A 54,810-nucleotide genomic window follows, 5' to 3' on the forward strand; every position below is an offset into this window, starting at 1 on the left:
TTTTAACAATCGGGAAAGCCAATGGTCGCAAGAAGTCAGAAAGCGTCTTGAAAGTGCCGCGGCAGCCGGCCGGGGGTGACCGCGACGATATCATAGCGCTGGGAAAGACGGGCCTGATCAACCTGGCGGGCGAGCCAGAGATCGCTTGCCGCCCGTATTCGTTTTTGGGCAGAGACAGAGACGGCGTCGACGGCTGCGGCCTCGCCATGGCGGGCCTTGACCTCGACGAAGACGGCAAGATCGCCCTTGCGGGCGATGATATCGATCTCGCCGAGCCGGGTGCGGTGGCGCAGCGCCAGGATGCGGTAACCCTTCAGCATCAGAAAAACGGCGGCGACATATTCCGACATCAGGCCCCGGCGCAGCGCCTTCTTTCGGATGGCGGTGCGCTCATTATCGCCCATCGGCGCCCTTCAGCTCCAGCAGGCGCTGGTAGAGCACCTTGCGCGGCAGGCCGGTGAGACGGGCCGCCTCGGTTGCGGCCTTGGCCGTCGGCATGGTTTTGACGAGATCGGCGAGCACGGCCTCGACATCGGCCTCCGGTGTCTCGACCGGCTCCGGGGGACCGACGACGAGGACGATCTCGCCCTTGACGTTTTCCACCTGCTGGTAATGCGCGGCAAGCTCGCCAAGCGTGCCGCGGCGGAATTCCTCATAGGTCTTGGTCAGCTCGCGACAGACGGAAGCCGGCCGGCTGCTGCCCAGCACATCGGCGGCGGCGAGAAGCGTGGCGCCGATGCGGTGCGGCGATTCAAAGAAGATCAGCGTCGCCGGGGCTGCGGCAAATTCACCAAGACGATCGCGGCGGGCCTTGTCCTTGACCGGCAGGAAACCGGCAAACAGAAAGGCATCGTTCGGCAGGCCGGAGCCGACAAGGGCTGCGAGCGGGGCCGAGGCGCCGGGAATGGGGATGACGCGGTGACCGGCCGTAATCGCCTGCTGTGCCAGCCGATAACCGGGATCGGAAACCAGCGGCGTGCCGGCATCCGACACCAGCGCCACCGAGCGGCCGGCCTCCAGCGCCTGGATGAGCCGCGGGCCGGCCTCATCGGCATTATATTCGTGATAGGCGAAGGGACGGTTCTGGATGCCGTAGCGGTCGAGCAGCACGCGGGTGACGCGCGTATCCTCGCAGGCGAGCACATCGGCGCCGGCCAGCGTTTCCAGCGCCCGCAGCGTGATATCGCCGAGATTGCCGATCGGCGTGGCGACGAGATAAAGCGCCGGCTCCAGCGGCCGCGCCGGCACCGCCATATTGTGCAGGCGGAAGCTTCGCCGGGTGGCGGCCTGCTCTGTGGTTTCCTCATTCATGCCATTTGCTTTCGTCCGCCGTCATCGCGCCTTTATGGGCGAGCCGCACGGCTTCGGCAAGGGTTCGGATTTCTGTGAGCATTGCGCCGGAAAACCGCAAATCCAGGCACTTGGCCCTGCATGCCTCTTGCAAAGCGATGCTGAAGTCTGCCATTTTGCCCGTCCACTCCCCCGGCCCAGGCCGGGACAGCATTCTTCGGGTGCTCGATGCGCCCGGACAGTCACGGTCGAAAGCGGTAGCATCCCATGCGTATTACTATTGAGCGGTCAAACCTGTTGAAATCGCTGAACCACGTGCACCGCGTGGTCGAACGTCGCAACACCATCCCGATCCTGTCAAACGTATTGCTGAAGGCCGACGGCCAGAACCTCGACATGAAGGCGACCGACCTCGACCTCGAGATTACCGAGGCGACGCCGGCAAACGTCGAGCAGGCCGGCGCCACCACCGTTCCCGCCCATCTTCTCTACGACATCGTGCGCAAGCTTTCTGACGGATCGGAAGTGCTGCTGGCGACCAGCCCCGACGGCGGCTCGATGACCGTGCAGTCCGGCCGCTCGAAGTTCTCGCTGCAGTGCCTGCCGCAATCGGACTTCCCGGATCTGACCGCCGGCACCTTCACGCATTCCTTCAAGCTGAAGGCGGCCGATCTGAAGATGCTGATCGACCGCACGCAGTTCGCGATCTCGACGGAGGAGACGCGCTATTATCTCAACGGCATCTTCTTCCACACGATCGAGAGCAAGGGCGACCTGAAGCTCAGGGCGGTCGCCACCGACGGCCATCGGCTGGCGCGCGCCGATGTCGATGCGCCCTCAGGCTCCGAAGGCATGCCCGGCATCATCATTCCACGCAAGACGGTCGGCGAGTTGCAGAAGCTGGTCGACAATCCCGAGGTGATGGTGACCGTCGAGGTCTCCGACGCCAAGATTCGCCTGACGATCGGCTCGATCGTCATGACCTCGAAACTGATCGACGGCACCTTCCCGGACTACCAGCGTGTCATCCCGACGGGCAACGACAAGGAAATGCGCGTCGACTGCACGACCTTCGCCCAGGCCGTCGACCGCGTCTCGACGATTTCCTCCGAACGCGGCCGCGCCGTGAAGCTGGCGCTGTCGGAGGGGCAGCTGATGCTGACCGTCAACAATCCGGATTCCGGCAGTGCGACTGAGGAAGTTGCCGTCGGCTATGACACGGATGCGATGGAAATCGGCTTCAATGCCAAATACCTGCTCGACATCACCGCGCAGCTTTCCGGCGAAGAAGCGATCTTCCTGCTGGCTGATGCCGGCTCGCCGACGCTGATCCGCGACACGGCGGGCGACGATGCGCTCTACGTGCTGATGCCGATGCGGGTCTGACGGGAACGAAGGCCACCCGTCTCCGTTTTTCCTCCTGTGATGCGGAGGGTCCGATGATGACAAAGACGGGAATGGTGCGCATCGGCGTGTCCGGCTGGACTTATGCGCCCTGGCGCGGTCAATTCTACCCGGAGGATCTGCCGCAGAAGCAGGAACTCTCCTACGCCGCCCGACACTTCCCGTCGATCGAGATCAACGGTACCTTCTACAGTCTGCAGCGTTCCGAAAGCTTCGGCCGCTGGCGCGACGAAACGCCCGATGATTTCGTCTTCGCGGTCAAGGGGCCGCGCTTCATCACCCATATGCTACGGCTCAACGAGATCGAGACGGCGCTCGCCAATTTCCTTGCCTCCGGCCTGTTGCGGCTCGGCCCCAAGCTCGGGCCGATCCTCTGGCAATTTCCACCGAACATGGCCTTCGATCCCGATCTCTTCGAAAATTTCCTGGCGCTGCTGCCGCAGGACGGCGATGCGGCGATAGCACTCGCCAAGCGGCATGACGGGCATGTCAAAGGACGGGCCTGGCTTCGAAGCGACGGCGATCAGCCGATCCGCCACGCGCTCGAAATCCGCCACGACAGCTTCCGCTCTGCCGCCTTCATCGAGATGCTGAGACGTCATAACGTCGCGCTCGTCTGCGCCGACACGGTGGAATGGCCGCTGCTGATGGATGTCACCGCCGATTTCATCTATTGCCGCCTGCATGGCTCCGAACAGCTCTATGTCAGCGGCTATGAGGACGAGGCCCTCGACCTCTGGGCAGACCGGATCCGCGCCTGGGCAACCGGCGGAGAACCGGAGAATGCGACGCGGGTGCTGGCGCCGCTTACAACGCGCAACACGGGCCGCGACGTTTATCTCTATTTCGACAATACCGACAAGAAGCTGCGCGCGCCGATCGACGCCGATCATCTAAGCGAGAGGCTTGCCGATCTCATGCCGCGTTCGGCGCCGAAAGCCGCATGAGCTGTTGACGCCGATGTCCTTGTTGCGAAAATCCTTGTCCCGGGAGCGACAACCGGCATATTAAGGGCTTCGATCAACGTGCGGATGGGTGGAGAATGCGCTTACGGGTCAAGGTGAAGGAACACCTCGGGAAGAAATTCGATGAGGAAATCCGTTTCTTCCGGGTCATGATGCAGGGGCCGAAGACGGTGGGCTCGATCGTGCCGACCTCCTCGATTACCGCCAAGCGCATGGCAAGCGTCATCGACATGCATTCCGGCCTGCCGGTGCTCGAACTCGGGCCGGGCACCGGCGCCATCACCAAAGCCATACTCGGCCGCGGTGTGAAGCCGGACAATCTGGTCGCGATCGAATATTCGACGGATTTCCACCAGCATCTGCAGCGCGCCTATCCCGGCGTGCACTTCATCAACGGCGATGCCTTCGATCTCAAGGCGACACTCGGCGAATTCGGCGACCGGACGTTCGACTGCGTCATCTCGTGTATTCCGCTGCTGAACTTCCCGATGGCGATGCGCGTCTCGCTGCTCGAAAGCCTGCTCGACCGCCTGCCTCCCGGCCGGCCGGTGGTGCAGATTTCCTACGGCGCGATCTCGCCGATCGCCGCCAATCCTGATCGCTACCATATTCAGCACTTCGACTTCGTCATGCGCAACATTCCGCCGGCGCAGCTCTGGATCTACCGGCGCGGCTGAGATGTTCGGGATCTACATCACCCATCCGCAAGTCAAGATCGATGCCAACGTGCCGGTGCCGAAATGGGGGCTTTCCGATGTCGGCGCGGCGCGGGCCCGCAAGGCTGCGGAGAGCGGCTGGGCGAGGCAGTTGCGGCGCATCATCTCCAGCGACGAGACGAAGGCGATCGAGACGGCCGAAATCCTGGCGGAAGCCGCCGGCGTGACGATCGAGATCGTCCACGGCATGCACGAGAACGACCGCTCGGCCACCGGCTTCCTGCCGCCGCCGCAATTCGAAGAGGCTGCCAACTGGTTCTTCGCCCATCCGGAGGAGAGCTTCAAAGGCTGGGAACGCGCCGTCGACGCGCAGGCCCGCATCGTTGCGGCGGTGAAGACCGTTCTTGCCACGCATGATGCGACAGCGCCGATCGCCTTCGTCGGTCATGGCGGCGTCGGCACGCTGCTCAAATGCGCCCTGGCGGGCCGACCGATTTCCCGCGACCGCGACCAGCCGGGCGGCGGCGGCAATCTCTATGCTTTCGGCCTTGCGGATCTGGCCCTGACATGCGACTGGACACCCATCGAAGACAGGCGGGGGTGACTTCAAATGGACGCACGCGAGCGGTTGATCGTCGGCCTGGATGTTCCAACGATCGACGAGGCGGAAAGACTGGTTTCAACGCTCGGCGACGACATTCTCTTTTACAAGATCGGCTATCAGCTGGTCTTTGCCGGCGGCCTTGAATTCGCCCGCGACCTTGCCGCAAGCGGCAAGAAAGTCTTTCTCGACATGAAGCTGCTCGACATCGACAACACGGTTGCCTCAGGCGTCGAGAACATCGCCAAGATGGGCATGTCGATGCTGACGCTGCATGCCTATCCGAAGGCGATGAAGGCAGCAGTCGAAGCAGCGGCGGGCTCCGGCCTCTGCCTGCTCGGCGTCACCGTGCTGACCTCGATGGATGCGGAGGACCTCGCCGATGCCGGCTACAGCCACGATCCGCACAGCCTGGTGCTGCGCCGTGCCGGACAGGCGCGCACCGCCGGCATGGGCGGCATCGTCTGCTCGGCGGCCGAGGCGGCCGAGGTGCGCGAGATCGTCGGAGCCGACATGGCAATCGTCACCCCCGGCATTCGTCCGACCGGCAGCGACCACGGCGACCAGAAGCGGGTGATGACGCCTTTCGATGCGCTGAAGGCGGGAGCCACTCATCTCGTCGTCGGCCGGCCGATCGTCAAAGCGCCCGACCCCCAGCAGGCCGCCCGCGCGGTCCTCAGCGAGATGGTGACGGCGCTCTGGCCAGCAAATCGCTGAGAATTTCACGATAAAGGGAGAAGACAATGGCCAAAGGATACTGGATCGCCCGCGTCGATGTTCGCGATGCCGAGCGCTACAAGGATTACGTGGCGGCGGCGAAGCCCGCCTTCGAAAAATACGGCGCGAATTTCCTGGCGCGCGGCGGCGCCTTCACCGAGCTCGAGGGCAAGGCACGCGTGCGCAACGTAGTGATCGAATTCCCCTCGATGCAGCATGCGGTCGACTGCTACAATTCGCCTGAATACCAGATCGCCGCGAAAATCCGCCAGGAAGTGGCGGATGCGGAAATGGTCGTCGTCGAGGGCGTCTAGAGCCCGTGCGTCGTTTCTGACGCAACTTCGCATCTGCAAAAACCGACAGTGCGATAGGCCTTCCCGTCGCGCCGGGATTGGGCTAAGACGGAGCCGATACAGCATCCCGCCAAGCCTTTCGAGGAGCCTGCCATGACCCTTGCCAACCTGCCGCCGCTCGTCACCGTGTTCGGAGGATCCGGCTTTGTGGGCAGGCACGTGGTTCGGGCGCTGGCCAAACGCGGTTACAATATCCGCGTCGCCGTGCGCCGTCCCGATCTCGCCGGTTTCCTGCAGCCGCTCGGCAATGTCGGCCAGATCTCCTTTGTGCAGGCGAACCTGCGTTATCGCAGCTCGATCGACCGCGCCGTCGACGGCGCAAGCCACGTCGTCAACTGCGTCGGCATTTTACACGAGACCGGCCGCAACACCTTCGACGCCGTGCAGGAATTCGGCGCCCGCGCAGTTGCCGAAGCGGCGCGCGGCGCAGGCGCCACGCTCACCCATATTTCGGCGATCGGCGCCAATGCCAATTCCGAGTCCGGCTATGGCCGCACCAAGGGCCGCGCCGAAACCGCCATCCTCTCCATCAAGCCGGATGCGGTGATCTTGCGTCCGTCGATCGTCTTCGGACCGGAGGACAGCTTCTTCAACAAGTTTGCCGATATGGCCCGCATGTCGCCGATCCTGCCGCTCGTCGGCGGCGGCAAGACGAAATTCCAGCCCGTCTATGTCGAGGATATCGCCGAGGCCGTCGCCCGCGCCGTCGATGGCAAGGTCGCCGGCGGCAAGGTCTATGAGCTTGGCGGGCCTGAGGTGCTGAGTTTCCGCGAATGTCTCGAGACAATGCTGAAGGTGACGTGCCGCAAGAACCCGCTGGTCTCCCTGCCCTTCAGCGTCGCTTCGCTGATCGGCAGCATCGTTTCGCTGATCCCCTTCGTGACGCCGCCGATCACGCCGGACCAGGTGCGCATGCTGAAACACGACAACATCGTCTCCGCAGCAGCCGAGGCGGAAGGCCGCACCCTGAAGGGCCTCGGCATCACGCCGACCATGGCAGCGTCGGTGCTCGACTCCTATCTCGTGCATTATCGGCCGCACGGCCAGTATACCGGCACCGGCAAGGCCGCCTGACCAATTTTTGATTTTCGGAACGACGCCGTTCGCGCATGACGCGGACGGCGTTTTGCTTTGCCGGCTCAAGCAAAGCTGGCACAAGTTTGAAATGTTGTTGTGCCGGCCATACCAAGTGCAGTTGCATAAAAGACGCATCGGAAATTTTGTGGAATTAACGCCAAATTTAGCAGGAACGTTTATTGCTATTTGCCATTCCACTGACTACCAAACCCGCGCGTCTTCCAACGGACTCAACGCCCGGGATCGCGTGCGGCATTCACTGTGAAAGGCATTTCTCGATGGGCAAGTCAATCGCGCTCCTTTTTGCGTGTGCGGCGCTAATTATCCTGGCAGGCTCCTTTGTGGCGCCAGGTTCTGTCGCGGCGGTAAAGGGTGATTGCTCGCCGGCCTACGGCGTCGATCCCTGCTCGACGGCTTCGATCAGCCATTGACGAAAAGGCCGGGCTCGGTGCCGGCCTCACAAAGACAAGCAGCGGCCGGAGCGTCTGCAGCAGACGTTCCCAAATGAACGCTCGGTCTTGCCCGCTTCGAAAACAGCGGGCGCATATCCTCTCCATATTGCCTGTCTGAAAAAACGGCGCCCGCCGACAATCGGGTGATTGTTCGAAGCCCGACAGAGCATTTGCATCCGCGCGGGTTGCGCGAATGCAAAGCTGAACGAAGGTCTCAGGCGATCAGGCCGGTTGCCGCCATGCCGAGCAGCAAGACGCCGAGAATGATGCGGTAGACGGCAAACAGCGTAAAGCGGTTGCTTCTGATATAGGCGAGCAGCCATTTGACGGCGACAAACGCAACGACCGTGGAGACGACGAAGGCGATGCCGAGTGCCGTCCAGTCTTCGTTTGCCGCACCGCCATCCTTAAAGGTCTTCAGCAATTCATAGCCGCTTGCGGCATACATTGTGGGGATGCCGACGAGAAAGGCGAATTCGGTTGCTGCGGCGCGGTTGCCGGTGCCGGCGAGCATGGCGACGAAAATCGTTGCGCCGGAGCGCGAGGTTCCCGGGAAGACGCCGGCAACGATCTGGGCGATGCCGACCAGGATGGCGACAAGCCAGGTGATCTCCTTATGGGGGGCTTTGCGCGCCGCGGCCCACTCGGCAAAGATCATCCAGAAACCGCCGATGATGAGCGCCCAGGCGATCGGCGTCGCCGTCTCCGGCAGTTCGAAGCCGAGCTTTTTGACGATAAGTCCGAGAATTGCGGTGATGAGAAAGGCGACGATCAGCTTGGCGGCATAATCGCGGTTCTCAGGCACCCGCCAGCCAAGCACCAGATCCAGCAGGCGACGCCAGTAAATGATGGTGACAGCAAGGATGGCGCCGGCCTGAATGACGATGTTGAACATGTCCGAGCGGTGGCCGAGCCATTGCTCGGCAATGATCAGATGGCCGGTGCTCGAGATCGGCAGAAACTCGGTGATCCCCTCGATGACACCGAGAATGGCAGCATTGATATAGTCCATACATTGTCTCCGGTTTAAAATTCGGTCGGGCCCGATCGCTTGGGTCGATCAGGCCGCCGCTTCCATTCGTTCGTTAGACCGTATCTCGCCATTGTCAGATGGCGTAAAATCCGATTCGCTTGTATTGGCCGGGCCAAACTCCTATAGCTTCAACCAATGAGTCATGACTAGGGCGCTATAACTGAGCTGCCACACAGTCCTGTAACAGCAATCATAAAGCCCGAGTATCGATGCCCACGCTTTATCATCATCCCATGTCATCCGCATCTCGCTTCGTCCGGCTGATTCTGGCCGAATACGGCTATCAGGCGGATCTGATCGAGGAGCAGACATGGGAGAAGCGCCGGGATTTCCTGGCGCTCAACCCGGCCGGCACGCTGCCGGTCTATGTCGATGACAGCATGCGCGCGCTCTGCGGCGCGACCGTCATTTCCGAGTACCTGGATGAGACGCACGGCGTGTTGAAACGCGATCGGCGACTGCTCGCCGAAGACCCGTTCCAGCGGGCGGAAATCCGCCGGCTGAGCGAATGGTTCATGCAGAAGATGGAAAACGACGTGACCAAGCCGCTCGCCCGCGAGCGTGTCTACAAGTTGCAGATGACCAACGATCAGGGCGGCGGAGCGCCGGATTCGAAGATATTGCGCACGGCTCGCGCGAATATCCGCCAGCATATGCGCTATCTCACCTGGCTTGCCGGCTCGCGTCAGTGGCTGGCGGGCGAGCGGATGAGTTATGCCGACCTTGCCGCCGCGGCCTCGATCTCGATCCTCGACTATCTCGGCGAGATCGACTGGGCGGATGTGCCCCTCGTCAAGGACTGGTACCAGCGACTGAAGTCACGTCCCTCTTTCCGGCCGATGCTCACCGAACGCGTGCGCGGGCTAACGCCGGTTTCGCACTATGCCGATCTGGATTTCTGACGAGGGCTCTTCATGCCCGAAGCCGATAGAGATGACAAAGAGCGCCGCCGCCGCGACAATTTGACCGCGTTCGTGCGGGCGGAATCCGCCGCCAAGGGCTTCGATCTCTGCCGTATCACGCGGCCCGACGCGATCCCTGAAGCGAAGGAGCGCCTTGGCCAGTTCATCGATGCCGGTCACCACGGAACGATGGAGTGGATGGCGGAGACGCGCGAGCGGCGCGGCGATCCGCTAATGCTCTGGAGCGAGGTACGGTCCGTCGTCGTCTTCGGCCTCAACTATGCCCCGGAGGAAGATCCGCGCGTCCTTCTCGACAAGCCGGACAGAGCGGCGATCTCCGTCTATGCCCGCAACCGCGATTACCACGACATCATCAAGGGACGGCTGAAGGAGATTGCCACGCGTTTTGCGGCACGCGCTGGCGCCGATGTGAAAGTGTTCGTCGATACCGCACCTGTAATGGAAAAACCCTTGGCGGCTGCGGCCGGCCTCGGCTGGCAGGGCAAACACACCAATCTCGTCAGCCGCATCCATGGTTCCTGGCTTTTTCTCGGCTCGATGTTCACCACGGCGGATCTTGCCGTCGATGCTGCGGAGACCGATCATTGCGGCTCCTGCCGCGCCTGCCTCGACGCCTGTCCGACGGCTGCCTTCCCGGCGCCCTACCAGATCGACGCGCGGCGCTGCATCTCCTATCTGACCATCGAGCACAAGGGGCCGATCGACCCGGATTTTCGGCCGCTGATCGGCAATCGCATCTATGGCTGCGACGACTGTCTTGCCGCCTGCCCCTGGAACAAGTTCGCGAGTTCGGCCTCCGAGATGAAGCTGAGGGCACGGGACGATCTGCGGGAGCCGACGATCGCCTTTCTGCTGACGCTCGACGATACCGGCTTCCGCGCCTTTTTCAGCGGCTCGCCGGTGAAGCGGATCGGCCGCGACCGCTTTATCCGCAACGTGCTGATTGCCGCCGGCAATTCCGGCGAGAGCGGGCTGATCGGGCAATGTCAGCTGCTCGCCAGCGATGCCTCGCCGGTGGTGCGGGGCATGGCGGTCTGGGCGCTGTCCCGGCTGATGGCGGCTGGCGAATTTGGGGCCTTTGCCGCACAAAGGACAGACGAAAGTGACGACGACGTGCTGAATGAATGGCGGCTGGCGGGAGTGGGCTGATGCATGTGATGATCTTTGGCTGCGGTTATTCCGGCACGGCGATCGCCAAGGCCTTCGCCGGCGACGGCGTGCGCATTTCCGGCACCACGCGCTCGACCGACAAGATGGAGGCGCTCCGGCAAAACGGGGTCGAAGCCTTCCTGTTCGACGGCGAGATCCTGGACGACGAGTTGCGCCGGGCTTTGGCTGATGTCACCCATCTCGTGCAGTCGATCGCGCCCGGCAAGGGTGACCCGCTGCTGCGGCTGCTCGGCGAAGGCGGCGCAAGCCTGCCGCCGGGGCTCGAATGGATCGGCTACCTCTCCACCGTTGGCGTCTATGGCGATCACAAGGGCGCATGGATCGACGAGGAAACGCCCTGCCTGCCGGTGTCCGGACGCTCGACGGAGCGGCTGGAGGCGGGAGAGGGCTGGCTGGCAATGGCCCGGGAGCGCGGCGTGCCGGCGGCGGTGCTTCGGCTTTCCGGCATTTACGGGCCGGGACGCAACGCCTTCTGCAATCTGGACAAGGGCACAGCACGGCGGCTGATCAAGAAGGACCAGGTCTTCAACCGTATCCGCGTCGAGGATATCGGAGCGGCGACCCGCTTTCTGTCGGAGCACAGGCTCGGCGGCATCTATAATGTCACCGACGACCGGCCAGGCCCGCCGCAGGATGTGATCGTCGAGGCCGCCCGGCTGATGGGCGTCGAACCGCCACCGGAGCAGGCCTTCGAAACCGCCGAACTGTCAGCGATGGCGCGCTCTTTCTACGGCGAGAACAAGCGGGTTTCGAATGCGAAACTGAAGGCCGCCGGCTTCGAATTCTCCTTCCCGACCTATCCGATGTCGCTAGCGCAATTGTGGCAGGACGGACGCTGGCGGGGTTAGAGCCGGCCGCTCGATGTGAGCGACGTACCCACTCGAAATGAGTAGGAAATACCTACTTTCCCCATTTGGCAGGACGATTTTCGCCGTTTATATAGTTAACGGCCTTTAAATTTGCGCAAATGTGGCGGAAAATATGGCAAAGTCGGAAAAAAATTTTTGCGATTTTTGTGAACGCCGGGGTGTTAACCATCCCCCTGGAAAATTCGTTCGGATTTTAACTGATTTTGCTGCGTTTTTTCTGCATCAGAGATCGCCGTCCGCTTACGAAATCTCGCCATTTCGCTCACGAATGTTACAGATTGTAATATTCCGTGATCGCACGCGGCACTTTTTCGCCACTTTTTCACAGATTTAAGCCCCGCCGCCTGTAGAGGCGTTGAGTTCAATAGTTGAGGGATACTCTGTTTTGAAGAAAATACGTCGTTCTGTTATCGCTGCCGTAACTATTGCTGCCTGCTCTTCCATGCTTCCGGCGGAGAGTTTTGCTGGAAATGGCTGTGGCGGTGCTTCATGGTACGCGCTTCACTCCAAAACTGCTTCCGGGGAACGCATGAACCCTGCCGTCTTGACTGCCGCACATCGTTCGCTTGCGTTCGGCACCAAGCTGAAGGTCACCAACAGCAACAATGGCCGCACCGTCGTCGTTCGCATTAACGATCGCGGTCCGTTCATCCGCGGCCGTGTGCTCGACCTGTCGCGCGCCGCGGCCCAGAACATCGGCATGGTAAGCTCCGGCACGGCGAAGGTCTGCTACCAGGTGATCAGCTAAAGCTGACAGCAGAGGTGATCAGCTAACGCTGACAGCCGAGGTGATCAGCTGAGGCGTACAGCCTTAGAACCAGCTGCGCCGTCAGCGGCGCTTGCTCTTGCCGTCAATCGCGGTTACCACGCGGTTGAGACTTGTGAACATTCCGCCCCGCGCCAGTCGCGCCGTGCGGATCGGTCGCAGGCCATGGCAATTAGGAGACTGTGAATGCGTCTGGGCGGCCGCCTCGAAGGGGCGATTTCTGTGCTGGCGGATATCGATGCCCGCAAGCGGCCCGTCGCCGACGCGCTGAAGGACTGGGGCCTCGCGCATCGCTTCGCCGGCTCCGGCGATCGTGCGGCGATCGGCAACATCGTCTATGACGCCCTGCGCATGCGGCTTTCCCATGCCTGGCTGATGGATGACGACAGCGCTACAGCCATTGCCCATGCCGTCATGTTCCGCCAATGGGGTTTCACGCCCGACAGGCTTGCCGCCGAACTGGCGGACGACAAATTTGCGCCGGCGCCGCTGAACGCCGATGCCGCCGCGGCCTTTGCCAGCCGCTTGCTCGACGATGCGCCGCCGCATATCCGCGGTGATATTCCCGAATGGGTCCAATCCTCCTTCGAACAAGCCTTCGGCGCCAGCTGGCTCGCCGAGGCCCAGGCGCTTGCCGCCCGGCCGACGCTCGATCTGCGCGCCAATATCCTGAAGTCCTCCCGCGACAAGGCCATCAGGGCGCTCGAAAGGGCCGGCGCGCAGGCGGCGAAGATCGCTCGCTACGGCATCCGGATTGCCGCCGGCGAGGGCGCTTCGCGTCTACCCAACGTGACAGCCGAGCTTTCGTTCCAAAAGGGCTGGTTCGAAGTTCAGGACGAGGGATCGCAAATCGTCGCCGACCTGGTGCTTGCCCATGAGGGCGACCAGGTTCTCGACTATTGCGCCGGCGGCGGCGGCAAGACGCTCGCCATGGCGGCCGCCATGCAGAACAAGGGGCAGGTTCACGCCTATGATGCCGACCGCAAACGGCTGGCGCCGATCATCGAGCGGCTGAAGCGGGCGGGCACGCGCAATGTCCAGGTGCATGACGACGCCAGGGCGCTTTCCAGCCTTGCCGGGCGCTGCGACAAGGTGCTGGTCGACGCGCCCTGCACCGGCACCGGCACCTGGCGCCGCCGCCCCGATACGAAATGGCGGCTGACGGCAAAGAACCTCGACGAACGCACCGCCCAGCAACAGGACGCGCTGACGCAGGCAAGCGGCTTCGTCAAGCCAGGCGGCGAGCTGATCTACGTCACCTGCTCGGTGCTGCCTCAAGAAAACGAGGAACAGGTGCGCCGCTTTACGGCCGACCATCCTGATTTCCAGATCGTCAGCGCCCTGCCCGGCTGGGATGCGCTGTTCGGGAAAGACGCCTCACGTCCGCACTCATCTGACGGCCTGACGGTGACGCTGACGCCCGCCTCCACCGACACGGACGGCTTCTTCTTCTGCCGGATGCAGCGCAAGGGCTGACCCCGCGGCGAAAGAGCGCGGCCGCTGCCGATTTTCCGGGTGAATGTCCTTGCAAAACAGGAGCATTTGCAGCCCTTCTCCATGCTTAAAATCATTCCAAACTAGAGCGTTTGACACCAGTTTACTTTTGGGCGAAGAGACGGAGCCCGATTACAGCGCCGCGCGTCTTATCAGACGCGCAAAGGACGCTGTAACAGTTTGAATCGGCGCATCGTGCTTTCCGAAATCGATTCCGATTTCGGGCCGATGCGCTAGACGGATATCCGTCACAGGAGAGGATCATGAAGCTCAACACATTCCGCGCAGCCGTGCTGGCGATTGCCCCCGCCGCCCTGCTCGCCCTTCCCGCCCATGCCGAAACCGATGCCGCCGCCGTGGTCAAACACTATGCCGACGTCGGACATGCCAAATACGAGGATGCGCTGACGACGGCAAAGGCGCTCGATACCGCGATCGACGCCTTCCTGAAGGCGCCGGATGACGCGACGCTGAAGGCCGCCAGGGACGCCTGGATCAAGGCGCGCGTTCCCTATCAGCAGACGGAAGTCTATCGTTTCGGCAATCCGATCGTCGACGACTGGGAAGGCAAGGTCAATGCATGGCCGCTCGATGAAGGCCTGATCGATTATGTCGATCCCTCCTATGGCACCGAGAGCGACGAAAACTCGCTCTATGTGGCAAATGTCATCGCCAACAAGACGATCAAGATCGACGGCAAGGATGTCGACGCCTCCAAGCTGACGCCGGAATTCCTCTCCGGCACGCTCGCCGAGGCCGGCGGCATCGAAGCCAATGTCGCGACCGGCTACCACGCCATCGAATTCCTGCTCTGGGGCCAGGATCTGAACGGCACGGGACCCGGCGCCGGCAACCGGCCGGCCACGGATTACGACCTGAAGAACTGCACGCACGGCAATTGCGACCGCCGGGCCGAATATCTGAAATCCGCTTCCACCCTGCTGGTTTCCGACCTGCAGGAAATGACCGACAACTGGAAGGCCGACGGGCCTGCGACGAAAAACGTCGAAGCCGACCCGAAGGCCGGTCTCGTCGCGATCCTGACGGGCATGGGTTCGCTTTCCTACGGCGAGCTGGCCGGCGAGCGAATGAAGCTCGGCCTACTGCTGCACGATCCTGAAGAAGAGCATGATTGCTTCTCCGACAATACCTACAACTCGCATCTGAACGATGCGATCGGTATCGCTGCCGCCTATACGGGCAACTATACCCGCGTCGACGGCACCAAGCTCAGCGGCCCGTCGCTGCACGATCTGGTGGCCGCCAAGGACAAGGCCCTCGACGGCGAGATGGAAGGCAAGCTCAACAAGACGCTCGACGCGATGAATGCCATGGCAAAGCGCGGCGAGACGGTCGAAAAATACGACCAGATGATCGGTGAGGGCAACAAGGAAGGCAATGCCGTCGTCCAGGCCGCCATCGACGGGCTGATCGACCAGACGAAATCGGTGCAGCGCGTTATTGCCGCACTCGATCTCGGTACGGTTCAGCTTGAAGGTTCCGACAGCTTGGATAATCCTAACGCCGTCTTCAAATAAGCAAAAAGGCGGGCCGCTTCGATGACGGAGCGGCCCGAACCCTGAAATGTCGCATGCCCCGGCCCGCAGATTGATCGCCCGCGCAGCGCTTTGCGCCACGTTTGCCGGTTTTTCCGCAACCATCGCCGCCGGTTTCGATCTGCCGACGAAACGTACCGACCTTTCCGACGCCGATCTGAAACGCGTCGCCGACGTGACGCGGCCGACCAGGGATTTTTCCAAGGCCGAGCAATATGAAGCGATGCAGGCAGGTGCGTCGACCTCGATCGATCCCGTTACCGAAGACAGCTTCTCGCATATTTCAGCCAACATCCCCTTCGAGGAAGAACAGAATTTCAGGCTCGGCAATGCGCTGTTCCGCAAGCTCTGGGTTTCCGCTCCGTCTTCGACGCAGGCCTCCGATGGCCTAGGGCCGCTCTTCAACGCCCGCTCCTGCATGAGCTGCCACGTCAATGACGGCCGCGGCAAACCGCCGGAGGGGGGGCCAAGCGCCACCTCGATGTTCCTGCGGCTTTCCCGCGCAGCGGCAACGCCGGAGGAAGAAAAGGCGATCGCGAGTGCCGATGTCGTCAACTTCCCCGATCCGGTTTATGGCCATCAGCTGCAGGATCTTGCCGTTCCCGGCCTTGCCGCCGAAGGGCGGTTGGCAATCGACTATGATGAAGAGAAGGTGACGCTTGGCGACGGCGAGACAGTGTCGCTGCGCCGGCCGCATTACGCGGTTGTCAATCTTGCCTATGGGCCGCTCGATCCGGCGACGACGATTTCGCCGCGTGTCGCCTCGGCAATGATCGGCCTAGGGCTGATCGAGGCCATTCCCGAGGCCGATATCCTCGCCCATGCCGACCCTGACGATGCCGATGGCGACCGCATCTCGGGAAAGGCTGCGATCGTGCGCGACCACCGCAGCGGCAAGGTTACACTCGGCCGGTTCGGCTGGAAGGCGCAGAATGCCACGGTGCGCGATCAGAGTGCCGATGCTTTTGCCAATGATATCGGCATCTCGACTTCAGACCAGCCGAATGCGCAGGGCGATTGCACCAAGGCGGAGGAGAAATGCCTAGATATGCCGACCGGTGTGCAGAAACGGCTGGGGGAGCAAGAAGCACCGGATCCCATTCTCGACCTCGTGACCTTCTATTCCGAAAATCTTGCCGTTCCGGCGCGGCGCAAGGCGAGCTTTGCCGAGACGCTGAAAGGCAAGCGGATCTTCTACGAAAGCGGCTGCATTTCCTGCCATATGCCGAAATTCGTCACCCGCAGGGACACGCTCGACAAGGCGCAATCCTTCCAATTGATCTGGCCCTATTCCGACTTCCTGCTGCACGATATGGGCGACGGGCTTGCCGACGGGCAGCAGGTCGGTCTTGCAAGCGGACGTGAATGGCGCACTCCACCGCTATGGGGTATAGGACTGACCCGGACGGTCAGCGGACACAGCTTTTTCCTGCATGACGGCCGTGCGAGGGATCTCACCGAGGCGATCCTCTGGCATGGCGGCGAAGCTGAAAAGGCCCGCAACGCTTTCTCCTCCCTGTCAAAAGACGACAGGGCGGCCCTGATTACATTCCTGGAGTCACTTTGATGCGCCTTTGGCACCCTCTGCTCTGCCTCACTCTGATCGGCCTGGCCACATCGGCGGCCGCTGAGACCGTCGCTCCTCCGGCGGGGCTGAACGAGGATGCCGTTCCCACCGTCATGCAGCGGGCCGTCGACGAGGTGATCCGCCCCGGTTATCGCAACATGCAGCAGTCGGCCGCCCGGCTGACGACGGCGATGACGGATCTCTGCGACGACGGCACGCAGCAGACGCTCGACAAGGCGAAATCCACCTTCGACGACACGATCCGCTACTGGTCGATCATCGAAATCGTCCAGACCGGGCCGGTCATCCAGGACAATCTCTTCGAACACATCCTGTTTTATCCCGACCGCAAGGGCGTCGGCCTGAAGCAGGTGCAGGCGCTGATCGCCAAGGCCGATCCGAAGGATGCGGCGGTCGATGCGATCGCCGGCAAGAGCGTTGCGCTGCAGGGCCTGACTGCGCTGGAATACGTGCTTTACGGCAATGGCGCCGACGATCTCGTCAAGCAGAAGGGCGGCTTCCGCTGCCTTTACGGCCAGGCGGTTGCCGGCAATATCCAGCGCGAGGCCGGCGAAGTCGTCGCCGCCTGGGAAAAGCCCGACGGTGTGCAAGCGAGCTGGAAACATCCCGGTCCGCAGAGCAACGATTTCATGGACAACAAGGAAGCGGTGACCGCGCTGCTCGGCATTCTCGTCCATGGCGCGGAGAATCTCCGCGACCAGCGGCTCGAACAGTTCTACAAGGGCAAGGATGCCGCGCCGCGCCCGCGCATGGCGATCTATTGGCGCTCCAAGAACACCTGGAAATCGATGGCCGCCAATCTGGAGGGGCTGCGCACGCTCTGGCAGAAGGCCGGCATGGCCGAACTTCTGCCACCGGACAAACAGCCGATCGCCGCCTCGATCGACGAAGATTTCAAATCGCTGCTCGACAGCGTGCCGAAGCTCAATCCCGACATCGACGCCGCCACAAGCGATGTGGAGAAGGCCAAGCTCGATACGCTGCTTGCCGAGAGCCGCGATCTGATCACCCGGATCAGCGACGAATATGGCGCCGCCATCGGCCTTTCGGCCGGCTTTTCCTTTTCGGACGGGGACTGAACCAATGATGCGAAGCGCTGCGATCAACCGACGCGATTTCGTCAAGGCGGCTGGATTGGGCTTCCTCGCCACTTTGGCACCGAAGTCGCTGATGGCCCTGGAGCGGGCGGACGCGGTCTATGCCTCGGGCATTCGCGCCGCCGATGGCTCCTTTGCCGTCGCGACCGTGACCGAGCGCGGCGAGGTCATCGACCAGGTCAAGCTTCCCGCCCGCGCCCACGGCATGGCCTTCAGCGCCGTCACCGGCAGGACCGTCGCCTTCGCTCGCCGGCCCGGCACCTATGCGATGATTTTCGATCCCCGCAATAAGCGCGAACCGATCGTCATCAGCTCGCGGGAAGACCGGCATTTCTACGGCCACGGCGCCTTCTCACCCGATGGTCGTCTGCTCTACGCCAGCGAGAACGATTTCGACGGCAATCGCGGCATGATCGGCCTCTACGACGCCACCGACCGCTTCACCCGCATCGGCGAATTCGAGACCTACGGCATCGGCCCGCACGACATGACGGTCTCCGACGACGGGCGTCTTCTGATCGTCGCCAATGGTGGCATCGAGACGCATCCGGATTTCGGCCGCACCAAGCTCAATCTCGGGGAGATGCAGCCGTCGCTGGTGCTGATCGATGCCGCGACCGGGGCTCTGGTCGAAAAACATGTGCTGCCGGCGGAATGGGCCGAACTCTCCACCCGCCACGTCGATCTCGACGACAAGGGCCGCATCTGGTTTGCCTGCCAGTATGAAGGCCACCGTCGGGATTTGCCGCCGCTCGTCGGCCATTTCGCCAAGGGCGAAGACCTGTCCTTCATCGACCTGCCGGAGCAGACGACGCGCAGGCTGGCCAATTACGTCGGAGCGATTGCCGTCAATCGCGGCGAGGGCCTCGTCGGCATCACCTCGCCGAAAGGCGGCGCCTCGGTGACCCTCGACGCAAGGACGGGCAAGGTGCTCGCCGAAACGACCATCCCGGACGCGGCCGGCATCGCACCGGCGAAAAGCGGCTTTGCCGTCTCCTCCTATGATGGCGATTTCCTGTCGACCCGCAGCGACGTCGCCTGGGATCAGCACATCGTGCGAATTTCTCAACCGTCGCGCGCGTAGGCCTTCTGCTCGGCGCTGATGCACGATGCCGCCGCCTTTGCCGCCTCATGCAGCCATTCGTTTCCCCGTGCCTTGATATCGCCGAGGATCACGGCAACCGCCGCCGCATCGTTGGAATGGCAATTGGCGATCTCGAAACCCATCAGCTCGAGCATCGTCGGCGAAAGCAGGATTTCGGGGTGCCGGTCGATTTCGATCTTGCAGCTATTCGGCGAAAGCCGGCGCACGAGGATGCGGCCGGAAACCCGGTAGTGCGGATCGACGCTGCGCATCCGCCCGTTGGCGATCTCGCCCGCATGGATCGCCACGTCCTGTGGTTTGTGACGAAGCGACCAAGCGGACGGCAGTAGCGCCTTGGCCTCTCGCAGCACCGGCCCGCCCCGCCATTCGGCATAGGCGACGAAACGCGGCCGGCCGAGGCTGCCGGTGCCGCCGCTGCGTGGCTTCGCCACCAGGGGTCCCGAGCCGGACGGCAGTGCATCTGCAAGCGCCTTGACATAAGCGGATGGCGGCGGCTCGCTGCCGGGAGGCAGCATTTCATATTTCTCCCAAAACTCCCGGCGTTCGGAATTCGGCAGCATCAGCGCCTTGCGCAGCCATTTATGATCGCGCTCGAGAATGACGGGCAGCGGATTTTCAAGGCCCCTGCGATAGCCGCTCAGGATCAGTTCGCCGATCATTCGAACCGAGGGACCATCGTCGCCGCGCGCCAGAATGGCACTGGCCGCAAGGCGAACGAGATCAAGTGCATAGGGCATCACCGCCGCATCGTCGAAATCATTGACGCCCCAGACCAGCCGACCCTCGGCATCGCGCCAGGTGCCGAAATTCTCCAGATGGGTGTCGCCGATCGCCAGCACCTCGGGCACGCGGCCGAGTTCCGGGCAGATATCGAGGATGGTCTCGCACCAGCGCCAATAGGTGGCGCGCAGGAAGGCGAAGCCGCCGCTTCGCATCTTCTCGTGCTTCTGCCGGAGATCGTCCGCGACAAGATCGGCCCCGAGTTCGCCGGCCAGCCACGTCTCGAAATTCCGGACCGATTGCGATGTCGTCGTCATGTTCCGGCGCTCCTTCATTTCAAGACACTGTGACGGAGAATACGCACTGGGCGCGAAGCTGCAATCGTCTCCGCACCGGCTTGAATGGTGACGGAAAGGCGAAAGGTGGCCCCGGCGACACGGCCGCAGCTTTCCATCGCCATTGAGACCGATTTCAGCATTGTGCAGCTTGTCGAATCCGGCCTGCCATGCCACTTTCGCCGCTGCAAGAGGGGCAGCCATGAGCGAGACTGACAGGGGCGATTTCCGCGCACGAATCCGCCGCAATTTTGCGCGCCAGGCGGCGATGGAGACGATCGGCGCAGAGCTGACGCGCGTCGAGCATGGCGTCGTCGAAATCGAGCTTCCCTTCGACGTCAAACTGACACAGCAGCACGGCATCCTGCACGCGGGCATCATTTCCGCGGCGCTCGATTCGGCCTGCGGCTTTGCCGCCTATAGCGTCATCGACCCCGAAGCTTCGATCCTGACGATCGAGTTCAAGGTCAATCTCATGTCGCCGGGGCGTGGCGATCGTTTCCTGTTTCGCGGGGAAATCACCAAACCCGGCTCCACCATCATCGTCGCCGACGGGCGAGGCTATGCGATCAGCGACGGGCCGGCAAAGCTCATCGCCTCGATGACCGGAACGATGATGGTGATCCGCGGTAGAGAAGGAATTACGGGATGAAGTTCGAGCTGAAGTCGGTCGCGGGAAAGTCCATGCTGTTCGTCATGGCGGCGGAGGCCGAGTACGGCCCGTTCCTGCGTTCGCGCATCGAACCTCTGATGACCGGCGTCGGCCCCGTCGAGGCGGCGGTCGCGCTGACCAAGACGCTGGCGCGGCTGGATGCGGCCGACGACCTGCCTGATCTCGTCGTTTCCCTCGGCTCGGCCGGCTCGGCAAAACTGGAGCAGACCGAAATCTATCAGGTCACCTCGGTTTCCTACCGCGACATGGACGCCTCGCCGCTCGGCTTCGAAAAAGGCAGGACACCCTTTCTCGACCTGCCGGCGGTGCTCGAACTGCCGCTGCGCATTCCGGGCATTCCCGAAGCAAGCCTTTCCACCGGCGGCAACGTCATCTCGGGTGCTGCCTATACCGATATCGACGCCGACATGGTCGACATGGAGACCTTTGCGGTGCTGCGCGCCTGCCAGGGCTACAAGCTGCCGCTGATCGGCCTGCGCGGCATTTCCGACGGCGCGGTCGAGCTGCAGCACATCTCGGGCTGGACCGAGTATCTGCACATCGTCGACCGCAAGCTCTCCTACGGCGTCGACAGCCTGTTCACGGCGCTGGAAGACGGGGTTTCTGGTTCTAAGCCTTGATTACGCCGCGCGTCTTTCAGACGCGCGAGGGACAATCGAAACAATAAAAACCGAATGCCGCCGATTTCCCGGATTGCAAGGCGAAGCGCTTTTCTTTAAAGCCTCGCCATGACCCAGACAGCACATCCCGACTCCGTTCTCATCGTCGATTTCGGCAGCCAGGTGACCCAGCTCATCGCACGGCGCGTGCGCGAGGCTGGCGTCTATTGCGAGATCGTTCCCTTCCAATCGGCCGAAGAGGGCTTCAAGCGCCTTCAGCCGAAAGCCGTGATCCTGTCGGGCAGCCCGGCTTCCACGGTCGACGAGGGATCGCCGCGAGCGCCTCAGATCATCTTCGACAGCGGCCTGCCGGTGTTCGGCATCTGCTATGGCCAGCAGACGATGTGCATGCAGCTCGGCGGCAAGGTCGAGAGCGGCCATCACCGTGAATTCGGCCGCGCCTTCCTGGAGGTCAACAAGGACTGCCAGCTGTTCGAGGGTCTCTGGTCCTCCGGCTCGCGCCACCAGGTGTGGATGAGCCATGGCGACCGCGTCACGGCGCTGCCTGAAGGTTTCGAGGTGGTTGCTACCTCTTCCAACGCGCCCTACGCCTTCATCGCCGACGAGAAGCGCAAATATTACGGCGTCCAGTTCCATCCCGAGGTCGTGCATACGCCCGACGGCGCCAAGCTGATCGGCAACTTCATTCACAACATCGCCGGCCTCAAGGGCGACTGGTCGATGTCGGCCTACCGCCAGAAGGCGGTCGATCAGATCCGCAAGCAGGTGGGCGATAAGCGCGTCATCTGCGCGCTCTCGGGCGGCGTCGACAGCTCGGTCGCGGCCTTGTTGATCCATGAGGCGGTCGGCGACCAGCTGACCTGCATCCTCGTCGACCACGGCCTGATGCGCAAGGACGAAGCAGCCGGCGTCGTCGCCATGTTCCGCGAGCACTACAATCTGCATCTGCTGCATGTCGACGCTTCCGACCGTTTCATCGGCGAGCTCGAGGGCGTCAGCGACCCGGAAACCAAGCGCAAGATCATCGGCCGGCTGTTCATCGAAACCTTCGAGGACGAGGCAAAGAAGCTCGGCGGCGCCGATTTCCTCGGCCAGGGCACGCTCTATCCCGACGTGATCGAGAGTGTTTCCTTCACCGGCGGCCCGTCGGTGACGATCAAGTCGCACCACAATGTCGGCGGTCTGCCGGAGCGTATGAAGATGCAGCTCGTCGAGCCGCTGCGCGAACTCTTCAAGGACGAGGTGCGGGCGCTCGGCCGCGAACTCGGCCTGCCCGACAGCTTCATCGGCCGCCACCCCTTCCCAGGCCCCGGCCTGGCGATCCGCTGCCCCGGCGGCATCAGCCGCGAAAAGCTGGAGATCCTGCGCGAGGCCGATGCGATCTATCTCGACGAAATCCGCAAGGCCGGCCTCTACGACGCCATCTGGCAGGCCTTCGCCGTGCTGCTTCCGGTCCAGACCGTCGGCGTCATGGGCGACGGGCGCACCTACGAATTCGTCTGCGCGCTGCGCGCCGTCACCTCGGTCGACGGCATGACCGCAGACTTCTACCACTACGACATGGAATTCCTCGGCCGCGCCGCGACACGCATCATCAACGAGGTGCGCGGCATCAACCGCGTGGTTTACGACGTGACGTCGAAGCCGCCCGGCACGATCGAGTGGGAGTAATCCTGCCGCCTGTGGTATCTGAAACCACAATGCGAAAATCATCGCTGCAGATGGTTCCCGAAAGCCCCGAGCTAAGATAATTGGCTGGGGTGATCGTTTGATCCTGCCCCGTAAGCGATCGTTGTTCAGTCGTCTCGGTTGGTGAAATTCAACTAAGGAGCAGTAGCAATTGAGTTAATCGCCGCCGTCATCCTTATCTTGGCATTTCTGATGATATATCTTCTTCTTGCATCGATACTTTGCGGACGGCAAAGCGGGATCCTTCGACGTCAATTGTGATCAGGGTTTTGCGAAGCGGCATGTGTGTGTCCCAGAACCAATCTGCAAGCACCTCGGCTTTCAGCGACAGCTGACCCTCAATCACCTTTTGCATGCGGTTTTCCCAACTACCTAGTTGAGCCAAACCAGTTGAGATCTCGGAAAGCATCCCAGCGGCAAGGTCGGGAATAGCACATAGATCCTCGTAGTTGAGCTTATCTGGGTCCTGCCCAGTAGTGATCAGCCTTAGGACGCCCATGGGGTGCGCGGAGTAGAAGGAGCAAAAGCGCGCGGTGGCCTGCAAGGCGTCGTCATGCCGGGTACCGTTCGCCACGAACTCATCTTCGTCGGTGATCCATGTCACGTTTGTGTAGGGACGCGACCAAATAGAGAGAAGAATAGCAGTTAGCTGCACCTTCCGGAACATAGACTCCAGTGCCAGCGAATTCCATGATGCATTCAACTGCAGAACTTTACGGAGATCAGTACCCAAATCTTTGGTGGTCGAGAGCCACTTCTTCCTCTTGTCTACCGCTATCGCGACAAGATGGCCATCGAGGTTGGCAGCCGCCTCTAGGAAAGGGATAAGCGCTCGTTGACGTAAAGGATCGTCCAGACGCTTATAGGACATAGTTCTGCCGTCAGACATGAATCTTCGACGAGCATCTCGGATAGCAGACATCCAGGCATCCATTCCGCCTTTAATTACGAGATAGCAGTAGATGAGGTGAGTGGATCTGCGATGATCACCCCCATAATCTGAAGCAATCAGGAGCTCACCACTTTCGCGTGGTGCCGGCTCGGAAGCGCCAAGGATTTTCTGGATTGAGTAACCCCATCCCCAGCTGTGCCGTACCCGGATATTGGTCGGCGTTAGCAGCTGCCAGTGCTCTGTATGGGGGAGACGAAGAATCATTGTGCTAACTTACACCGCGCGCGCGGACAGACCATCGCGTGAAGCTGTCAAATCGCGACTGCGTAACTCATCGCTAAAAGCATGGAATATTTATCGGCTATTGGGTTGCGCCGTCCCGCCAGGGCTGAGGTACACCACGCGGGCGATGGCTCGGTTGCTGGCGTGGGGGGCGGAGCGACCCTCGCGTGGCTCTGATCGCTGCGGAGACAGGGGTCGGGAACATTGCGTCACAGCATGTGCTTGAACGCAATGGGTTTGCCCGCGCCGGCGAGCGTATCAATGCCGAAGACGGCCCAGTGATTTGCTGGGAAGCGATAACAGCATAGGCTTGGTTGAAAAGCGATTTTCCGGCACGGCCGGCCGAGTTCCTCGGCCAGCCGTCGTCCCGCATTGATATCGGCTCTGGCGAACGCGTCAGCGGCCGTAGATGACCTCGATCGTGGCCTTGTCGAGCGTATTGGCCCTGACATAGAAGCCAACCATGGCGGCCGGGGCGGTATCGGGAAGCGGCAGTTTGTCGACCGAGAGCGCGTAGACGGTGAACTGGTAGTGGTGCGGCGCATCGCCGACCGGCGGGCAGGCGCCGCCATATCCCGACATTCCGAAATCCGTGTGACCTTCCACCGCGCCGGCGGGAAGCTTCTTCTCACCGCTGGCGCCGGTGGCGATCTTCGAGGCCTCGGCCGGAATGTTGAACACAGACCAATGCCACCAGCCCGAGCCGGTCGGAGCATCCGGATCGTAAGCCATGATGGCGAAACTCTTGGTTCCATTAGGAGCCCCCGACCAGACCAGGTCCGGCGAGATGTTTTTGCCGGCGCAACCGAAGCCGTTGAAGACCTGCGCATCGGCCATGGACTTGCCTGACGTCAAATCTCTAGAGGTGAGCTTCATTTCGGCATGGGCTGATGTAGCGCCGAAGACGGAGGCGGCGAGAAGGACTGCTGTTATGAGACGCATGCTGTTTTCCTGCGGTTGATAATGCAGGAAAACTATCGTCACGGAGCAGATGCATCTGCCCCGCTATGCTCAACTTCTGCCCCGATCCGCTCAAAACGCTCAGGTTCGCCCCGCACGTAGCGCGGATTGACGCCAAAGCGCTCTTTGAACCGCGCCGAGAATTGCGACGGTGAATCATAGCCGACCTCCAGCGCGACCTGCGCCATCGGCAGGGTTGTGGTTTGAATGAGGGCCAGAGCGCGATTCATTCTTGTATCGCTCAAGATTTCGCTGAAACCAGTCTTCTCGGCGGCCAGCTTACGCCTGAGCGTCGCTTCGCTCATGTTGAAGGCACGCGCCGCCTGCCCCAGCGTCCAATCGAAGGCCGTATCACCTTCAATCATCTGCCTCAGCCGGTCCTCGAGCCGAGGACTTTGGCATTGACCCAGCACCGCTCCGCAGAGCGCAAACCAGGTGATCAGTTCCATCAACCGCGCCTTGGCAATGGCGCCGGGAAGCCTCGTCAGATTGCCGGGCTGGCAGCAATAGTCGAATAATGCCGCCGCTTCCTCCGGCAGGTGCGAGGCGCTGGCCGGGAGCGGCCGCGATGGGACGGCCACCGACCCCATGCTGATATAGGCATCTTCGAACAGCGGTCTGGGAACAGCAAGCGCCAGGGTCTGATATTTCTGCGGCGCCTTGGGAATGTTTTCCATCGTCAACGGTCGATAGTCGGGCAGCAAGCCATATGCGCCCGCCTCGAAGCGCAAAGCCTTATCATCCGCCATGACGATCTTCGTTCCCGATTGCACCTGGATCAACAAGGGGCTGGTATTGACGAGACGATAAAAACAGGCCCGCCCACCTTGACGGATCAAGGCCCTGGTTGGAATGGGAAAGACATCGTCCAGCATAGGTTCTCCGGCAACAGATGGAGCGGAGCGCGACCGCTGCTCCCTTTGGGCGGGGATAGCAAAACCATGTGCCAGCGGCAACCTTGGCCGGGGCACAGACCATATCTGGCGACTGCCGGACCGTCCGGCATAAGACCAATCCGCACAGCTTCCGCGGCTGCCTCTGGTATCGGGATTCGAATCTGGATAGTTGTTCTGCAGCAATGGTTTGCCTGACGGCGGAGGGACTTCCCGATGCCGCAGCCGATAAACTTGGAAGAACGGCGCGCCAAAAACTCTATCGAATGGAGTACTTCGATGAAATCCAAGTCCCGAAACTTGAAACCCAAGCAGAACCAGGAACCTAAGCTGTCACGCGCCCAGGCGCCCGCCGATTTGTCGCCGGTGGACTGGCAGCGCGGCTTGCGCCGCCAGTTCGGCCGGGGGCAGGCTTTCGGGCTTGAGAATCTGACCGACGAGCCGTTCTTCTCCGAATTCAGGGTCAGCAATCCGGTTTCGAATTCCAGCTACCGGGTAGCCATTCGTGGCTTGGGCCCCTGGGGCAATTTCTGTTCATGCGCCGATTACTCCACCAGCGAACTGGGCACCTGCAAGCATCTCGAATTCACGCTTGCCAAACTGGAAAAGAAGCGCGGCGCCAAGACGGCGTTTGCGCGGGGCTACCAACCGGCATTTTCCGAACTCTATTTGCGCAACGACGGGAAACGCCGCATCCATTTCCGAGCCGGAACGCAATGCCCACCGGCCGTGAAGGAGGCCGCGGCGGCCTTGTTCGACGCCGACCGCGACGGCATGCTTTCGGAAGACCGCTTCGGCGCGTTGGAGGCTTTCATGGCCACAGCGTCCGACAGCGACCACGAGTTCCGTGCCTATGACGATGCGCTCGATTTCATCGCCGGAAAAAGGGATGCGGAACGACGGGCTGCAAAGATCGAGCAGCTTTTTCCACAAGGTGCTGCCGACCTCGGGCTGCAGACGCTCCTGAAGGTGCCGCTCTATCCCTATCAGGCCGAAGGCGCGCTGTTTGCGGCGCGGGCCGGCCGAGCGCTGATTGGCGACGACATGGGGCTGGGCAAGACCATACAGGCGGTCGCCGCGACGGAAATCCTGGCGCAGCATTTCGGCGTGTCGAGAGTGCTGGTGATCTGCCCGACCTCGCTCAAATACCAGTGGCAAAGCGAGATCGCACGTTTTTCGGGGCGAGACGGCGAGAATGCGGCACGCGTCATCAACGGTGGCCAGGCACAGCGGCAGAAGGACTACGCCCTTGATGACTTTTGCAAAATCACCAACTACGAAAAACTCAAACCCGATCTCGACTTGATCACCGCCTGGGCACCCGACCTCGTCATCGTCGATGAAGCGCAACGGGTTAAAAACTGGAACACCATTGCGGCGCGCGCCCTGAAAAGCATCGACAGCACCTATGCAATGGTCCTGACCGGGACTCCGCTGGAGAACAAACTGGAAGAGCTGATTTCCATCGTCCAGTTCGTCGATCAGCACCGTTTGGGACCGACCTGGAAGCTGCTGCACGAGCATCAAGTCAAGGACGATAGCGGACGTGTCACCGGCTATACGCGGCTGGAAAAAATCGGCCAGACACTGGCACCCATCATGATACGCCGGCGCAAGTCGGAGGTGCTGCAGCAACTGCCCAGCAGGACGGACCAAAACGTCCTGGTGCCAATGACCGAGGGGCAGATGCTCCACCACCAGGAAAACGCTGACGTCGTGGCGAGAATCGTCCAGCGCTGGCACAAGACGAAGTTCCTTTCGGACAAGGACCAGCGCCGGCTGACCTGCGCGCTCCAAAATATGCGCATGTCGTGCAACAGCACCTATCTCTTGGACCAGGAAACCGATCACGGGGTGAAGGCAGACGAACTGGCAGCGCTGCTGGACGAACTGTTCACCGACCCCGAAGCGAAGGCAGTCGTCTTCTCGCAATGGACCCGAACCCACGAGATCGTCATCCGCCGCCTCAAGGCGCGCGGAATCGGCTATGTCAGTCTGCATGGCGGCGTGCCGTCGGAAAAGCGCCCGGAGTTGGTCGAGCGGTTTCGCAATGACCCCGATTGCCGCGTGTTCCTGTCCACCGAAGCCGGCAGCGCCGGGCTCAATCTGCAGAATGCCTCGACGCTTGTGAACATGGATCTGCCGTGGAACCCGGCTATACTCGAACAACGCATCGCCCGCATCCATCGCATAGGCCAGGCGCGACCGGTACAGGTCATCAATTTCGTCTCAAAGGGCACCATCGAAGAGGGCATGCTTTCGGTTCTGGCGTTCAAACGCTCGCTGTCGGCCGGAATTCTGGACGGCGGCCTCAGCGAGATTTCGCTCGGCGGCTCACGTCTCACCCGGTTCATGAAGGAAGTGGAGAACGTCACCGGGAGCATGGGTGAAGGCGAGGCCGTGACGCCGGCCGAGGAGGTGGCGAACTTCGTCACCGCCGGCGAGCCTGGATCCGCGGAAGATTTCAAAGCGGATGTCGAGCCCGACGCGGGATCGAAGGTGGTGACGCCAACCGAAACCGCCGCCCCGCCCAGCCATGCCGCTTCCGATCCGTGGCAAGCCTTGGCCCAGATCGGCACACAGGTTGTCGCCGCTCTGGAGGCGGCCAACGATTCCGATGCGGCGGCGCATCCATGGGTAGAGCGCGATTCGGCCACCGGTGCGCGAAGCCTGAAGATACCGCTGCCGCCGCCGGAAACCGCGGCGCAACTCGCCAATGTTCTTTCCGCGCTCGCCGACAGCCTGCGTGGCAAGATCGGGTGATTGGCCGCAGGGCCAAGGCAGCCCAAGCCGCAGGCTATGAGACGGTCCGGGAAACCTGAGACAATCCGCTGAGATCAGCCGGGGGTGACCGACCCTATCTGCCGCCTGTCGGAGGTGCGAAGATGCTCCACCAGCGCCCGCAGCTTCAGCGGCTGGCGCTGGCGCCTGGGATTTAGAGGTAAAGCCCTGGAAGAGCGGGCAGAAATCTTCGAGCAGCGGCACGAGTTTGCCGCGTTCGATACAGGCCTCGAAAGTTTCCACCATGCCGAAGGTGATCCCGGCGCCGGCGCAGGCGATGCGGATCATCATATCATCCGGCCAACGGCCAGCCCACATTGAGCAGTCGACACCCTGGCCGAGACCGGGCCGCCGCCTAGAATCCCAGCGACTGCTGGGCGGGCGGCGGCGGTGCGAGGTTGACGCCTTCGAGTTCCAGCATGCGGGCCTTCGATGACGAGCCGCCGGGAGCCGAGAAACCGCCGATCTTGCCGCCGGCGGCCAGCACCCGGTGGCAGGGGATGATTAGCGCGACCGGGTTCTTGGCCATCGCCTGGCCGACGTCGCGCGCGACTTCCGGCCCGGCGCCAAGCTCTTTCGCCAGCGCGCCGTAGGTGGTCGTATGACCCCAGCCGACACGCCTTGCCGCCGCGTAAATATCGTTGAAGAAGGCATCCTGGCCGGCAAGATCGAGTTCGACGCCGGAAAAATCCGTTTCCTCGCCCTGGAAATAGCGCTTCACGGCGGCGACCGTTTCGAGCACATCAGGCGTCGGCGCGCCGGGCTCGGCCTCCGGCAGGCGGCGCAGCAAGAGCCGCTCGGTCGCTTCCGCGGTTTTCGTCGGCAGCTGGAAGCGGGCGATGCCGGCGTCGCTCCAGGCGATGCCGCAGAAACCGCCTGCGGTTTCGAAGATGAGGTAGTGATGAATCGTCTGGGCCATGAGACAGCCTCCGCGTTTTCGATTACCACCAAAATCGTACGGGACGGCCGCTGTTTCAACCCGTTTCTTGCGCGGCGCGTCATCGAGGCGCCGACAAGACGATAATCGTGCAGCGATATACGCGCACGGAAGCCTTGCGCTTTGCTGATCTCGGCGCATAGAAAAGAAGAATCTGTTCAGGGTGCAATTGCGAGCGAAGATAGCGTGGACGTTTCAGAAATCATCATCCCAGGAGATACGCCTGGAACGGAGTGGCGGCTGCCGGTGCTGCGCTTTGCAGGCCGCGAGCCGAAGGCGCCGAAGATCTATATCCAGGCCGCACTGCATGCCGGCGAGCTGCCGGGAACGGCGCTGCTGCACTTCCTCTGTGAGCGGCTGCGGCAGGCAGAGAGCGAGGGCGGGATCGCCGGCGATATCACCATCGTGCCGCAGGCCAATCCAATCGGTGCGGCACAGTCGCATTTCGGCGAGCTGCAGGGCCGTTTCGATCTTGGCTCACGTACCAATTTCAACCGGGATTTCCCGCTGATCTCCATCGCCGATCGGGCCACGCTGATCGAAGACCTTGATGATTACCCGGCTACCGATAGGCTGAAGCGCCAGCTCTTGCATATGGCGCTTGGCGCCGATCTCGTCCTCGACCTGCATTGCGATGACGAATCCCTGCAATATGCTTACATCGACGAGACCTTCTGGCCGGAGGCGGCCGATCTTGCCGCCGCACTCGACATGGAGGCCGTGCTGCTTTCGGATGGCGAAAGCTCGGCCTTCGAAGAGGCGGTCGGCTTTGCCTGGAAATACGAGGTTCCCAGCGAACGGCAATCGCGGCTGCCGGGCCGGCTTTCGGTCACCGTCGAGCTGCGCGGCAAGCGCGACGTCGATCCGGTGTTGGCGAAGAAGGATGCGGAGGGGCTGTGGCGGTTCCTTGCGGCACGGGGGATCGTCGGTGATCTGAAGGCTGTGGGGAATGCATTTTCCGGTCCGGCCGTGCCGCTCGACAATGTCGAGATTCTTCGCGCTCCCGAAGGTGGGGCGGTGCTCTTTCATCGCAATATCGGCGAGAAGATTGCGGAAGGCGAACTCCTGGCGACGATTGTCACCCGCCCGGGTCAACCTGGCGGCAGCATCGAACTCCGTGCGCCGCAAGACGGGTTGATCCTGACGCGAACGTCGGACCGGCTGGTGCGGCGGCGCGGCGACCTGATGAAGATTGCCTGCGACAGCCCCAGCGACGCCTTGCGCAAGGCCGGCACGCTGGAGAATTGAGCCGAGCCGGATCCCGGTGACCCCGGGATAAGTGTCGCATGGGCGTTTGCGCCGGTCTTCGTGCATGGTATCTCGCTGCGATCACAGGGAATCGATCGGGCATGACCGTCACCATCTATGGCATCAAGAACTGCGACACGATGAAGAAGGCCCGCAGCTGGCTGGAAGAACACGGCGTTGCCTATGCGTTTCACGATTACAAGGCGCTCGGTATCGACCGCGCCCATCTTGAAGCCTGGATCGACCAGGCCGGACTCGATACCGTGCTCAACCGCGCCGGCACCACCTTCCGCAAACTGCCCGATGCCGAGCGCGAGAACCTCAGCCGGGAGGAAGCGATCCAGCTGATGCTCGACCAGCCGTCGATGATCAAGCGGCCGGTGCTGGAGGCCGGCGGCAAGCTGCTGATCGGCTTCAAGCCGGAGATTTACGCCGGCACATTTGCAGGCTGAAAGACAGGCAACACCTTCCCGAGCTAGAGATGTCCAAGACCACGCGCGCGACACAGGTTCTTTCCCAGGCAGGCGTCGCCTTCACGGTCCATGCCTATGACTATGACCCGGGCGCCGAGCGCGTCGGGCTGCAGGCGGCGGAAGCCCTTGGCGAAGCGCCGCGCCGGGTGTTGAAGACATTGATGGCGGAGGTGGACGGCAGGCCGGTCTGCGTCGTCGTGCCGTCGGATCGCGAAGTCAGCATGAAGAAGCTTGCCAGCGCCTTTCACGGCAAATCGGCCAACATGATGAAGCCGGCCGATGCCGAGCGGCTGACGGGTTATCATGTCGGCGGCATCAGCCCCTTCGGCCAGAAAAAGATCGTGCCGACGGCGATCGAGGAAACCGCCCTCGCCGAACCGCTCGTCTATATCAATGGCGGCCAGCGCGGCCTACAGGTGCGACTCGATCCGAAGGATGCGTTGAAGGCGTTGAAGGCGGTCGGCGCGCCATTGATCGCCTGATCAGAGGAAGCGCTCGAGCAGGCCGGAGATCGTCTTCGCCTCGCTTTCGGCAAGCTTGCAGCCAATATGGCTTTCGATCGACCTGGCATAGACCACCCACATGCGCGCTCGCAGCTGCAGCCCGGCATCGGTGATCACGACCCAGCGGCCGCGCGCATCCTCGTCGAAGGTCTCGCGGCGGACCAGGCCCTCCCGTTCCAGCCGGTCGACCAGGCGGGAAAGATTATACTGCGCCAGCAGCGTCCGCTCTTCGATCTCATAGGGACGCAATCGCCCGCCCTTTGCCTTCGCCAGCTCCCAAAGCACGTCGTACCAGGAAAGCGGCGGCATTTTCGCGGTCTTGAAATCGGTTTCGATCGCAGCAAGCAGACGATCGCGGGCGCGCATGATGTGTATCCATGCGCTGGTCGCGGCTTCGCTCGGCGTCGGGGTTTTATCGGACATAGATGCAATTACATTTAACTTGATCGCCGGCGCAATCGCTATTATATGCACTTGCATCTATCTTCGTCATCGATATTTTCAGCCGCGGCTTGCGGCATCAGGAGACCCGCCATGAGGAAGCTTACATTGATCAGCCATCATCTCTGCCCCTATGTGCAGCGGGCCGCGATCGCGCTCTTCGAAAAGGGCGTGCCTTTCGAGCGCGTTAACATCGATCTTACCGACAAGCCGGACTGGTTCCTGAAAATCTCGCCGCTCGGCAAGGTGCCGCTGCTCAGGATCGAGGAGGAGGATGGTAGCGAGGCCGTGCTGTTCGAAAGCAGCGTCATCTGCGAATATCTGGAGGAAACGCAGGCGGGAACTGCCCTGCACCCCGAGGATGCGCTGACCCGCGCCCGTCATCGCGGCTGGATGGAATTCGGCTCGTCCGTGCTGTCCGATCTCTGGGGTTATGAAACGGCGCAGGATGAACTGCAGCTGAATGCCAAGCGCAAAGCGCTGATATCCAAATTCGCGACGCTCGAAGGGGTGCTGGGCGACGGCCCCTATTTTTCCAGCAGTGGCTTCAGCCTTGTCGACGCCGTCTTCGCGCCGGTCTTTCGCTATTTCGATCTCTTCGACACACTCGGCGACAGCGGCATCTTCGACGGGCTCGAGCGGGTAAAGCGGTGGCGCAAGGCGCTGTCAGAGCGCGCGAGCGTTCGGGCCGCCGTTGGCGAGGATTACCCCGAGCGGCTGACGGATTTCCTCAAGAAACATAACGCGATCCTGCTCAGGCAACCCGCCGCCGCGTAAGCGCGCAAGCGGCCGGACATCCATCCGACCGCTGGCAATTCGGTCGCGACGTGCTTCATTTTCGCCGCAAACGGGTCTAAGTCTGCCAGCCTGAAAACGTCGATGACAAAAGGCAGGTTGAACCATGACTTTCATGCCCCAAAGCCAGAACACCATTGATCCCGTCAAGCTGGAGAAGCTTGCGAAAGTTGCCGTCAAGGTCGGGCTGCAGCTGCAGAGGGGTCAGGATCTGGTAATCACCGCGCCGGTGGTGGCGCTGCCGCTCGTTCGCCTGATCACCAAACACGCCTATCAGGCCGGCGCCGGCCTCGTCACCGCCTTCTATTCCGACGAGGAAACGACGCTTTCGCGCTATCAGCATGGCAGCGACGAGAGCTTCGACCGCGCCTCCGGCTGGCTCTACGAGGGCATGGCCAAGGCCTATGCCAACGGGGCAGCACGGCTGGCGATCGCCGGCGACAATCCTTTGCTGCTTTCCGAGCAGGACGCCGACAAGGTCGGCCGCGCCAATCGCGCCACATCAACCGCCTACAAGCCGGCGCTGGAAAAGATCTCGAATTTCGACATCAACTGGAACATCGTCTCCTATCCGAACCCGTCCTGGGCCAAGGTGGTCTTCCCCGACGATCCCGAGCCGATCGCCATCGCCAAGCTCGCCAAGGCGATCTTTGCCGCCTCGCGCGTCGATGTCAGCGATCCGGTCGCCGCCTGGGCCGAGCACAATGCCAATCTCGCCAAGCGCTCCGCCTGGCTGAACGGCGAGCGCTTCGCTTCGCTGCATTTCAAGGGACCGGGCACCGACCTGACGGTCGGGCTTGCCGACGGGCATGAATGGCATGGCGGCGCCTCCACCGCCAAGAACGGCATTACCTGCAATCCGAACATCCCAACCGAGGAAGTCTTCACCACGCCGCATGCGCTGCGCGTCGAGGGCCATGTTTCGAGCACCAAGCCGCTGTCGCACCAGGGCACGCTGATCGACAATATCCAGGTGCGTTTCGAGGCCGGGCGCATCGTCGAGGCCAAGGCGTCGCGCGGCGAAAAAGTGTTGAACAAGGTGCTCGATACCGACGAGGGCGCGCCCCGGCTCGGCGAAGTGGCGCTGGTGCCGCATTCCTCGCCGATTTCAGCCAGCGGCATCCTGTTCTACAACACGCTGTTTGACGAGAACGCCTCGTGCCACATCGCGCTCGGCCAGTGCTATTCCAAGTGCTTCCTTGACGGCGCGACACTGAGCCAGGAGCAGATCAAGGCGCAGGGCGGCAATTCCAGCCTGATCCATATCGACTGGATGATCGGCTCTGATAAGGTCGATATCGACGGCGTCAAGCCCGATGGTTCACGGGTTCCAGTGATGCGGCAGGGCGAATGGGCCTGACCGGCATCATATGCGCTGACTGAGCCAGACGCTGACAAGCACCATGGCGAGGCCAGCGCGCATCGACCAGTTGGAAGAAAAGGGACGTGCGACGGTCGAGACCGCCGTCGACGCCCATGTCGACAATCAGCACCGGCTGTCGAAAAACCCGAGCGCTGCCGAGAAGGCGGACCTCGACAGGCTGTTGCGCAAATTTGTTGCGGATTTCGAGTGATTTTCGACCGTGCCGGTGATGATGAGCATTGCGGTTAGGCCATGCAGCATTCCGGGGCCTGCTTCGAAGGCTCAGAGGTGGCGGCATTTGGAACGAAGTCCTGCCGCTCTTGCCGCATCGCTTCTGCAATCATATCGGCATCCTCATTGCTGATGCCGAACAGACCGAAGCGGAGCTGATAGCCCCAGTTGGAGCCGACCTGGGTGAAGGCGAGCCGGCCAAGCAGCGGCCGGATCAGGGTTTCTTCCGCAGGCCGCCAATCGACATCCCGCCGCCAGGGCCTGAAACCACTTTCCATCTCCACCTGGTAAGGCGCCTCATCGCGTGCCACGCCGATCGCGGTGAAAGCTTGCAGGCGGTCCTTGCCGCCAAAGACTGTTGTGGGCGAATAGTAGATGACACGATCCCCCGGCGTGATTCGCCGGAGGGGTGACGCCTTGCCGTGACAGACCTGCATGAAACCGGCTTGACGGCCGATGCGGACATGCGCTGCGGAAGCGACGGCAATCCAGGCCTTGGCCATGGCTCAAGCCTCCTCGGATACGGTGTAGACGCGCAGGCGATGCCCATCGGGATCGGCAGCGACGAAGCTCCGGCCGAAGTCAAGATCGGTCGGCGCCATGACGATGTTGGCACCCTTGGCCTGCCAATCGGCATGGGTCGCATCGACCTTGCTGGCCGTCGCGACCTTGAACCCGATCTCGCTGCCGCCGCCTGTTGCCGCCGGCGCGGGCTCCACGCCGGCTTTGCCCCAGAGGCCGAGCCCCAGGCCGGACGGCAGGATAAACATGGCGAAGGTTGGGCTTGCCTCCACGGGCTCCTGCCCAAGCAGCGTGGTATAGAAGCGGGCGCTGGTCGGAGCGTCGGTCACGTAGAGAAGAATGCTGTTTTTGTCGGTCATAAGGATCTCCCGTCGTTGGTTGGACGTTATGACCTTATGATCTGATACTGCCAGAAACTGGCAGTATCATTTGTCGCCCTGCGATATTCCCTGAATCTCCCGCCACTGTTTCAGCAGCGCCTGCCTGCGTTTGGGATAGCGAGCGTCGAGCGCTTCCGCATGGGCAATTCGATCCGTGCGAAAGGAACGATAATCCTGGCGGAGTTCGCACCAGCCGAGGAGGACACGCACTTGGTCGAAAAAGGCGAGCGCAAACGGCCACACCACACGCTCCGATCCGATGCCGGCGCCATCGCGATAGGACAGGGAAAGCTTGCGTTCGGTGCGGATCGCCTTGCGCAGAAGGGCCGGATCGACGGAGTCGACAGGGATGCTGACGCCGGGCCCCACCAGAAGCGCAGAGGCATCCAACTCGTCGCGCAGCTCGGGCGGCAACACGGCGGCGATCCGTGCCAGCGCATTTCGCGCCGCATCGCGCAGATGACCGTCGGCTCTGTCCGCCACCCATCGGGAGCCGAGCACAAGCGCCTCTATCTCCTCCGGCGGAAACATCAGCGGCGGCAGGAGAAATCCCGGTTTCAAGACATAACCAACGCCCGGTTCGCCCTCGATCGCGGCGCCCTGGGCCTGAAGGCTAGCGATATCGCGGTAGAGAGTGCGGATACTGACGCCGATTTCGTCGGCCAGCGCCGCGCCGCTCACCGGCCGACGATGGCGGCGCAGCACCTGGAGAAGGTCGAGGAGGCGTTCTGAACGGGACATGCAGGCAAACTTATACATTCCTGCCATTGCCAGATAGTGGCAGGATCAGACTGCGCGGTTTTGCTGCTGCAAACTAGAAAAGACTTCCCTGCTTCGACGGATCGCCGGCTTCCGGCTTGGCGGGCCGCTTCCTCAGCGAGGCAGGTGGCAGGCCGCCTTCGGTGGTCACCGCGCCAATGCGGCCGTCGGAAAATTCGATCGAGACCGCCGCACCAGCCGAAAGAGCCGCGGCATCGGAGACCGGCCTGTCCTCGTCGTCGCGGATCACCGCGTAACCGCGCTTCAGCACATTCTTGTAGGAGAGCGACTGCAGCACGCGGTCGTGCGCCGCAAGCGCGGCTTTTGCCCGGATCAGCCGATGGGATGTCGCGGTATCGGCGTGCCTGACGAGATTGGCGAGATGGTCACGGGCGCGGCCGGTCTGCGCCTGCAGGCGGGCGGGCAGCGTGGCGAAGACCGCCTCGGCACGGCCGACCCGCGATTTCGAGCGGTCGATCAGCCGCTCGACCATGCGCTCGGCCCGCACGATCCGCTCGTTCAGCGTCTGGCGGCGCTCGGCGATGCGGCCGGAGAGGAGATCAGGGCGCAGATGCGCGGCGACGCGCTCGAAGCCGCGACGCTTGTTGATGGTGTTGAGCTCCAGCCCGCGGCCGAGGCCGGCCGCCGCTTCGTCGAAACGCCGGCGCGGCAAGGCGAGAAGCTGATCGAGCGACGGCAATGCCCGCATCAGCGCCCGGACGGACTGGCGGCGCTGATCCATCTGCCGGTTCATGCAGCCTTGCAGCCGCGCGGCAAGGGCGGCTGCCTGGGCCTCGAGCTCCGCCTTGACCGGCACCGCCATTTCCGCGGCCCCTGTCGGCGTCGGTGCACGAACATCGGCGGCATAGTCGATCAGCGTCCAGTCGGTCTCATGACCGACGGCCGAAATCAGCGGGATCCGGCTTTCGGCCGCAGCACGCACGACGATTTCGTCGTTGAAGCTCCAGAGATCTTCGAGGCTGCCGCCGCCGCGCGCGACGATCAGCATATCCGGGCGCGGAATAGCGCCTGAAGGTTCCAGCGCGTTGAAGCCGCGAATGGCGTTCGCCACCTCCTCGCCCGACCCCTCGCCCTGAACCTTCACCGGCCAGACGAGGACATGCACGGGAAAACGATCGGAGATGCGGTGAAGAATATCGCGGATCACGGCGCCGGTCGGCGAGGTGACGACGCCGATCACGCTCGGCATGAAGGGCAGCCGCTTCTTGCGGGCGGCATCGAATAGTCCCTCGGCGCCAAGCTTGCGCTTGCGCTCCTCGATCAGCGCCATCAGCGCGCCGGCGCCGGCCGGTTCCAGCGTCTCGATGACGATCTGATATTTCGAAGAGCCAGGAAAGGTGGTGACCTTGCCGGTGGCGATGACCTCCATGCCTTCTTCCGGACGGAATTTCAGCCGCGAGAAGGTGCCCTTCCAGATGACGGCGTCGATGCGCGCACGGTCGTCTTTCAGCGCGAAATAAGCATGGCCCGAGGAGTGCGGCCCGCGATAACCGGAGATCTCGCCGCGTACGCGAACCTGGTCAAAGGCAGTTTCGACGGTGCGCTTGATCGAGCCGGAAAGCTCCGAAACCGAATATTCGGCAAGGTTGGTCGGCGAATCGCTGTCGAAGACGTTGCTCATTCCTTCTTTCTATGTCGATCGACGGCAAACTGGAAGGTCGCGGTCACCGCCGAGACCTGTTTTCCGGGTGTTGAAAGCGGCGGCGGCGGCGCGCGTTTCTCCACGCATGCTCTACATGCTGTCGTTGCAGCTTGGCGGCTAAACAACGAAATCGGGGAAATCCGCTTGGTGGCGGAACAGATAGTTACAAAGTGCGTTTAATCACGAAAGGAGTTGCTAACCACCGTAATACAAAGGCTTTTTGGCGGTGACCGCCGGTAAATCTTTGTTAGTTGGCGCTTCCTATGCTTCCCCTCGTTATCTCTGGGAAGGTGCCGAAATGATTATTCTCACAGCAGCAGCATTGGGCATCAGCGCCGGGCAAACTCGCTCGGCTGCCGCAATCGCGTTGGTCGCCGCGCTGATCGGAATAACGTTCGCGGTGGCGGCGATGACCTCGCCCGGACCGGTGTCGATCCTGGCGTTCGTCTATGCCGTGCTCGGCTTTAATGGCGGCCTCATGCTCTTCGTTCTCGGGCTCTTTGCCAATGCCCGTCTTCGCCGCGCGATGCGTGTTTCCCACTAAGTTTTTACCGAAAATTGCCGGCGTCAGTTTGCCGCCGGCCGATAGCGAAAGAACTGAACCCCCACCCCCGCTGCCTTCGGAAGCGGCTCCAGATAGGGCGGGATATTGCCCTTGCCGAGCGCAGCATAAAGCCCATCGGGTTTCAGCTTAGCAAGCTCGCGTGTCTGCGGGTCATTGGGGCAGAAAGCAAGCACCGTCACCCCTGCCCCCTTCAGGAAGGCTTCCGCCTCCTTCGGCTCCGCCAGGCCGATATGCAGTTCCGTCAGCATGCCGCCCTGATTGCGGTGATACGGCGCCGAGAGAACCCGGTTTTTCGTAAAGCGAAGGATCGGAACGCCCATCTGCGACGGTGCGGAGATCAGCCCGTCCGCAAGCCCGGCAAGCGGCGCTAAGGCCTCTTTCGAGGTGCAGGAAAGCACCTTTGCCGCCGCCTTCTGCGCGCCATTCTCCATCTGCAGCGAGACAAGTCCGCCGGCGACCGCCCAGGCCGCCGGAACGCTGGCGAGCACCGTCACGATATAGACGAAGGCGGCGGCAACATTGTCGCTGTCGCTGTTGGATATCCGCCTGATATCGATGATCAGCAGCGCAAGCGGCAGAATGGAGAGCAGGTTCGAGAAAGTCGCGCCGCGCACCTGGACCAGCGCAATCGCCCAGCTGGTGGCGAGCAGGAAGAGCAGCACCAGGTGGATCTGCATGCGGTCGCGCCGAACGATGCGGAAGATGCAGACGGCGATGCCGAACAGGCCGGCCGCATAGAAGGCGCCGATCGAGACGGGATCGGTCCGCGCGATCACGAAGGCCGACTGCGCTTCCGACACGTTCCTCAGCCAGAGTTCGACCAGCATCGGATCGAGACCGGCCAGCGGGTCGCTCAGGCATTGCGGCGCTATCACCATCGCCGAACCGAGTACGCCGGCACCGACGAGGCCGAGCGCGGCAAAGCGCAGGGGGCGACTCAGGCGGCTTGCAAAGACTGCCGAAAACAGCAGCAGCCCGCCGCCGATCGCCGCCAGGCTGTAATAACCGAGCGAGAGATTGTCGCAGGTCACCATCGAATAGAGCCGGGGCGGCACCGTTGCGACAAAGAGGATGCTGATCGCAATCGCCAGCGCCAGGCCGAAGGCCCGTGCGGCGACGGCGAAATTCTGCCCCTCCCAAGCCCAGAGCAAAGCGACGGTGAGGCAGACGGCGGCGACGAAAGGCGTGGTCTCGGCGCCGATGGCGATGGCGATGGCTGCGGCGATGCCGGCGACCGCATAGCTCCAGCCGCGGCGCTGCGGATCCAGAAGCATCGCCACCATCGTCGCGACCAGCCCCAGCTGCGCATTGTGATGATCGATGGCTCCAGGCGCGAACCGGCTGCCGGTGTAGATCGCAAGGCCGGTCATGGCGAGACTGAGATGCATGCCGGCAACACCGCCGATACGCCGCCCGGCAACGGCCATGGCGAGCATGGCGGGCAGGACGAGCGATACCGGCCAGACGGCAAGCGCCAGCGCCTCGGCCGTCTCGTGGGGCGCAAACAGACCGAAGAACCAGATCAGCGAAGCGATCGGCAGATCGATCAGCCTCGACCAGTGCATCAGCGTGCCGCCCTCGAGCCCGAGGCGGTATTGCATCAGATCGAACCAGCCCTGCCCGGCGAGAAGATCGCGGACCTCGATGAGACGCATTCCGTCGTCATTGTCGGGACCGACGTAATCGGTAGCGGTGGATAGCTTGGTGACAAGCAGGATAGCGGCGAGGATGACGCTATAGATAGTGACGGTTGGCCAAAGGCGCATCAGCAACCTGCTCAGCCCTCCCCTTGGAGCAGTGGTCACGGAGGAGGCATTGGCGATCGGCTGCACAGCGTTCATCGTGGTTAGCGCTTCGTTTCAGATGGCCGGAGCTTAGCGACCGCCGATCAAGAAAGTGTAAAGCCGCTTACGGCAGGTGCCGATTTTGCCTGCGTCATAGGGTCTTATTAACGGCGGGTGATTTAGGCTGAATGCGGCTTTCAGTGTAACGAGTAGAGTCATGGCCCGATCGCGTACCGATAATCTGAATATTGCTGTCCTGCTTCCCTGCTACAATGAAGCCGCGACGATCGCCGCGGTCGTGCGGGGTTTTCGCGCGACGCTGCCGGATGCTGCAATCCACGTCTACGACAATAATTCCACCGACGGCACCGCGCTGCAGGCGATGCTTGCCGGCGCGCATGTCGTGCGCGAGCGACGCCAAGGCAAGGGCCACGTCGTGCGCCGCATGTTCGCCGATATCGACGCCGACATCTACATCATCGCCGACGGCGACGGCACTTACGCGCCTGGTGATGCCGAAGAGCTGGTGCGCACGCTGCTGACCGAGCGCGCTGACATGGTTGTCGGAACCCGGCGCGGCGTTCATGCCGATGCCGGCCGTCAAGGCCATGCGCTCGGCAACCGGCTTTTCAACCTGCTCTATCGGACGATCTTCGGCCCCGACTTCACCGATATTTTTTCCGGCTACCGCGCCTTCTCACGCCGCTTCGTCAAGAGCTTCCCAGCGGTATCAGGTGGCTTCGAAATCGAAACAGAGATGTCCGTGCATGCCTCGCGGTTGAAGCTTCCGGTCAGCGAACTGGAACTCGACTATGGCCGCCGGCCGGAAGGTTCACACTCCAAGCTTTCGACATTCCGCGACGGCGCCAAGATCCTCTGGATGTTCGCGATGCTGATGAAGGAAACCCGGCCATTCGCCTTTTTCAGCGCAATCAGCGCCATCTTCATGCTGACGAGCCTCGGCTTCATGGCGCCGGTGCTGGCGGAATATTTCCAGACGGGTCTCGTCAGCCGCATGCCGACCTGGGTGCTGTCGACGGCGCTGATGATGATCTCTTTCATGCTGTTTACCGCCGGCGTCATCCTGGATTCGGTTGCCCGCGCCCGCGCCGAACAGCTTCGTATCCACTATATGAGCCTGGAGACGCCAAGCGCGGTCAAAGCGCCGCTCCGCGGAGTAGGGCCGGTATCGCGCGCGCCTCCCGGCAAGGCGGATGCGGCATGAGAAAGCTCATCCGGTTCGCCATCGCCGGCGGCATCGGCTTCCTCGTCGATGCCGGCATGCTGTCGGCACTGCTGCATCTGACGCCGCTCGGGCCGTTTCTGGCACGGATCGTGGCGATCGCGGCCGCAATGGCGGTGACCTGGGTTTTCAACCGTCGCTTCACCTTCGACCGGTCCAGCCGTTCACTGGCCGTCGAAGGCTTCCGCTATGGCTCGGTCGGGGTAACGGCAGCGCTCGTTAATTACGGGCTTTATTCCGCGCTTCTGCTTTCACTGCCGGCACTTCAGCCGCTCGCGGCCATGGTGATCGCCAGCATCGCCTCGATGGTGTTCAGCTTCTTTGGCTATTCGCGCTTCGTCTTCCGCGCCGAATAGTTCTCGAAATATGCGCTAGACGGCTTCCCAGCCATCCTTCTCGCTGGCGCGATAGATCGCGTCGATCACCTTCTGGTTCAATTTCGAATTTTCGAGGGTGACGATCTCTTCCTTGCCGTCCTTCACCGCCCGGGCGAAGGCTTCGACCTGCCGCTTGTATTGACGGCTGTCCTGGAAGCGGAAGATGCGCGATTCATTGTGGCTGCGGTCGCCAAGCTCGATCTCCTCAGGCCCCCAGCGATTGGCGTTGAACGGCGACTTCACCTCGATGTAACCTTCGGTGCCGTGGAAGACCATGACCTGACGGTTGGCCATCTGCGTCGAGATATAGAAGCTCAGCTCGAAATCGCCGAAATCGGCCTTGACGCTCGAATAGATATCGGTGCCGAAATCCGCATCGCGCTCGGTGATCGCCTGGATCCTGAGCGGCTCCTTGCCGGTGGAAAAACGCGTGCCCATGACGGGATAGACGCCGATATCGGGAAGGCCGCCGCCGCCGAGTTCGGGGACGTTGCGCATGTTGGCGGGGTCGCGGTTGAAATAGGTGAAGGCGCCCTGCACATGCCGGAGCGAACCAATCGCGCCCTCGTTGATCAGCGAGCGCACCTTCTGCCAGACCGGCGAATAGGTGATCATATAGGCTTCGGTGACCACCACCCGGTTGCGGTCGCGGGCGGCGATCACCTCGTCGATATCGTCGGCCTTCAGCGCCAAGGGCTTTTCGCAGAGCACGTGCTTGCCGGCGTCGGCTGCTTTGATCGACCATTCGATATGCTGCGAGGTCGGCAGCGGGATGTAGACGGCGTCGATGAGGTCGGAAGCCAGCATCTCCTCGTAGGAGCCGAAGGCATGCGGCACCGAGAAGCGGTCGGCCATCTCCCTTGCGCGCGTGAGATCACGGCTGGCAATCGCCGTGACGACGCAATTTTCCGCGTCCTGGATTGCCGGAACGACATTGTCACGGCCGATCTTTGCCGTTGAAATAATACCAAAACGCAGCATGATCCAAACCTCCCAAACAGATTTCCGCGAACCATATTCAGGCCTTAGCTACGGCGCAATGGTGCGGGCTGAAATCACGGAAGTTTGCCTTCCCGGATGCCCGGAATGCGCTAGGTTGTTGCAAGACGGCGTTCTGCCGTGTCCACGATTTCAATTACATCACCATATTGGAGAGCGTCATGGAAATGCGCCGGCTTGGAAAAACAGGTCTTTCGGTCGCGCCGATCGTCATCGGCGGCAATGTCTTCGGCTGGACGGCCGACGAGAAAACATCCTTCGCCATTCTCGACGCCTTCTTCGATGCGGGCCTGAACACGATCGATACGGCGGACGTCTATTCCGCATGGGTCCCGGGCAACAAGGGCGGCGATTCCGAGGAGATCATCGGGCGCTGGCTGAAGCAGGCCAAGGTTTCCCGCGACCAGGCGGTGATCGTCACCAAGGTCGGCTCCGACATGGGACAGGGAAAGACACTGAAGGAGAGCTATATCTTCAAGGCGGTCGAGGATTCTCTGCGCCGGCTGCAGACTGACTATATCGACCTCTATCTGTCGCACTGGCCGGATGCCGATACGCCGCACGAGGAAACGCTCGGCGCCTATGCGAAGCTGAAACAGCAGGGCAAGATCCGCGCCATCGGCTGCTCGAATTATGATGCGACGCTGCTGCAGGCATCCTTCGACGCTGCCGAAAAGACCGGACTACCGCGTTACGATGTGGTGCAGCCGGAGTATAATCTTTATGAGCGCGCAAGCTTCGAGGGGCCGCTTGCCGAGCTCTGTGTCAAAGAGGATATCGGCGTCATCACCTATTTCAGCCTGGCTGCCGGCTTCCTCACCGGCAAATACCGCAGCAAGGCCGATACGCAGGGCCGCGCCCGCGAGGGCCGGGTTTCGACCTATTTCGACGATAAGGGGATGCGCATTCTTGCCGCGCTCGACACGGTCTCCGCCGAGACCGGCGCCAAGCCCGCGGAAATTTCGCTCGCCTGGCTGCTGCGCAAGAAAGGTGTGACGGCACCGATCGCCAGCGCCACCAGCCTTTCGCAGCTTGAAAGCCTGGCGAAATCGGCGACACTTCAGCTTTCCGATGAGGCGATGGCTTTGCTCGATCAAGCCGGGAACTGAAAGAGAGAGCCATGACCGTGACAACACGCGATGCCCGCCCCGACGACGAAAGCCGCTGGCGCGAACTTTGGGCTGATTACCTCGCCTTTTACGAAGTCACGGTCGATGCCGATATCACCGATTCCACCTGGCGCCGGGTTTTCGATCCGGCGTCGGCGATCGCCATGCGGGTGGCCGAAGTCGACGGCAGGATCATGGGTTTTGCGCTCTATCTCACGCACGAGGGCACCTGGATCCGCGGCAAGGACTGCTATCTCGAAGACCTGTTCGTCGATCCAGATGCACGCGGCAAGGGGGTCGGGCGGGCGTTGATGGACGATCTCGTCGCCACCTGCAAGGCCAAGGGCTGGTCGCGGCTCTATTGGCATACGAGCGAACAGAACAAGACGGCGCGGGCGCTTTACGACAGCTATGTCGAGAGCGACGGCCACATCCGCTACCGCATCAGCTTTTGAGTGTGGGAAAACCCTGGTAGAAAGCGGCGTGATCGCCCTCCCAATTCGCCATGCCCGGTTTGGTCAGAATACCGCGCGGGCTGATATAACTCTGGATCACTCTTTTCGGCCGTTCGTGCCACTGGATATTGAAGGCCCAGAGCTTGGGGAAGAAGCAGAGTGAGGCATAAGGCAGGTGGTCATGGATCCACCAGGCAAGCCGTTGCCAGTCGCTTTCGTCGCTGTAGCGGTCGAGCATCCACGGCACGACGATGCAAACTGCAGCACCCATGCAGCCGTCGAAGTCCCGCATATCCCAGATGTGATGGGCTGCGGTGGCGGCATTGGTCGAGCAGTTCAGATCGTTCTCGTTGCCGAACCGATTGACCGCGGGCGACCGATAGCCGGAGCGGATATGCAGGCGCCCGAAGGTTGCTTCCAGCGGCTCCAGCAATTCCTCGCAGAGCCTCCTGCCCGCCTCGATCGCCAGATCGGGATCCTCGGGGATATTGGGAATGCGGTAGAAATCGGCAATTTCAGAGTGAAGGAAATCGCGGAGGAAGAAGTTCCGCGACAGCCGCACGCGGCCAAGTTCCTCCAGACCCTTCATCGAACCCGGCTTGCGCATGACGTTCTCTTCCCCCCACATCAACGGCGGAATCATCGCCCGGAGCAGATTTCCAGTCCACCCGAAATCGATCGGGAACAATTTGCGCGATCCTCGCTTCTTAATGTGTCGCCGCATTCGCGGCCTTTCCCAGAACAAGGATCGAGAAAATGGCCAAGGAAAAGACGTTGGAAGATCTCTTCTACGATACGCTCAAGGACATTTATTTTGCCGAACGGCAGATCTTGCGCGCCCTGCCGAAGATGGCGCGCGCTGCGCAGTCGTCCGAACTGAAGGCTGGTTTCGAAAAGCATCGCGAGGAAACCGAAGGCCAAGTCGAGCGCCTGCAGCAGGTTTTCGAACTGATCGGCAAACGCGCCCAAGGCAAGACCTGTGAGGCGATCCAGGGCATTATCGCCGAGGGCGAGGAAATCATGGAGGAATTCAAGGGCACATCCGCCCTCGATGCCGGTCTCATTTCTGCTGCCCAGGCCGTCGAACATTATGAAATCGCCCGTTACGGCACGCTGAAGACCTGGGCGGCAACGCTCGGTCTTAAGGATGCCGTCCGCCTGCTTGACCAGACGCTGCAGGAGGAAACGGCGACCGACAAGACCCTCTCCCAACTCGCCACCACGGCGGCGAACCAGAAGGCGAAAGCTGCCTGATACAGGGAAGAGAACGGGCGGCAGGCCTCTTGCCGGCCGCCCGCATCCTTCTATAGCGCCGCGCGTCTAACAGACGCGCAAAGGACGCTGTAAAACTTTGAATTGCTGCATAATTCCTCAGACCGATGACGAGTTAAGGAATTATGCAGCGACATATTTGAAGAAATCGATGAAGGCGCGCAGTGCCGGCCGCATCTGCCGGCGGGTGGGATAATAGATAAACGGTCCGGAATAGGGCGCGCACCAATCCTCCAGCACTCGCACGAGCCTGCCGCTCGCCAGCTCGGCATCCACCCGCATGTCGAACAGATAAGCAAGGCCGGCGCCGTTCAACGCCGCAAGCAGGGCCAGCCGGTCATCGCTGACGATCAATGGCCCGTCGACGGAAACGACCAATTCCCGCCCATCCTTTTCAAATTCCCAGCGATAGATCGAGCCGTTGGTGAAGCGCCGCTTGATGCAGCGGTGATGGACGAGATCGCGCGGATGCTCAGGTTTTGGATAACGCTCGAAATAATCGGGCGAAGCGGCGATCACCATCGTCAGATCGGGCGAGACCTTGACGGCGATCATATCGGCCTCCAGGCTTTCTTCCAGCCTTATGCCGGCATCGAACCCCTCCTTGACGATATCGGTGAAGCCGTCCTCATTGGCGATCTCCAGAGTGATATCCGGATAGCGGTTAAGAAAATCGCCGAGGCGCGGGGCGAGCAGGATATCGGAAGCGAAACGCGGGGAGGTGATGCGCAGGTTGCCGGCAGGCCTGGCGCGCGTATCGCGGACCGCCTCCAAAGCAATGCCGATTTCCTCGAGCGCCGGGCGAAGCCTGTCGAGAAGCAGCCGCCCCTCCTCCGTCGGCGCGACGCTACGGGTAGTACGCGCCAGAAGCCGCACTCCCAAACTTTCCTCCAGGCTTGAGATCGCATGGCTGACGGCCGAGGGCGCAACGAGGAGTTCCTTGGCCGCGGCCCGGAAGCTGCGGTGTTCGGAGACGGCAGCGAGGACGGCGAGTTGTGCCAGCTGTGTTCTGTTCATTGATCGAACAAATAGAACAACCCGTTGAAAATTGCATGCATTTTCTGATGGATGCGAGAGGGCTATGGTCTATCCATGCCGCAACCACCTTCATGCGGTTCAAAATCATCTCAGGAGCGCAATATGAAAACCCGCAAACTCGGAAACGATCTCACGATCTCTGCTGTCGGCCTCGGCTGCATGGGCATGAGCTTTGCCTATGGCGCCAGCGACGAAGCGGAATCGGTGCGGACGCTCAATCGCGCCGTCGATCTCGGCGTCACCTTCTTCGACACCGCCGAGGTCTATGGCCCCTTCACCAACGAGCTTCTTCTCGGAAAGGCGCTGAAACCGTTTCGCGATCGGGTGGTGATCGCCACCAAGTTCGGCTTCAAGATCGATACCAGCCAGACGGGTGCCGGCGCCATCACCGGCGTCGACAGCCGCCCCGAGCATGTCAAAGCCGTCGCCGAGGCCTCGCTGAAGCGCCTGGGGATCGAGACCATCGACCTCTTCTACCAGCACCGCGTCGATCCCAATGTACCGATCGAAGACACCGTCGGCGCCATGGCCGAGCTCGTGAAGGAGGGCAAGGTCCGCGCCCTCGGCCTCTCCGAAGCCGGCAGCGCCACCATCCGCCGCGCCCATGCGGTGCATCCGATCGCCGCACTCCAGAGCGAATATTCGCTCTGGACGCGCGATCCCGAGGAAGATGTGCTTGCCACCTGCCGCGAACTCGGCATCGGCTTCGTGCCCTACAGCCCGCTCGGCCGCGGGTTCCTCACGGGCGCGATCCGCAAGGTCGACGATCTCGCCGCCGACGATTTCCGCCGGCAGGTTCCGCGTTTCCAGGCGGAGAATTTCGACGCCAACGCCGCCCTCGTCGCAACGCTCGAGCGGCTTGCCGCCGAGAAGGGCGTGACCGCCGCACAGCTGGCGCTGGCCTGGGTGTTGAGCCAGGGGGACGACATCGTGCCGATCCCCGGCGCCCGCAAGCTTCACCACCTCGAACAGAATGCCGCCGCTGCCGATATCGTGCTGAGTGCGGCGGAGCTTGAAGAGCTCGGCCGGGCGATCCCAGCTGGACAGGTGGCCGGCAAACGCTATTCGGATGCCTCGCTTGCGATGACGAACCTCTGAGCAGTCAAGCCCGGCCCGATGCAACGCCGGGCTTGCCTTCGCGGCTAGCGAAACTATCTAACGCCATCTCGGAAAACGGGATGAAAAAATGTCGGACAGGCAGGCAGTCGAACAGACGGTTCATCTCTATGTCGAAGGCATGGCCTTCGCCAATGAGGCGGCGTTGAAAAAGGCCTTTCACCCGAAAAGCTCGATCATCGGCTATTACCAGAATGCCGTCGAATGGCTGACGCGGGACGAGTTCATCGCCGCAATCCTGGCGGAGGAGCCTGCGCCGCCCGGAACGCTGCCGTTCATGGATATCCAAAGCGTCGATGTCGAGGGCGATGCGGCGAGCGTCAAGGTCACCGACGATTTCGCCGGAATGCGCTTTACCGATTATCTCTCGCTGCTGAAAATAGAGGGCCGCTGGACGATCGTCAGCAAGCTCTACCATCTTCATATGTGAAAAGACCGGCCGCTAACGACCGGTCCCATTATCTCGGCAAAGCCGGCAGGATCAGCTTCTGAGGACGCCGCCGGTGAATTTCATTACGCTGGCGATGATCTTCTGCGTCAGCGCCTCGAAATCCTCATCCGTCAGCGTGCGCTCGACCGGCTGGATCTGAACCTCGATCGCCACCGACTTCTTGCCCTCGCCGACAGACGCGCCTTCGAAGATGTCGAAGACATTGACGCCGGTCACCAGCTTGCGGTCGGCGCTTGTCGCAGCCTTGATGAGCGCGCCTGCTTCCACCGTCTTGTCGACGACGAAGGCGAAGTCGCGCTTGACCGCCTGGAAGGGCGATAGATCGAGCGCCGGCTTGGTGCGGGTCGCCTTCTTCTTCGGCTCGGCCATCGCATCAAGATAGACCTCGAAACCACAGAGCGCGCCGGAGACATCGAGCGCTTCCAGCGTCAGCGGATGGAATTCACCGAAATAGCCGAGCACCACCTTCGGCCCCATCTTGATGGTGCCGGAGCGGCCGGGATGATACCATTCCGGTCCACCCTGCTCGATCTGGATATTGCCCATCGGCAGGCCGCAGGCTTCGATGACGGCGAGCGCATCGGCCTTGGCGTCGAAGACGTCGACCGGCTTGCCGCCGCCCTTGGCGGCATTCGACCAGGCGCGACCGGCGCCGGCAAGCGAGGCCGTGCCGCGGCGGATGCCGCCGGCAACGCGGCGCTGGCCGTCCGGCCTGTCGTTCTCATAGGTGCCGGAGACTTCGAAGAGGGCGACGTCGGCATAACCCTTGTCGGCATTGCGCTGGGCCGACGTCAGCAGACCCGGCAGCAGCGAGGGACGCATATCCGACATTTCGGCGGCGATCGGGTTGGCAAGCTTGAGGGCGGGCGAACCGCCGCCGAAGAGCTTGGCCTGATCTTCCGGAATGAAGGACCAGATAACAGCTTCGAGCATACCGCGCGAAGCAAGCGCCCGCTTGGCGATGCGGGTGCGGATCTGCAGCGTCGTCAGGATCTTGCCGTTGACAACGGCATGGCTTTCCAGCGGCGCCGGCTTGATATTGTCGACGCCGTGGATGCGCATGACCTCCTCGACGAGGTCGGCTTTGCCGTCGATATCCGGACGCCAGGAGGGAACGGCGACGGAGACGCGCTCGCCGGAACCGGAAACCGTGAAGCCGAGGCGGGTCAGAATGCTGTTGCTTTCCTCATCCGAGACTTCAAGGCCCGTCAGGCGCTTGACCTCGGAATAAGGGAAATCGACGATCTTCGGTTCGTAACCCTTGTAGCCGACGACCTCGGCCCTGGCGGCCGTGCCGCCGCAGAGTTCCAGCACCAGTTCCGTCGTGCGTTCGAGACCGGGAACCATATAGTCCGGATCGACGCCGCGTTCGAAGCGGTAGCGGGCATCGGTGATGATGCCGAGGCTACGGCCCGATTTGGCGATGTTCATCGGGTCCCAGAGGGCGGATTCGATCAGCACGTCGACGGTGTTTTCGTCGCAGCCGGAATGTTCGCCGCCCATGATGCCGCCGATCGATTCGATGCCGTCTTCATCGGAGATGACGACATTGTTCGGGCCGAGCTTGTATTCGCGCTGGTCGAGCGCCAGCACGGTTTCACCTTCGGCGGCGCGGCGGACGGTGAGGTTACCCTTGACCTTGGCAGCGTCGAAGACGTGCATCGGCCGGCCCTGATCGAAGGTCATGTAATTGGTGATGTCGACCAGCGCATTGATCGGACGCAGGCCGATGGCGATCAGCCGCTGCTGCAACCAGCGCGGGCTCGGGCCGTTGCTGACGCCGCGCACCAGGCGTAGCGCAAAGCCCGGGCAGAGCTTCTGATCATCGAGTTCGAGCGTCAGCTTCACCGGCGTCTCGCCGTCGACGGCGAAGGACGGAGCCGGCCGGGTCTTCAGCGTGCCGAGACCTGAGGCGGCGAGATCGCGGGCGATGCCGTGGATCGAGGTGCAATCCGGCCGATTGGGCGTCAGATTGATTTCGATGACCGGGTCGTCGAGATGAGCGTAGGTCGCGTAGCTCATGCCGACAGGCGCATCTTCCGGCAGATCGATGATGCCGTCGTGACTGTCGGAAATCTCAAGCTCCTTTTCGGAGCACATCATGCCATGGCTTTCGACGCCGCGGATATTGCCGACGGCAAGCGTCACATCGATGCCGGGAACAAAGGTTCCGGGGGCCGCGAAGGCGCCGACGAGGCCGGCGCGCGCATTCGGCGCGCCGCAGACGACCTGAACCGGCGCACCGGCACCGGTATCGACCATCAGCACCTTCAGGCGATCGGCCTGAGGATGTTTTTCCGCCGAGACAATTCTGGCGATGACGAAGGGCTTGAATGCCGCCTTGTCGTCGACATCCTCGACCTCCAGCCCGATCTCGGTGAGGCGCGTGCAGATTTCATCGAGGCCGGCATCCGTTTCCAGATGCTCTTTCAGCCAGGAGAGCGTGAATTTCATCGTCCCAATTCTCCGTTCAAGCGCTGAGGCCGCCGAACAGTGTCGGCATGTCGAGCGGGCGGAAGCCGTAATGCGTCATCCAGCGGACGTCGGCGTTGAAGAAGTCGCGCAGGTCGGGCATGCCGTATTTCAGCATGGCGATGCGGTCGAGGCCCATGCCCCAGGCAAAACCCTGATACTCGTCCGGATCGAGCCCGCCGTAACGCAGCACGTTCGGATGGACCATGCCGCAGCCGAGGATCTCCATCCAGTCGGTGCCTTCGCCGAACTTGACGATCGGGCCGGAACGGTCGCACTGGATGTCGACCTCGAAAGAGGGCTCGGTGAAGGGAAAGAAGGACGGGCGGAAACGCATGGTCACGCTGTCGACCTCGAAGAAGGTCTTGCAGAATTCCTCGAGCACCCAGCGAATGTTGGCGACATTGGCCTTCTTGTCGATGACCAGGCCCTCGACCTGATGAAACATCGGCGAATGCGTGGCGTCGCTGTCCTGGCGGTAGGTCTTGCCGGGAATGATGATGCGGATCGGCGGCTTCTGCGCCTCCATGGTGCGCACCTGCACCGGCGAGGTATGGGTGCGCAGCACCTTGCGCTCACCATTCTCGTCCGGATGGAAGAAGAAAGTGTCGTGCATCTCGCGGGCCGGATGGCCTTCGGGGAAATTCAGCGCGGTGAAATTGTAGTAGTCGGTCTCGATGTCCGGACCTTCGGCGATCGAGAAGCCCATGTCGGCGAAGATCGCGGTGATCTCGTCGACGATCTGGCTGATCGGATGGATGCGGCCGCGCTCGGCAGGCGAAGAGCGCACCGGCAGGCTGACATCGACCGTCTCGGCTTTCAGCCGCGCATTGATCGCCTCTTGGCGGAGCGTCGTTTTGCGGGCGGCGAGCGCCTCGGTCACCGCATTCTTCAGAACGTTGATCGCAGCGCCCTTGGTCTGGCGCTCCTCCGGCGTCATGGCGCCGAGCGTCTTCAACAGTTCGGAGACGGAGCCCTTCTTGCCGAGGGCGGAAACGCGCACGGCCTCGAGGGCCGCCTCGTCATTGGCGGCGGCGATTTCGGCGAGCAGCGAGGCGTTGAGCTGGTCGATATCTGACATTGTCACTTCTTTCCGTCCAGTATCAGGCGGGCGATCGGGAGGCAGGCGGCGCCGGCCGGCGCAAGGAATATAAAGAAAGAAAAACCCGCGCTAGCCCAAACCAGCGCGGGTTTCCCAAAATCAAAAATTCAAAGCTTGGGAAGCGCTGGTTACTTGACCGCGCCTTCAAACTCGTTGGTCGTGCCGGCTTCCTTGAGGTACTCAAGAGCCTTTTTGGCAGCGTTGACCAGCGCGCCGAATGCTTCCGGCTCGTGGATCGCCATATCGGAGAGAACCTTGCGGTCGACTTCGATGCCAGCCTTGGTCAGGCCGTCGATGAAGCGGCCATAGGTCAGGCCGAATTCGCGGACAGCGGCGTTGATGCGCTGGATCCAGAGCGCACGGAAGTTGCGCTTGTTGACCTTGCGGTCGCGGTAAGCGTACTGCTTCGAACGATCGACAGCAGCCTTGGCAGTCCGGATGGTATTCTTGCGACGGCCGTAAAAGCCCTTTGCGGCCTTCAGAACCTTCTTATGCTTGGCGTGCGAGGTAACGCCTCTTTTTACACGTGCCATTTCATGATCTCCTTAAATCTAGCGTTCGCGGACGAGTCTCAGAGACCGTTCGGCAGGTAATTCTTGATAACCTTGCGGCCATCCGGTTCTGCGAGAACCATGGTGCCACGTGCATCGCGAATGAACTTGTTGGAACGCTTGATCATGCCATGGCGCTTGCCGGCGGCGGCAGCCTTGACCTTGCCGGTTGCGGTGATCTTGAACCGCTTCTTGGCAGAGGACTTCGTCTTCATCTTGGGCATTTTGCTACTCCTTCTGTCCTCCCTGCGCGCTTTATCAAAAAAGCCCTTCTCGCGAAGTCCGGTTCTCCGGCCGTCGCAACAAGGTGCGGGAGCGTTTGTTGTTGATCTGCGGCTTCGGTGACGAACCGTTCCGCAAGCATTCGAAACTGCCACGGCATGCCCTGCCGGTCAGTTCGGACGCGCGCTTATAACCGCAGCGTCCTGAAAGTGCAACGGGGCGGCGGCGGAATCTTCGCGCATCCAGTACAAGGCCGGAATCATCATGGCCGAAAGCACAAAAGCCGCCCTTGCGGACGGCCTTGGGGCGAAAAAGTGCATGGCGCTTACTTCGGCGCCAGCACCATCATCATCTGGCGGCCTTCGAGCTTGGGTTCGGCTTCGACCTTGGCGAACTCGATCGTATCAGCCTTGACCTGCTGCAGAAGCTTCATGCCGAGTTCTTGGTGGGCCATTTCACGGCCGCGGAACTTCAGCGTCACCTTGACCTTGTCGCCTTCGTCGAAGAAGCGACCCATCGCCTTCATCTTCACCTCATAGTCATGGGTGTCGATGTTCGGGCGCATCTTGATTTCTTTGACTTCGACGATCTTCTGCTTCTTGCGCGCCTCGGCAGCCTTCTTCTGGTTGGCATATTTCAGCTTGCCCAGATCGAGGATCTTGCACACAGGCGGTTCGACATTGGGGGAAATTTCGACGAGATCGAGGCCGGCTTCCTCAGCCATTTTCAAGGCCTGGTCGGTAGGCACGACGCCCATATTCTCGCCGTCAGCCCCGATCAACTGAACTTTGGGAATGCGGATTTCACGGTTCGAGCGCGGTCCGTCCTTCACGGGCGCGTCGGTTTTAAAAGGTCTGCGAATGGTCGTATTCTCCTCGCGTTGTTTTCGGAACGTTGCAGCCTCGCGCTCCCATATCAGGGTGCACAAACGTGTCGCGTCATCGCTGCAACGGAGTCAATATCATCCTTTAGCGGAAAAATCACCCGCTGTCAGCCTGCCAAGAATCTGTTTTATAGGCCAAAATAACAGGAGTTTTGCCGATGTTCGATCAGATGCCCAATGCCCAGCCGCAGTTCCTGACGGTCGGCGCGGGAGAGGCCGCGCGCGAGATCGCCATGCTGGTGCGCCCGGCAGAGGCCGGCAATGGCGCCCCGGCGCTCGTCTGGCTGTCCGGCTATCGCTCCGACATGAGCGGCACCAAGGCGGTGGAACTCGACGGGCTGGCTGCGGAACTCGGGCTCGCCTGCATCCGTCTCGATTATTCCGGCCACGGACTTTCCGGCGGAAGCTTCAGCGACGGCACGATCTCACGCTGGCTGGAGGAGGCGCTTGCCGTCATCCGCCACGTTGCCCCCGAGCGGGTGATCCTCGTCGGCTCGTCGATGGGCGGTTGGATCGCGCTCCGGCTGGCGCAGGAACTTGCGCGGCAGGACGGCCCGAAGCTCGAAGGGCCAAAACTCGAAGGAATGGTGCTGATTGCGCCGGCACCCGATTTCACCTCGGAGCTGATCGAGCCGAACCTCAAGGCCAAGGAGCGCAAGTCGCTTGCCGAGCGCGGCTATTTCGAAGAGCGTTCGCAATATAGCCCTGAGCCGAACATCTATACCCGGGCACTGATCGAGGACGGGCGCGAAAACCGGGTGCTCGACGGCATCATCGAAACGGGCTGCCCGGTGCATATCCTCCAGGGCATGAAAGACGCCGACGTGCCGCATGCGCATGCAATGAAACTGGTCGAACATCTTCCCGCCGACGACGTGGTGCTGACCTTCATCCG

General features: G+C 61.9%; 57 protein-coding genes and 3 pseudogenes (1 of these 60 only partly in view). 36 read left to right on the forward strand and 24 right to left on the reverse strand.

The features are described from left to right. Positions 1-35 precede the first annotated feature (35 nt). From RCCGE510_RS22790 to RCCGE510_RS22800, 3 genes are read right to left on the reverse strand one after another with little or no spacing between them, the layout of a single operon-like run. A complete protein-coding gene (locus RCCGE510_RS22790) occupies positions 36-404 on the reverse strand; it encodes a YraN family protein (protein ID WP_007633874.1) in 369 nt (122 codons plus the stop codon). Further along, complete coding sequence (gene rsmI / locus RCCGE510_RS22795; protein WP_007633876.1) at positions 394-1,311, reverse strand: 16S rRNA (cytidine(1402)-2'-O)-methyltransferase; 918 nt, start codon at positions 1,309-1,311, stop codon at positions 394-396. The genes RCCGE510_RS22790 and rsmI overlap by 11 nt, the downstream gene beginning before the upstream one ends. Further along, positions 1,304-1,465, reverse strand: a complete 162-nt coding sequence (locus RCCGE510_RS22800) for a hypothetical protein (protein WP_007633878.1) — start codon at positions 1,463-1,465, stop codon at positions 1,304-1,306. Before RCCGE510_RS22800 ends, rsmI begins: the two co-directional genes overlap by 8 nt. Positions 1,466-1,557: 92 nt before the next feature. Between RCCGE510_RS22800 and dnaN the strand changes: the two genes are divergently transcribed. The 7 genes from dnaN to RCCGE510_RS22835 all read left to right on the forward strand — a co-directional run bounded on the left by dnaN (position 1,558) and on the right by RCCGE510_RS22835 (position 7,060). Next, the gene (gene dnaN / locus RCCGE510_RS22805) at positions 1,558-2,676 is read left to right on the forward strand and encodes a DNA polymerase III subunit beta (protein WP_007633880.1); all 1,119 of its coding nucleotides are present in this window, start codon (positions 1,558-1,560) and stop codon (positions 2,674-2,676) included. A gap of 53 nt (positions 2,677-2,729) precedes the next feature. Next, entirely contained in the window at positions 2,730-3,641 is a 912-nt protein-coding gene (locus tag RCCGE510_RS22810; RefSeq protein WP_007633882.1) for a DUF72 domain-containing protein, read from the forward strand. A 95-nt stretch (positions 3,642-3,736) separates the two neighbouring features. Continuing rightward, on the forward strand, positions 3,737-4,336 hold the full coding sequence (gene pmtA, locus RCCGE510_RS22815) for a phospholipid N-methyltransferase PmtA (protein ID WP_007633884.1): 600 nt from the start codon (positions 3,737-3,739) through the stop codon (positions 4,334-4,336). 1 nt (position 4,337) lies between these two features. Continuing rightward, positions 4,338-4,919, forward strand: a complete 582-nt coding sequence (locus tag RCCGE510_RS22820) for a histidine phosphatase family protein (protein ID WP_007633885.1) — start codon at positions 4,338-4,340, stop codon at positions 4,917-4,919. Between the two features lie 6 nt (positions 4,920-4,925). After that, complete coding sequence (pyrF, locus tag RCCGE510_RS22825) at positions 4,926-5,633, forward strand: orotidine-5'-phosphate decarboxylase (RefSeq protein WP_007633887.1); 708 nt, start codon at positions 4,926-4,928, stop codon at positions 5,631-5,633. A 26-nt stretch (positions 5,634-5,659) separates the two neighbouring features. Beyond that, positions 5,660-5,947 (forward strand): DUF1330 domain-containing protein, encoded by a 288-nt coding sequence (locus RCCGE510_RS22830; RefSeq protein ID WP_003544731.1) that lies wholly within the window; start codon positions 5,660-5,662, stop codon positions 5,945-5,947. A gap of 132 nt (positions 5,948-6,079) precedes the next feature. Then, entirely contained in the window at positions 6,080-7,060 is a 981-nt protein-coding gene (locus RCCGE510_RS22835) for a complex I NDUFA9 subunit family protein (protein ID WP_007633889.1), read from the forward strand. Positions 7,061-7,729: 669 nt separating this feature from the next. On the opposite strand, the gene RCCGE510_RS22840 is transcribed toward RCCGE510_RS22835, so the two are convergent. Continuing rightward, positions 7,730-8,527 (reverse strand): undecaprenyl-diphosphate phosphatase, encoded by a 798-nt coding sequence (locus RCCGE510_RS22840; RefSeq protein WP_007633890.1) that lies wholly within the window; start codon positions 8,525-8,527, stop codon positions 7,730-7,732. Between the two features lie 230 nt (positions 8,528-8,757). On the opposite strand from RCCGE510_RS22840, the gene RCCGE510_RS22845 reads away from it, so the two are divergent. The 9 genes from RCCGE510_RS22845 (at position 8,758) to RCCGE510_RS22885 (ending at position 19,095) form a co-directional block, all read left to right on the forward strand. After that, positions 8,758-9,450: a glutathione S-transferase family protein gene (locus RCCGE510_RS22845; protein ID WP_007633891.1), complete on the forward strand. Its 693-nt coding sequence runs from the start codon at positions 8,758-8,760 to the stop codon at positions 9,448-9,450. A 12-nt stretch (positions 9,451-9,462) separates the two neighbouring features. Next, the gene (gene queG, locus RCCGE510_RS22850) at positions 9,463-10,620 is read left to right on the forward strand and encodes a tRNA epoxyqueuosine(34) reductase QueG (RefSeq protein WP_007633892.1); all 1,158 of its coding nucleotides are present in this window, start codon (positions 9,463-9,465) and stop codon (positions 10,618-10,620) included. Continuing rightward, complete coding sequence (locus tag RCCGE510_RS22855; protein ID WP_007633894.1) at positions 10,620-11,489, forward strand: SDR family oxidoreductase; 870 nt, start codon at positions 10,620-10,622, stop codon at positions 11,487-11,489. Before queG ends, RCCGE510_RS22855 begins: the two co-directional genes overlap by 1 nt. A 406-nt stretch (positions 11,490-11,895) precedes the next feature. Further along, complete coding sequence (locus tag RCCGE510_RS22860; protein WP_007633895.1) at positions 11,896-12,258, forward strand: septal ring lytic transglycosylase RlpA family protein; 363 nt, start codon at positions 11,896-11,898, stop codon at positions 12,256-12,258. A gap of 204 nt (positions 12,259-12,462) precedes the next feature. Further along, on the forward strand, positions 12,463-13,752 hold the full coding sequence (locus RCCGE510_RS22865) for an RsmB/NOP family class I SAM-dependent RNA methyltransferase (protein ID WP_007633896.1): 1,290 nt from the start codon (positions 12,463-12,465) through the stop codon (positions 13,750-13,752). A gap of 281 nt (positions 13,753-14,033) precedes the next feature. Beyond that, entirely contained in the window at positions 14,034-15,308 is a 1,275-nt protein-coding gene (locus RCCGE510_RS22870) for an imelysin family protein (RefSeq protein ID WP_007633897.1), read from the forward strand. A gap of 46 nt (positions 15,309-15,354) precedes the next feature. Further along, a complete protein-coding gene (locus RCCGE510_RS22875; RefSeq protein ID WP_007633898.1) occupies positions 15,355-16,893 on the forward strand; it encodes a di-heme oxidoredictase family protein in 1,539 nt (512 codons plus the stop codon). Continuing rightward, positions 16,893-17,993, forward strand: coding sequence for an imelysin family protein (locus tag RCCGE510_RS22880; protein ID WP_007633900.1), 1,101 nt, complete (start codon positions 16,893-16,895; stop codon positions 17,991-17,993). Before RCCGE510_RS22875 ends, RCCGE510_RS22880 begins: the two co-directional genes overlap by 1 nt. Before the next feature lie 4 nt (positions 17,994-17,997). Next, positions 17,998-19,095 (forward strand): DUF1513 domain-containing protein, encoded by a 1,098-nt coding sequence (locus RCCGE510_RS22885; protein ID WP_007633901.1) that lies wholly within the window; start codon positions 17,998-18,000, stop codon positions 19,093-19,095. On the opposite strand, the gene RCCGE510_RS22890 is transcribed toward RCCGE510_RS22885, so the two are convergent. Further along, positions 19,077-20,153 carry a DUF2252 family protein gene (locus tag RCCGE510_RS22890; protein ID WP_007633903.1) on the reverse strand — a complete coding sequence of 359 codons (1,077 nt, stop codon included), beginning with the start codon at positions 20,151-20,153 and terminating at the stop codon, positions 19,077-19,079. The two genes, RCCGE510_RS22885 and RCCGE510_RS22890, sit on opposite strands and share 19 nt — an antisense overlap. Before the next feature lie 220 nt (positions 20,154-20,373). Here RCCGE510_RS22890 and RCCGE510_RS22895 point away from each other — a divergent pair, with 220 nt between their 5' ends. The 3 genes from RCCGE510_RS22895 (at position 20,374) to guaA (ending at position 23,135) form a co-directional block, all read left to right on the forward strand. Then, complete coding sequence (locus RCCGE510_RS22895) at positions 20,374-20,823, forward strand: PaaI family thioesterase (protein WP_003544704.1); 450 nt, start codon at positions 20,374-20,376, stop codon at positions 20,821-20,823. After that, the gene (locus tag RCCGE510_RS22900; RefSeq protein WP_007633906.1) at positions 20,820-21,464 is read left to right on the forward strand and encodes a 5'-methylthioadenosine/S-adenosylhomocysteine nucleosidase; all 645 of its coding nucleotides are present in this window, start codon (positions 20,820-20,822) and stop codon (positions 21,462-21,464) included. The genes RCCGE510_RS22895 and RCCGE510_RS22900 overlap by 4 nt, the downstream gene beginning before the upstream one ends. Positions 21,465-21,572: 108 nt before the next feature. After that, positions 21,573-23,135, forward strand: a complete 1,563-nt coding sequence (gene guaA / locus RCCGE510_RS22905) for a glutamine-hydrolyzing GMP synthase (RefSeq protein WP_007633909.1) — start codon at positions 21,573-21,575, stop codon at positions 23,133-23,135. A 193-nt stretch (positions 23,136-23,328) separates the two neighbouring features. On the opposite strand, the gene RCCGE510_RS22910 is transcribed toward guaA, so the two are convergent. Continuing rightward, the gene (locus RCCGE510_RS22910; RefSeq protein ID WP_157179933.1) at positions 23,329-24,309 is read right to left on the reverse strand and encodes a hypothetical protein; all 981 of its coding nucleotides are present in this window, start codon (positions 24,307-24,309) and stop codon (positions 23,329-23,331) included. An 86-nt stretch (positions 24,310-24,395) separates the two neighbouring features. Between RCCGE510_RS22910 and RCCGE510_RS35645 the strand changes: the two are divergent. Then, positions 24,396-24,635, forward strand: a pseudogene (locus RCCGE510_RS35645) (GNAT family N-acetyltransferase); the annotation flags it as partial. A gap of 88 nt (positions 24,636-24,723) precedes the next feature. Here the strand turns inward: RCCGE510_RS35645 and RCCGE510_RS22915 are convergent. After that, positions 24,724-25,269, reverse strand: coding sequence for a YbhB/YbcL family Raf kinase inhibitor-like protein (locus tag RCCGE510_RS22915; protein WP_007633913.1), 546 nt, complete (start codon positions 25,267-25,269; stop codon positions 24,724-24,726). A 38-nt stretch (positions 25,270-25,307) separates the two neighbouring features. Further along, the gene (locus tag RCCGE510_RS22920) at positions 25,308-26,162 is read right to left on the reverse strand and encodes a helix-turn-helix domain-containing protein (RefSeq protein ID WP_007633915.1); all 855 of its coding nucleotides are present in this window, start codon (positions 26,160-26,162) and stop codon (positions 25,308-25,310) included. A gap of 297 nt (positions 26,163-26,459) precedes the next feature. On the opposite strand from RCCGE510_RS22920, the gene RCCGE510_RS22925 reads away from it, so the two are divergent. Continuing rightward, positions 26,460-28,943 carry a DEAD/DEAH box helicase gene (locus RCCGE510_RS22925; RefSeq protein WP_007633917.1) on the forward strand — a complete coding sequence of 828 codons (2,484 nt, stop codon included), beginning with the start codon at positions 26,460-26,462 and terminating at the stop codon, positions 28,941-28,943. A gap of 74 nt (positions 28,944-29,017) precedes the next feature. On the opposite strand, the pseudogene RCCGE510_RS35650 reads toward RCCGE510_RS22925, so the two are convergent. Together RCCGE510_RS35650 and RCCGE510_RS22935 are read right to left on the reverse strand one after the other, a co-directional pair. Next, a pseudogene (locus tag RCCGE510_RS35650) lies at positions 29,018-29,258 on the reverse strand (hypothetical protein); the annotation flags it as partial. 58 nt (positions 29,259-29,316) lie between these two features. Then, positions 29,317-29,880: a methylated-DNA--[protein]-cysteine S-methyltransferase gene (locus RCCGE510_RS22935; RefSeq protein ID WP_007633921.1), complete on the reverse strand. Its 564-nt coding sequence runs from the start codon at positions 29,878-29,880 to the stop codon at positions 29,317-29,319. Between the two features lie 204 nt (positions 29,881-30,084). Between RCCGE510_RS22935 and RCCGE510_RS22940 the strand changes: the two genes are divergently transcribed. The 3 genes from RCCGE510_RS22940 (at position 30,085) to ybaK (ending at position 32,101) form a co-directional block, all read left to right on the forward strand. Then, a complete protein-coding gene (locus RCCGE510_RS22940; RefSeq protein WP_007633922.1) occupies positions 30,085-31,146 on the forward strand; it encodes a succinylglutamate desuccinylase/aspartoacylase family protein in 1,062 nt (353 codons plus the stop codon). Between the two features lie 101 nt (positions 31,147-31,247). Continuing rightward, positions 31,248-31,598, forward strand: coding sequence for an ArsC family reductase (locus tag RCCGE510_RS22945; RefSeq protein WP_007633923.1), 351 nt, complete (start codon positions 31,248-31,250; stop codon positions 31,596-31,598). A 29-nt stretch (positions 31,599-31,627) separates the two neighbouring features. After that, the gene (ybaK, locus tag RCCGE510_RS22950; protein WP_007633924.1) at positions 31,628-32,101 is read left to right on the forward strand and encodes a Cys-tRNA(Pro) deacylase; all 474 of its coding nucleotides are present in this window, start codon (positions 31,628-31,630) and stop codon (positions 32,099-32,101) included. Here the strand turns inward: ybaK and RCCGE510_RS22955 are convergent, their stop codons facing one another. Continuing rightward, positions 32,102-32,545: a MarR family transcriptional regulator gene (locus RCCGE510_RS22955; RefSeq protein WP_007633925.1), complete on the reverse strand. Its 444-nt coding sequence runs from the start codon at positions 32,543-32,545 to the stop codon at positions 32,102-32,104. 111 nt (positions 32,546-32,656) lie between these two features. On the opposite strand from RCCGE510_RS22955, the gene RCCGE510_RS22960 reads away from it, so the two are divergent. The 3 genes and pseudogenes from RCCGE510_RS22960 to RCCGE510_RS33690 form a co-directional block, all read left to right on the forward strand. Next, positions 32,657-33,340 carry a glutathione S-transferase family protein gene (locus RCCGE510_RS22960; protein ID WP_007633927.1) on the forward strand — a complete coding sequence of 228 codons (684 nt, stop codon included), beginning with the start codon at positions 32,657-32,659 and terminating at the stop codon, positions 33,338-33,340. Between the two features lie 124 nt (positions 33,341-33,464). Then, positions 33,465-34,718, forward strand: a complete 1,254-nt coding sequence (locus tag RCCGE510_RS22965; RefSeq protein WP_007633929.1) for an aminopeptidase — start codon at positions 33,465-33,467, stop codon at positions 34,716-34,718. A gap of 76 nt (positions 34,719-34,794) precedes the next feature. Next, a pseudogene (locus RCCGE510_RS33690) lies at positions 34,795-34,932 on the forward strand (MarR family transcriptional regulator); the annotation flags it as partial. A 34-nt stretch (positions 34,933-34,966) separates the two neighbouring features. Here the strand turns inward: RCCGE510_RS33690 and RCCGE510_RS22970 are convergent. The 4 genes from RCCGE510_RS22970 to xseA all read right to left on the reverse strand — a co-directional run bounded on the left by RCCGE510_RS22970 (position 34,967) and on the right by xseA (position 38,255). Continuing rightward, positions 34,967-35,455 carry an EVE domain-containing protein gene (locus RCCGE510_RS22970; protein WP_007633933.1) on the reverse strand — a complete coding sequence of 163 codons (489 nt, stop codon included), beginning with the start codon at positions 35,453-35,455 and terminating at the stop codon, positions 34,967-34,969. 3 nt (positions 35,456-35,458) lie between these two features. Further along, entirely contained in the window at positions 35,459-35,833 is a 375-nt protein-coding gene (locus tag RCCGE510_RS22975; protein WP_007633935.1) for a VOC family protein, read from the reverse strand. A 66-nt stretch (positions 35,834-35,899) separates the two neighbouring features. Next, a complete protein-coding gene (locus RCCGE510_RS22980; protein WP_007633936.1) occupies positions 35,900-36,595 on the reverse strand; it encodes a YafY family protein in 696 nt (231 codons plus the stop codon). 73 nt (positions 36,596-36,668) lie between these two features. Further along, a complete protein-coding gene (gene xseA / locus RCCGE510_RS22985) occupies positions 36,669-38,255 on the reverse strand; it encodes an exodeoxyribonuclease VII large subunit (protein WP_007633937.1) in 1,587 nt (528 codons plus the stop codon). Positions 38,256-38,574: 319 nt separating this feature from the next. On the opposite strand from xseA, the gene RCCGE510_RS22990 reads away from it, so the two are divergent. Next, a complete protein-coding gene (locus RCCGE510_RS22990; protein WP_007633947.1) occupies positions 38,575-38,820 on the forward strand; it encodes a hypothetical protein in 246 nt (81 codons plus the stop codon). Positions 38,821-38,843: 23 nt separating this feature from the next. On the opposite strand, the gene RCCGE510_RS22995 is transcribed toward RCCGE510_RS22990, so the two are convergent. Next, complete coding sequence (locus RCCGE510_RS22995; protein ID WP_007633949.1) at positions 38,844-40,682, reverse strand: hypothetical protein; 1,839 nt, start codon at positions 40,680-40,682, stop codon at positions 38,844-38,846. Between the two features lie 160 nt (positions 40,683-40,842). Between RCCGE510_RS22995 and RCCGE510_RS23000 the strand changes: the two genes are divergently transcribed. Together RCCGE510_RS23000 and RCCGE510_RS23005 are read left to right on the forward strand one after the other, a co-directional pair. Then, positions 40,843-41,850 carry a glycosyltransferase gene (locus RCCGE510_RS23000; protein WP_007633950.1) on the forward strand — a complete coding sequence of 336 codons (1,008 nt, stop codon included), beginning with the start codon at positions 40,843-40,845 and terminating at the stop codon, positions 41,848-41,850. After that, a complete protein-coding gene (locus tag RCCGE510_RS23005; RefSeq protein WP_007633951.1) occupies positions 41,847-42,224 on the forward strand; it encodes a GtrA family protein in 378 nt (125 codons plus the stop codon). Before RCCGE510_RS23000 ends, RCCGE510_RS23005 begins: the two co-directional genes overlap by 4 nt. 15 nt (positions 42,225-42,239) lie before the next feature. Here the strand turns inward: RCCGE510_RS23005 and RCCGE510_RS23010 are convergent, their stop codons facing one another. Further along, positions 42,240-43,226, reverse strand: coding sequence for a Gfo/Idh/MocA family oxidoreductase (locus RCCGE510_RS23010; RefSeq protein ID WP_007633952.1), 987 nt, complete (start codon positions 43,224-43,226; stop codon positions 42,240-42,242). Positions 43,227-43,405: 179 nt separating this feature from the next. On the opposite strand from RCCGE510_RS23010, the gene RCCGE510_RS23015 reads away from it, so the two are divergent. Both RCCGE510_RS23015 and RCCGE510_RS23020 read left to right on the forward strand, forming a co-directional pair. Continuing rightward, entirely contained in the window at positions 43,406-44,353 is a 948-nt protein-coding gene (locus RCCGE510_RS23015) for an aldo/keto reductase (protein WP_007633954.1), read from the forward strand. 11 nt (positions 44,354-44,364) lie between these two features. Continuing rightward, positions 44,365-44,808 (forward strand): GNAT family N-acetyltransferase, encoded by a 444-nt coding sequence (locus RCCGE510_RS23020; protein WP_007633955.1) that lies wholly within the window; start codon positions 44,365-44,367, stop codon positions 44,806-44,808. Here the strand turns inward: RCCGE510_RS23020 and RCCGE510_RS23025 are convergent. Continuing rightward, complete coding sequence (locus tag RCCGE510_RS23025; protein ID WP_007633958.1) at positions 44,798-45,415, reverse strand: hypothetical protein; 618 nt, start codon at positions 45,413-45,415, stop codon at positions 44,798-44,800. The two genes, RCCGE510_RS23020 and RCCGE510_RS23025, sit on opposite strands and share 11 nt — an antisense overlap. Before the next feature lie 149 nt (positions 45,416-45,564). Between RCCGE510_RS23025 and RCCGE510_RS23030 the strand changes: the two genes are divergently transcribed. Beyond that, on the forward strand, positions 45,565-46,062 hold the full coding sequence (locus RCCGE510_RS23030) for a ferritin-like domain-containing protein (protein ID WP_007633960.1): 498 nt from the start codon (positions 45,565-45,567) through the stop codon (positions 46,060-46,062). Between the two features lie 141 nt (positions 46,063-46,203). Here RCCGE510_RS23030 and RCCGE510_RS23035 read toward each other — a convergent pair whose 3' ends face one another. After that, entirely contained in the window at positions 46,204-47,097 is an 894-nt protein-coding gene (locus RCCGE510_RS23035) for a LysR family transcriptional regulator (RefSeq protein WP_007633975.1), read from the reverse strand. Positions 47,098-47,220: 123 nt separating this feature from the next. Here RCCGE510_RS23035 and RCCGE510_RS23040 point away from each other — a divergent pair, with 123 nt between their 5' ends. Next, on the forward strand, positions 47,221-48,216 hold the full coding sequence (locus RCCGE510_RS23040) for an aldo/keto reductase (RefSeq protein ID WP_007633976.1): 996 nt from the start codon (positions 47,221-47,223) through the stop codon (positions 48,214-48,216). Positions 48,217-48,304: 88 nt separating this feature from the next. After that, positions 48,305-48,664, forward strand: a complete 360-nt coding sequence (locus tag RCCGE510_RS23045) for a nuclear transport factor 2 family protein (protein ID WP_007633977.1) — start codon at positions 48,305-48,307, stop codon at positions 48,662-48,664. Between the two features lie 51 nt (positions 48,665-48,715). Here RCCGE510_RS23045 and pheT read toward each other — a convergent pair whose 3' ends face one another. From pheT to infC, 5 genes are all read right to left on the reverse strand, one after another. Continuing rightward, on the reverse strand, positions 48,716-51,139 hold the full coding sequence (pheT, locus tag RCCGE510_RS23050) for a phenylalanine--tRNA ligase subunit beta (protein ID WP_007633978.1): 2,424 nt from the start codon (positions 51,137-51,139) through the stop codon (positions 48,716-48,718). Between the two features lie 16 nt (positions 51,140-51,155). Then, the gene (pheS, locus tag RCCGE510_RS23055; RefSeq protein ID WP_007633979.1) at positions 51,156-52,238 is read right to left on the reverse strand and encodes a phenylalanine--tRNA ligase subunit alpha; all 1,083 of its coding nucleotides are present in this window, start codon (positions 52,236-52,238) and stop codon (positions 51,156-51,158) included. Between the two features lie 149 nt (positions 52,239-52,387). Beyond that, positions 52,388-52,792, reverse strand: coding sequence for a 50S ribosomal protein L20 (gene rplT / locus RCCGE510_RS23060; RefSeq protein ID WP_007633980.1), 405 nt, complete (start codon positions 52,790-52,792; stop codon positions 52,388-52,390). Positions 52,793-52,830: 38 nt separating this feature from the next. Then, positions 52,831-53,034 (reverse strand): 50S ribosomal protein L35, encoded by a 204-nt coding sequence (rpmI, locus tag RCCGE510_RS23065; RefSeq protein ID WP_003544621.1) that lies wholly within the window; start codon positions 53,032-53,034, stop codon positions 52,831-52,833. 323 nt (positions 53,035-53,357) lie between these two features. After that, positions 53,358-53,894, reverse strand: coding sequence for a translation initiation factor IF-3 (gene infC, locus RCCGE510_RS23070; protein ID WP_081525788.1), 537 nt, complete (start codon positions 53,892-53,894; stop codon positions 53,358-53,360). A 179-nt stretch (positions 53,895-54,073) separates the two neighbouring features. On the opposite strand from infC, the gene RCCGE510_RS23075 reads away from it, so the two are divergent. Further along, positions 54,074-54,810, forward strand: partial view of an alpha/beta hydrolase gene (locus tag RCCGE510_RS23075; protein ID WP_007633990.1) — the 5' portion only. 103 nt of this gene lie beyond the right edge of the window; only the first 737 of its 840 coding nucleotides appear in the window; it begins with the start codon at positions 54,074-54,076; its stop codon lies beyond the right edge, outside the window.

This window comes from Rhizobium sp. CCGE 510 (assembly GCF_000292525.1).
Lineage (GTDB): Bacteria > Pseudomonadota > Alphaproteobacteria > Rhizobiales > Rhizobiaceae > Rhizobium.

Coding starts and splice junctions, on each gene's coding strand:
- RCCGE510_RS22965 (WP_007633929.1), top strand. CDS start 33,465: ATGACTTTCATGCCCCAAAGCCAGAACACCATTGATCCCGTCAAGCTG.
- guaA (WP_007633909.1), top strand. CDS start 21,573: ATGACCCAGACAGCACATCCCGACTCCGTTCTCATCGTCGATTTCGGC.
- RCCGE510_RS22980 (WP_007633936.1), bottom strand. CDS start 36,595: ATGTCCCGTTCAGAACGCCTCCTCGACCTTCTCCAGGTGCTGCGCCGC.
- RCCGE510_RS22995 (WP_007633949.1), bottom strand. CDS start 40,682: ATGAACGCTGTGCAGCCGATCGCCAATGCCTCCTCCGTGACCACTGCT.
- RCCGE510_RS22925 (WP_007633917.1), top strand. CDS start 26,460: ATGAAATCCAAGTCCCGAAACTTGAAACCCAAGCAGAACCAGGAACCT.
- pheT (WP_007633978.1), bottom strand. CDS start 51,139: ATGAAATTCACGCTCTCCTGGCTGAAAGAGCATCTGGAAACGGATGCC.
- pyrF (WP_007633887.1), top strand. CDS start 4,926: ATGGACGCACGCGAGCGGTTGATCGTCGGCCTGGATGTTCCAACGATC.
- rpmI (WP_003544621.1), bottom strand. CDS start 53,034: ATGCCCAAGATGAAGACGAAGTCCTCTGCCAAGAAGCGGTTCAAGATC.
- RCCGE510_RS22810 (WP_007633882.1), top strand. CDS start 2,730: ATGATGACAAAGACGGGAATGGTGCGCATCGGCGTGTCCGGCTGGACT.
- RCCGE510_RS22835 (WP_007633889.1), top strand. CDS start 6,080: ATGACCCTTGCCAACCTGCCGCCGCTCGTCACCGTGTTCGGAGGATCC.
- RCCGE510_RS22800 (WP_007633878.1), bottom strand. CDS start 1,465: ATGGCAGACTTCAGCATCGCTTTGCAAGAGGCATGCAGGGCCAAGTGC.
- RCCGE510_RS22830 (WP_003544731.1), top strand. CDS start 5,660: ATGGCCAAAGGATACTGGATCGCCCGCGTCGATGTTCGCGATGCCGAG.
- RCCGE510_RS22885 (WP_007633901.1), top strand. CDS start 17,998: ATGATGCGAAGCGCTGCGATCAACCGACGCGATTTCGTCAAGGCGGCT.
- RCCGE510_RS23010 (WP_007633952.1), bottom strand. CDS start 43,226: ATGCTGCGTTTTGGTATTATTTCAACGGCAAAGATCGGCCGTGACAAT.
- queG (WP_007633892.1), top strand. CDS start 9,463: ATGCCCGAAGCCGATAGAGATGACAAAGAGCGCCGCCGCCGCGACAAT.
- RCCGE510_RS23020 (WP_007633955.1), top strand. CDS start 44,365: ATGACCGTGACAACACGCGATGCCCGCCCCGACGACGAAAGCCGCTGG.
- RCCGE510_RS22910 (WP_157179933.1), bottom strand. CDS start 24,309: ATGATTCTTCGTCTCCCCCATACAGAGCACTGGCAGCTGCTAACGCCG.
- RCCGE510_RS22865 (WP_007633896.1), top strand. CDS start 12,463: ATGCGTCTGGGCGGCCGCCTCGAAGGGGCGATTTCTGTGCTGGCGGAT.
- RCCGE510_RS22890 (WP_007633903.1), bottom strand. CDS start 20,153: ATGACGACGACATCGCAATCGGTCCGGAATTTCGAGACGTGGCTGGCC.
- RCCGE510_RS22845 (WP_007633891.1), top strand. CDS start 8,758: ATGCCCACGCTTTATCATCATCCCATGTCATCCGCATCTCGCTTCGTC.
- RCCGE510_RS22945 (WP_007633923.1), top strand. CDS start 31,248: ATGACCGTCACCATCTATGGCATCAAGAACTGCGACACGATGAAGAAG.
- RCCGE510_RS22915 (WP_007633913.1), bottom strand. CDS start 25,269: ATGCGTCTCATAACAGCAGTCCTTCTCGCCGCCTCCGTCTTCGGCGCT.
- RCCGE510_RS22855 (WP_007633894.1), top strand. CDS start 10,620: ATGCATGTGATGATCTTTGGCTGCGGTTATTCCGGCACGGCGATCGCC.
- RCCGE510_RS22955 (WP_007633925.1), bottom strand. CDS start 32,545: ATGTCCGATAAAACCCCGACGCCGAGCGAAGCCGCGACCAGCGCATGG.
- RCCGE510_RS22790 (WP_007633874.1), bottom strand. CDS start 404: ATGGGCGATAATGAGCGCACCGCCATCCGAAAGAAGGCGCTGCGCCGG.
- RCCGE510_RS22935 (WP_007633921.1), bottom strand. CDS start 29,880: ATGGCCCAGACGATTCATCACTACCTCATCTTCGAAACCGCAGGCGGT.
- RCCGE510_RS22920 (WP_007633915.1), bottom strand. CDS start 26,162: ATGCTGGACGATGTCTTTCCCATTCCAACCAGGGCCTTGATCCGTCAA.
- RCCGE510_RS23030 (WP_007633960.1), top strand. CDS start 45,565: ATGGCCAAGGAAAAGACGTTGGAAGATCTCTTCTACGATACGCTCAAG.
- RCCGE510_RS22875 (WP_007633898.1), top strand. CDS start 15,355: ATGTCGCATGCCCCGGCCCGCAGATTGATCGCCCGCGCAGCGCTTTGC.
- RCCGE510_RS22970 (WP_007633933.1), bottom strand. CDS start 35,455: ATGGCCAAGGCCTGGATTGCCGTCGCTTCCGCAGCGCATGTCCGCATC.
- dnaN (WP_007633880.1), top strand. CDS start 1,558: ATGCGTATTACTATTGAGCGGTCAAACCTGTTGAAATCGCTGAACCAC.
- RCCGE510_RS23035 (WP_007633975.1), bottom strand. CDS start 47,097: ATGAACAGAACACAGCTGGCACAACTCGCCGTCCTCGCTGCCGTCTCC.
- RCCGE510_RS23015 (WP_007633954.1), top strand. CDS start 43,406: ATGGAAATGCGCCGGCTTGGAAAAACAGGTCTTTCGGTCGCGCCGATC.
- RCCGE510_RS22895 (WP_003544704.1), top strand. CDS start 20,374: ATGAGCGAGACTGACAGGGGCGATTTCCGCGCACGAATCCGCCGCAAT.
- rsmI (WP_007633876.1), bottom strand. CDS start 1,311: ATGAATGAGGAAACCACAGAGCAGGCCGCCACCCGGCGAAGCTTCCGC.
- RCCGE510_RS22975 (WP_007633935.1), bottom strand. CDS start 35,833: ATGACCGACAAAAACAGCATTCTTCTCTACGTGACCGACGCTCCGACC.
- RCCGE510_RS23025 (WP_007633958.1), bottom strand. CDS start 45,415: ATGCGCAAGCCGGGTTCGATGAAGGGTCTGGAGGAACTTGGCCGCGTG.
- RCCGE510_RS22840 (WP_007633890.1), bottom strand. CDS start 8,527: ATGGACTATATCAATGCTGCCATTCTCGGTGTCATCGAGGGGATCACC.
- ybaK (WP_007633924.1), top strand. CDS start 31,628: ATGTCCAAGACCACGCGCGCGACACAGGTTCTTTCCCAGGCAGGCGTC.
- RCCGE510_RS22880 (WP_007633900.1), top strand. CDS start 16,893: ATGCGCCTTTGGCACCCTCTGCTCTGCCTCACTCTGATCGGCCTGGCC.
- rplT (WP_007633980.1), bottom strand. CDS start 52,792: ATGGCACGTGTAAAAAGAGGCGTTACCTCGCACGCCAAGCATAAGAAG.
- RCCGE510_RS22870 (WP_007633897.1), top strand. CDS start 14,034: ATGAAGCTCAACACATTCCGCGCAGCCGTGCTGGCGATTGCCCCCGCC.
- RCCGE510_RS23000 (WP_007633950.1), top strand. CDS start 40,843: ATGGCCCGATCGCGTACCGATAATCTGAATATTGCTGTCCTGCTTCCC.
- RCCGE510_RS23005 (WP_007633951.1), top strand. CDS start 41,847: ATGAGAAAGCTCATCCGGTTCGCCATCGCCGGCGGCATCGGCTTCCTC.
- xseA (WP_007633937.1), bottom strand. CDS start 38,255: ATGAGCAACGTCTTCGACAGCGATTCGCCGACCAACCTTGCCGAATAT.
- RCCGE510_RS22960 (WP_007633927.1), top strand. CDS start 32,657: ATGAGGAAGCTTACATTGATCAGCCATCATCTCTGCCCCTATGTGCAG.
- RCCGE510_RS23040 (WP_007633976.1), top strand. CDS start 47,221: ATGAAAACCCGCAAACTCGGAAACGATCTCACGATCTCTGCTGTCGGC.
- pheS (WP_007633979.1), bottom strand. CDS start 52,238: ATGTCAGATATCGACCAGCTCAACGCCTCGCTGCTCGCCGAAATCGCC.
- RCCGE510_RS22990 (WP_007633947.1), top strand. CDS start 38,575: ATGATTATTCTCACAGCAGCAGCATTGGGCATCAGCGCCGGGCAAACT.
- RCCGE510_RS22820 (WP_007633885.1), top strand. CDS start 4,338: ATGTTCGGGATCTACATCACCCATCCGCAAGTCAAGATCGATGCCAAC.
- RCCGE510_RS23045 (WP_007633977.1), top strand. CDS start 48,305: ATGTCGGACAGGCAGGCAGTCGAACAGACGGTTCATCTCTATGTCGAA.
- RCCGE510_RS22900 (WP_007633906.1), top strand. CDS start 20,820: ATGAAGTTCGAGCTGAAGTCGGTCGCGGGAAAGTCCATGCTGTTCGTC.
- pmtA (WP_007633884.1), top strand. CDS start 3,737: ATGCGCTTACGGGTCAAGGTGAAGGAACACCTCGGGAAGAAATTCGAT.